This window comes from Alcaligenes sp. PF14 (assembly GCF_037150615.1).
Taxonomy (GTDB): Bacteria; Pseudomonadota; Gammaproteobacteria; order Burkholderiales; family Burkholderiaceae_B; genus Alcaligenes; species Alcaligenes phenolicus.
In genome coordinates, this window is sequence record NZ_JBAGRS010000001.1 from 688738 (window position 1) to 746218 (window position 57481).

At 56.5% G+C, this 57481-nt stretch carries 53 protein-coding genes and 1 tRNA gene; 30 read left to right on the forward strand and 24 right to left on the reverse strand.

The genetic code is table 11. The features are described 5' to 3' along the window. Positions 1-34 precede the first annotated feature (34 nt). The 3 genes from WFM49_RS03145 to WFM49_RS03155 are packed head-to-tail and all read left to right on the forward strand — an operon-like array spanning position 35 to position 2981. Positions 35-1594 carry a nitrite reductase gene (locus WFM49_RS03145; RefSeq protein ID WP_235332508.1) on the forward strand — a complete coding sequence of 520 codons (1560 nt, stop codon included), beginning with the start codon at positions 35-37 and terminating at the stop codon, positions 1592-1594. Between the two features lie 13 nt (positions 1595-1607). Continuing rightward, positions 1608-1952 (forward strand): c-type cytochrome, encoded by a 345-nt coding sequence (locus WFM49_RS03150; RefSeq protein ID WP_009461228.1) that lies wholly within the window; start codon positions 1608-1610, stop codon positions 1950-1952. Between the two features lie 48 nt (positions 1953-2000). Then, complete coding sequence (locus tag WFM49_RS03155) at positions 2001-2981, forward strand: precorrin-2 dehydrogenase/sirohydrochlorin ferrochelatase family protein (protein WP_336971609.1); 981 nt, start codon at positions 2001-2003, stop codon at positions 2979-2981. A 328-nt stretch (positions 2982-3309) separates the two neighbouring features. Here WFM49_RS03155 and nirJ read toward each other — a convergent pair whose 3' ends face one another. The 7 genes from nirJ to cobA are packed head-to-tail and all read right to left on the reverse strand — an operon-like array spanning position 3310 to position 8712. Then, entirely contained in the window at positions 3310-4443 is a 1134-nt protein-coding gene (nirJ, locus tag WFM49_RS03160; protein ID WP_250755830.1) for a heme d1 biosynthesis radical SAM protein NirJ, read from the reverse strand. Between the two features lie 2 nt (positions 4444-4445). Further along, positions 4446-4943 carry a siroheme decarboxylase subunit beta gene (ahbB, locus tag WFM49_RS03165; protein ID WP_009461545.1) on the reverse strand — a complete coding sequence of 166 codons (498 nt, stop codon included), beginning with the start codon at positions 4941-4943 and terminating at the stop codon, positions 4446-4448. A gap of 1 nt (position 4944) precedes the next feature. Further along, positions 4945-5430, reverse strand: coding sequence for an Lrp/AsnC family transcriptional regulator (locus WFM49_RS03170; protein WP_336971613.1), 486 nt, complete (start codon positions 5428-5430; stop codon positions 4945-4947). Beyond that, positions 5423-6409, reverse strand: a complete 987-nt coding sequence (gene ahbB / locus WFM49_RS03175) for a siroheme decarboxylase subunit beta (RefSeq protein WP_336971615.1) — start codon at positions 6407-6409, stop codon at positions 5423-5425. Before ahbB (WFM49_RS03175) ends, WFM49_RS03170 begins: the two co-directional genes overlap by 8 nt. Further along, complete coding sequence (locus WFM49_RS03180; protein ID WP_009461551.1) at positions 6399-7559, reverse strand: cytochrome D1 domain-containing protein; 1161 nt, start codon at positions 7557-7559, stop codon at positions 6399-6401. The genes ahbB (WFM49_RS03175) and WFM49_RS03180 overlap by 11 nt, the downstream gene beginning before the upstream one ends. Further along, complete coding sequence (locus WFM49_RS03185; protein ID WP_336971801.1) at positions 7556-7879, reverse strand: c-type cytochrome; 324 nt, start codon at positions 7877-7879, stop codon at positions 7556-7558. The genes WFM49_RS03180 and WFM49_RS03185 overlap by 4 nt, the downstream gene beginning before the upstream one ends. Positions 7880-7929: 50 nt before the next feature. After that, a complete protein-coding gene (gene cobA, locus WFM49_RS03190) occupies positions 7930-8712 on the reverse strand; it encodes a uroporphyrinogen-III C-methyltransferase (RefSeq protein ID WP_336971617.1) in 783 nt (260 codons plus the stop codon). 574 nt (positions 8713-9286) lie between these two features. On the opposite strand from cobA, the gene WFM49_RS03195 reads away from it, so the two are divergent. The 17 genes from WFM49_RS03195 (at position 9287) to WFM49_RS03275 (ending at position 22092) form a co-directional block, all read left to right on the forward strand. Next, positions 9287-9559 carry an HU family DNA-binding protein gene (locus tag WFM49_RS03195; RefSeq protein ID WP_003799450.1) on the forward strand — a complete coding sequence of 91 codons (273 nt, stop codon included), beginning with the start codon at positions 9287-9289 and terminating at the stop codon, positions 9557-9559. A gap of 91 nt (positions 9560-9650) precedes the next feature. Beyond that, a tRNA-Val gene (locus WFM49_RS03200) sits at positions 9651-9726 on the forward strand. Positions 9727-10068: 342 nt separating this feature from the next. Next, positions 10069-10278: a cold-shock protein gene (locus tag WFM49_RS03205; RefSeq protein ID WP_009461560.1), complete on the forward strand. Its 210-nt coding sequence runs from the start codon at positions 10069-10071 to the stop codon at positions 10276-10278. Positions 10279-10465: 187 nt separating this feature from the next. Continuing rightward, complete coding sequence (locus WFM49_RS03210; protein WP_022983143.1) at positions 10466-10633, forward strand: hypothetical protein; 168 nt, start codon at positions 10466-10468, stop codon at positions 10631-10633. Positions 10634-10859: 226 nt separating this feature from the next. Beyond that, positions 10860-11132, forward strand: coding sequence for a hypothetical protein (locus WFM49_RS03215; protein WP_250755827.1), 273 nt, complete (start codon positions 10860-10862; stop codon positions 11130-11132). A gap of 67 nt (positions 11133-11199) precedes the next feature. After that, positions 11200-11361, forward strand: a complete 162-nt coding sequence (locus tag WFM49_RS03220) for a class I SAM-dependent methyltransferase (RefSeq protein WP_336971620.1) — start codon at positions 11200-11202, stop codon at positions 11359-11361. After that, complete coding sequence (locus WFM49_RS03225) at positions 11303-11749, forward strand: class I SAM-dependent methyltransferase (protein WP_250757278.1); 447 nt, start codon at positions 11303-11305, stop codon at positions 11747-11749. Before WFM49_RS03220 ends, WFM49_RS03225 begins: the two co-directional genes overlap by 59 nt. 151 nt (positions 11750-11900) lie before the next feature. Next, the gene (locus tag WFM49_RS03230; RefSeq protein ID WP_021446499.1) at positions 11901-12920 is read left to right on the forward strand and encodes a sulfate ABC transporter substrate-binding protein; all 1020 of its coding nucleotides are present in this window, start codon (positions 11901-11903) and stop codon (positions 12918-12920) included. Positions 12921-12945: 25 nt separating this feature from the next. Further along, positions 12946-13860, forward strand: coding sequence for a sulfate ABC transporter permease subunit CysT (cysT, locus tag WFM49_RS03235; RefSeq protein ID WP_035274669.1), 915 nt, complete (start codon positions 12946-12948; stop codon positions 13858-13860). Further along, positions 13857-14744: a sulfate ABC transporter permease subunit CysW gene (gene cysW, locus WFM49_RS03240; RefSeq protein ID WP_009461726.1), complete on the forward strand. Its 888-nt coding sequence runs from the start codon at positions 13857-13859 to the stop codon at positions 14742-14744. Before cysT ends, cysW begins: the two co-directional genes overlap by 4 nt. A gap of 18 nt (positions 14745-14762) precedes the next feature. Next, entirely contained in the window at positions 14763-15860 is a 1098-nt protein-coding gene (locus WFM49_RS03245) for a sulfate/molybdate ABC transporter ATP-binding protein (RefSeq protein ID WP_009461727.1), read from the forward strand. Positions 15861-16081: 221 nt separating this feature from the next. Next, entirely contained in the window at positions 16082-16885 is an 804-nt protein-coding gene (locus WFM49_RS03250; RefSeq protein WP_031231965.1) for an energy transducer TonB, read from the forward strand. Between the two features lie 9 nt (positions 16886-16894). Next, on the forward strand, positions 16895-17752 hold the full coding sequence (locus tag WFM49_RS03255; RefSeq protein WP_009461741.1) for a MotA/TolQ/ExbB proton channel family protein: 858 nt from the start codon (positions 16895-16897) through the stop codon (positions 17750-17752). A gap of 2 nt (positions 17753-17754) precedes the next feature. Next, a complete protein-coding gene (locus WFM49_RS03260; protein ID WP_021446501.1) occupies positions 17755-18255 on the forward strand; it encodes an ExbD/TolR family protein in 501 nt (166 codons plus the stop codon). 87 nt (positions 18256-18342) lie between these two features. Continuing rightward, positions 18343-19023, forward strand: coding sequence for a response regulator (locus WFM49_RS03265; protein WP_009461744.1), 681 nt, complete (start codon positions 18343-18345; stop codon positions 19021-19023). A gap of 39 nt (positions 19024-19062) precedes the next feature. After that, a complete protein-coding gene (locus WFM49_RS03270; RefSeq protein WP_009461745.1) occupies positions 19063-20202 on the forward strand; it encodes a sensor histidine kinase in 1140 nt (379 codons plus the stop codon). Between the two features lie 54 nt (positions 20203-20256). Then, positions 20257-22092 carry a potassium transporter Kup gene (locus tag WFM49_RS03275; protein ID WP_250757233.1) on the forward strand — a complete coding sequence of 612 codons (1836 nt, stop codon included), beginning with the start codon at positions 20257-20259 and terminating at the stop codon, positions 22090-22092. A 117-nt stretch (positions 22093-22209) separates the two neighbouring features. Here WFM49_RS03275 and WFM49_RS03280 read toward each other — a convergent pair whose 3' ends face one another. The 7 genes from WFM49_RS03280 to WFM49_RS03310 form a co-directional block, all read right to left on the reverse strand. Continuing rightward, positions 22210-22587, reverse strand: a complete 378-nt coding sequence (locus tag WFM49_RS03280) for a hypothetical protein (RefSeq protein ID WP_009461749.1) — start codon at positions 22585-22587, stop codon at positions 22210-22212. Positions 22588-22784: 197 nt separating this feature from the next. Further along, on the reverse strand, positions 22785-23201 hold the full coding sequence (mnhG, locus tag WFM49_RS03285) for a monovalent cation/H(+) antiporter subunit G (RefSeq protein WP_021446503.1): 417 nt from the start codon (positions 23199-23201) through the stop codon (positions 22785-22787). Next, the gene (locus WFM49_RS03290) at positions 23198-23479 is read right to left on the reverse strand and encodes a K+/H+ antiporter subunit F (protein ID WP_009461751.1); all 282 of its coding nucleotides are present in this window, start codon (positions 23477-23479) and stop codon (positions 23198-23200) included. Before WFM49_RS03290 ends, mnhG begins: the two co-directional genes overlap by 4 nt. Further along, positions 23476-23961 carry a Na+/H+ antiporter subunit E gene (locus WFM49_RS03295; protein ID WP_021446504.1) on the reverse strand — a complete coding sequence of 162 codons (486 nt, stop codon included), beginning with the start codon at positions 23959-23961 and terminating at the stop codon, positions 23476-23478. Before WFM49_RS03295 ends, WFM49_RS03290 begins: the two co-directional genes overlap by 4 nt. A gap of 5 nt (positions 23962-23966) precedes the next feature. Beyond that, positions 23967-25547 carry a monovalent cation/H+ antiporter subunit D gene (locus WFM49_RS03300; protein WP_235332520.1) on the reverse strand — a complete coding sequence of 527 codons (1581 nt, stop codon included), beginning with the start codon at positions 25545-25547 and terminating at the stop codon, positions 23967-23969. Between the two features lie 44 nt (positions 25548-25591). Further along, entirely contained in the window at positions 25592-25933 is a 342-nt protein-coding gene (locus WFM49_RS03305) for a Na+/H+ antiporter subunit C (RefSeq protein WP_009461754.1), read from the reverse strand. Then, on the reverse strand, positions 25933-28860 hold the full coding sequence (locus WFM49_RS03310) for a monovalent cation/H+ antiporter subunit A (RefSeq protein ID WP_031231971.1): 2928 nt from the start codon (positions 28858-28860) through the stop codon (positions 25933-25935). Before WFM49_RS03310 ends, WFM49_RS03305 begins: the two co-directional genes overlap by 1 nt. 196 nt (positions 28861-29056) lie before the next feature. Between WFM49_RS03310 and hemN the strand changes: the two genes are divergently transcribed. Together hemN and WFM49_RS03320 are read left to right on the forward strand one after the other, a co-directional pair. Continuing rightward, on the forward strand, positions 29057-30478 hold the full coding sequence (gene hemN, locus WFM49_RS03315; RefSeq protein ID WP_021446507.1) for an oxygen-independent coproporphyrinogen III oxidase: 1422 nt from the start codon (positions 29057-29059) through the stop codon (positions 30476-30478). 122 nt (positions 30479-30600) lie between these two features. After that, entirely contained in the window at positions 30601-31749 is a 1149-nt protein-coding gene (locus WFM49_RS03320) for an NAD(P)H-dependent flavin oxidoreductase (protein WP_021446508.1), read from the forward strand. Positions 31750-31763: 14 nt separating this feature from the next. On the opposite strand, the gene WFM49_RS03325 is transcribed toward WFM49_RS03320, so the two are convergent. Beyond that, positions 31764-32300 (reverse strand): hypothetical protein, encoded by a 537-nt coding sequence (locus WFM49_RS03325; protein WP_009461759.1) that lies wholly within the window; start codon positions 32298-32300, stop codon positions 31764-31766. A 343-nt stretch (positions 32301-32643) separates the two neighbouring features. Between WFM49_RS03325 and WFM49_RS03330 the strand changes: the two genes are divergently transcribed. The 5 genes from WFM49_RS03330 to WFM49_RS03350 all read left to right on the forward strand — a co-directional run bounded on the left by WFM49_RS03330 (position 32644) and on the right by WFM49_RS03350 (position 43387). Next, on the forward strand, positions 32644-38553 hold the full coding sequence (locus tag WFM49_RS03330) for an alpha-2-macroglobulin family protein (protein ID WP_336971638.1): 5910 nt from the start codon (positions 32644-32646) through the stop codon (positions 38551-38553). Continuing rightward, positions 38537-40699, forward strand: coding sequence for a penicillin-binding protein 1C (gene pbpC / locus WFM49_RS03335; RefSeq protein WP_336971640.1), 2163 nt, complete (start codon positions 38537-38539; stop codon positions 40697-40699). The genes WFM49_RS03330 and pbpC overlap by 17 nt, the downstream gene beginning before the upstream one ends. Positions 40700-40773: 74 nt before the next feature. Then, on the forward strand, positions 40774-41361 hold the full coding sequence (locus tag WFM49_RS03340; RefSeq protein WP_009461761.1) for a hypothetical protein: 588 nt from the start codon (positions 40774-40776) through the stop codon (positions 41359-41361). A 113-nt stretch (positions 41362-41474) separates the two neighbouring features. Beyond that, positions 41475-41930, forward strand: coding sequence for a hypothetical protein (locus WFM49_RS03345; protein WP_021446511.1), 456 nt, complete (start codon positions 41475-41477; stop codon positions 41928-41930). Between the two features lie 161 nt (positions 41931-42091). Continuing rightward, entirely contained in the window at positions 42092-43387 is a 1296-nt protein-coding gene (locus WFM49_RS03350; RefSeq protein ID WP_026483408.1) for an aspartate carbamoyltransferase, read from the forward strand. Positions 43388-43471: 84 nt separating this feature from the next. On the opposite strand, the gene WFM49_RS03355 is transcribed toward WFM49_RS03350, so the two are convergent. The 5 genes from WFM49_RS03355 to WFM49_RS03375 form a co-directional block, all read right to left on the reverse strand. Then, positions 43472-44992, reverse strand: a complete 1521-nt coding sequence (locus WFM49_RS03355) for a CoA-acylating methylmalonate-semialdehyde dehydrogenase (RefSeq protein WP_060185191.1) — start codon at positions 44990-44992, stop codon at positions 43472-43474. 79 nt (positions 44993-45071) lie between these two features. Next, entirely contained in the window at positions 45072-46640 is a 1569-nt protein-coding gene (gene actP, locus WFM49_RS03360; RefSeq protein ID WP_009461764.1) for a cation/acetate symporter ActP, read from the reverse strand. Next, a complete protein-coding gene (locus WFM49_RS03365) occupies positions 46637-46954 on the reverse strand; it encodes a DUF485 domain-containing protein (protein WP_009461765.1) in 318 nt (105 codons plus the stop codon). The genes actP and WFM49_RS03365 overlap by 4 nt, the downstream gene beginning before the upstream one ends. A gap of 51 nt (positions 46955-47005) precedes the next feature. Next, complete coding sequence (locus WFM49_RS03370; RefSeq protein WP_009461766.1) at positions 47006-47800, reverse strand: crotonase/enoyl-CoA hydratase family protein; 795 nt, start codon at positions 47798-47800, stop codon at positions 47006-47008. Between the two features lie 44 nt (positions 47801-47844). After that, a complete protein-coding gene (locus WFM49_RS03375; protein ID WP_250755817.1) occupies positions 47845-49452 on the reverse strand; it encodes a long-chain-fatty-acid--CoA ligase in 1608 nt (535 codons plus the stop codon). Positions 49453-49566: 114 nt separating this feature from the next. Here WFM49_RS03375 and WFM49_RS03380 point away from each other — a divergent pair, with 114 nt between their 5' ends. Then, positions 49567-50619, forward strand: coding sequence for an AraC family transcriptional regulator (locus WFM49_RS03380; protein ID WP_009461767.1), 1053 nt, complete (start codon positions 49567-49569; stop codon positions 50617-50619). Between the two features lie 36 nt (positions 50620-50655). On the opposite strand, the gene WFM49_RS03385 is transcribed toward WFM49_RS03380, so the two are convergent. From WFM49_RS03385 to WFM49_RS03400, 4 genes are all read right to left on the reverse strand, one after another. Then, the gene (locus tag WFM49_RS03385; RefSeq protein WP_254499060.1) at positions 50656-51552 is read right to left on the reverse strand and encodes a recombination-associated protein RdgC; all 897 of its coding nucleotides are present in this window, start codon (positions 51550-51552) and stop codon (positions 50656-50658) included. 167 nt (positions 51553-51719) lie between these two features. Continuing rightward, positions 51720-53393, reverse strand: coding sequence for an MFS transporter (locus WFM49_RS03390; RefSeq protein ID WP_009461773.1), 1674 nt, complete (start codon positions 53391-53393; stop codon positions 51720-51722). Between the two features lie 4 nt (positions 53394-53397). Further along, positions 53398-54855 (reverse strand): sensor histidine kinase, encoded by a 1458-nt coding sequence (locus WFM49_RS03395; protein WP_009461774.1) that lies wholly within the window; start codon positions 54853-54855, stop codon positions 53398-53400. A 10-nt stretch (positions 54856-54865) separates the two neighbouring features. Continuing rightward, a complete protein-coding gene (locus WFM49_RS03400; RefSeq protein WP_003799515.1) occupies positions 54866-55555 on the reverse strand; it encodes a response regulator transcription factor in 690 nt (229 codons plus the stop codon). A 206-nt stretch (positions 55556-55761) separates the two neighbouring features. Between WFM49_RS03400 and recA the strand changes: the two genes are divergently transcribed. Then, on the forward strand, positions 55762-56844 hold the full coding sequence (recA, locus tag WFM49_RS03405) for a recombinase RecA (protein WP_021446515.1): 1083 nt from the start codon (positions 55762-55764) through the stop codon (positions 56842-56844). 137 nt (positions 56845-56981) lie between these two features. Further along, a complete protein-coding gene (recX, locus tag WFM49_RS03410; protein ID WP_266107816.1) occupies positions 56982-57476 on the forward strand; it encodes a recombination regulator RecX in 495 nt (164 codons plus the stop codon). Positions 57477-57481 lie beyond the last annotated feature (5 nt).

The following is a 57481-nucleotide window of genomic DNA, read 5'->3' on the forward strand; positions in this document are numbered from 1 at the left end:
GCCCTTTAGCAAGACAATTGTTGGAGGTAATGGAATGTATAGAAAAATGATGACCCTGGCCTTCCTGTCTACCACCGTCAGCGCGGCTTTGGCGGCCCCGACGGAAGAGCAAGTTCGGGTAGACAACTTGTTTCAGCAAAACTGTGCGGTGTGTCACGCAGCCGACCGGGGAGGGTATATCGCTCCGGGCCTGCACAGTGATCGCCTGGTTCAAAGTGAGATTGCCTTGCGCGGCACCATCATGACCGGGATTCCGGATACCTTGATGCCACCTTTTGTCGGACGCTTGCCCGACGAGGATATTCGCGCATTGGCCAAGATGATCAAGAACGAACCCGTGGTGGAACGCACTTGGGATATGGATCAGATACGTGCCAGCGTGAAAGTGCTGGTAGACGAATCCACCTTGCCCGGCAAACCCAATTACGAGATCGATTCCGTCTACGACTTGATGGTCATCATGGCCCGCGGGCGTTATGGGCGGGGCGATGGTTCCAATCAGGCTCGTGCTGTTTTCATCAATGGCAAGAACAACCAGAAGGTGGGTGAAATTGCCACGGTTGGCGCGCCACACATCATGGAATTCAGCCCCAGCCACGAGCGCTGGGGATACCTGAAAAGTGATGATGGGCACGTCTACAAAATCGACTTGTACACCTTGCAGATTGTTCGTCAGGCCAAGGTGGGGCTGACTGGTACGGGTATTGCCTTATCCAAAGATGGCAAGTGGCTGGCACTGAGTTCCTTCGTACCCAACAGCATGGTTATCCTGAAGGCCGACACCCTGGAACCAGTGAAATATATCGCTCTGGAGGGCGAGGACCCGGACGGCAATTTCATCAAATCCGCCGGTGGTCCGATTATTGGTAGTCGTATCAATAACAAGTTTGCATTGACACTGCGCCAAGCCGGGCAGATCTGGATTATTGATCCGGACAAGCCGGATATGCCGGTCACCAAACTGGCCAAGGTCGGCCGCATGTTGCACGACACCTTCCTGACGCCGGATGGTCGCTATTCCATGGTGGCCTCTTACGACGACAACAAATACGTGGCTATCGACCTGAAGGACGACAAGGTGGTACGTGACATTCCGGCTGGCTGTCAGCCTCACGCAGGCTCGGGTGCTGTCACGGAAGTGAACGGCCGCATGCTGGCCTTCGGCACCAATATGGGCACCTGCAAGTTAGGCTCTGTGGTTACTGCCTGGGATGTCAAAGACTTCTCTGTGGTGAAGCAGATTCCCGTTGCCGGAGCCACCGAATCCCCCGCCGCCCATCCTAATGCCCCGTATGTGGCGGTGGACATTATCGACAAGGACAAGCGCGCTTCCTGGATTCAGCTGATCGATAAAAACACCTTGTCCGTGGTGAAGACTTTGGACGTGGGTGGTCATGCCTTCTTCCCCAACTACAACCGCACGGGCGATTACCTCTACGTCAGTTCGGGTTACTGGGGGGATCGCTTGAAGATTTACGACAGCCGCAGTCTGGAGCTGGTAGCTGAACACAAGATGGAAAGCCCATCGGGCATTTTCTCGCGTGCCCGTACTCGTTGGCTCACCATTGGTCAGCCTGAAACCCAAAAATTCTAAGCAAAGGAACGTCATGAAAAAGCTTTTTATGGGTATGGCTCTTGTGGGCCTCTTGGGTTCCAGTGTCGCTTTGGCAGCGGACAAAGCAGTGGGTTTACAAGGCTCGCATGGGCAGTCGCAACTATCGGCCCAGGCATCGTCCATGCTGCCTTTGTGCGCGTCCTGCCATGGGCTGGAAGGTGTCAGCACGGAAGGTATGTATCCCAACCTGGCAGGGCAGAAGGTGGAGTATCTGGTCAAGCAGCTACAGCAGTTCAAATCGCGAGAGCGTAACGATCCCATCATGAGCCCGATGGCCGAGCCTCTTAGCCCGGAAATGGTGAATGAACTGGCTGCCTACTTTTCCAGCCTGAAGTAAGTGTGAACCGGGCGCCAGTGTCTGCTGGCGCCTTAAGGATGTCGTGCAATGAATGTGTTTCCCTTGTTCTTCAATCTGACCGGTAAGGCGGTTGTCGTCGTAGGTGGCGGGACGGTTGCGGAGCGTAAAGTTCGGCTCTTGCTGCGTGCTGGCGCGCGAGTCACCGTCGTCGCACCGGAGCAAACTTCCTGGTTGAGGGCCAGTGCTCAGGCGGGTGCTTTAAGCAGCTTGTTTACCTCCTTTGTTGCCGAGCATATCCACGAGGCCTGGCTGGTTGTTGCAGCAACTGGACGGCGCGAGATAAATCGCATCGTGGCTCAGGCAGCCGACGCCTTGCGTCTGCCCTGTAATGTGGTCGACGATGGGCATCTGTCTACCGTACAAGTCCCTGCCATGGTCGACCGTTCGCCCTTGATGATTGCGGTCTCCTCTGCAGGTTCAGCTCCTGTACTGGCGCGGCGTGTTCGGGAGTGGATAGAAAGCGAGCTGCCTGAGTCAGTAGGGGACTTGGCCGGTTTGCTGGCTCGCCGCCGAGCCGATATCAAACAGGCTTTCCCCGAGGTACATACCCGTCGTCATTTCTTTGATTACGTACTGGATAGTCCTATCCCCGATCTCCTGGCGCAAGGCAAGGCTACGGAAGCGCTGGCAGCCTTTGATGCTGCCTTGAGGACAGAAACCCCTCAGCAGCATATTCAGGTCACCATTTTGCCTATCGCCGACTTGGAGGCAGTGGACTTGCTGACGCTGCGCGCCTTGCGCAAATTGAACCAGGCAGATTGGGTCTTGTACCTGCCACTGATTTTGCCTGCGATTTTGGAGAAGGCACGTCGTGATGCCCGTTTGATGGCCTTGGATCAGGCGGGGGTGGTCTTGCAAGACACCTTGTTGAATCGTGATTTCTGGGCACCCCTGTGCCAGTCCTGGGTGCCAGGCGAGCGCATCGTGATTGCCTGGAAGTCATCGTGGGATGTACAGCCTTTGCTTGAGCTGTTGCAGCAGCAAGGCTTGATCTGTGAGCTGGCCTAGGTGCGCTATCAGCTTGCTTAGGTGAACTGTGTGATGAAGAACTAAGTGAAGTGTTGTTGTTGTTGTTGTTGTTGTTGTTGTTGTTGTTACTGAGTTTGAGTGAGGCAAGATCGCTTGCCTCACTTTTTTTGGCCCTTCAATTTAGGCCTGTCCAGGCTGGCACTTGAAGCTGGCTGTGTTTTGATTCCGCACTCTTTTTCCCAGCAGCTCACCTGATTTTATTGGGAGTGCTGGGTACTATTTGAGGCTTCAGAAGTCAGGGGGCAGGGCAGAGGTTCCAGAACTGTGGTTGAGTAAAAATGGTTCTTGTTAATTGCCTGGAGGGCGTTCAGACAGTGATTTCCTGATCGTTGAGATAGCATCCCGGATCTTCTGCCCACACATTGCCTGTGCTTTTTTCTGCCCGAGTGCGCGTATTGCCATTGCAGATATCCAGGTAGGCACAGCCAGCACAGCGCCCCTGTACAGGCCTGGGTCGTTGCCGCAGGCCTGTCAGCAAGGGATCTTGATCGTTGGACCAAATCTCCGAGAAAGGCCGTTGCAACACGTTTCCAAGGCTGTAATGCCACCACATGGTGTCGGGATGAACATTGCCACGGTTATCGATGTTCGCAATTCCTTGGCCGGAGGAATTGCCTCCCCATTGGCACAACATAGTCAGAATTTTGGGAGCTTGCTCGGGGTAATGCCGTCGCACCCAGTGCAGAAAGAAAACACCGTCAGCATCGTTGTTGCCCGAGGTGAACTCTTTGGGTTTGCCGGCTTTTTGATAGGTCATGCAGGTTGTGAAAAGCTGCTCCATAGCCTGCCGGGTGACGGCGTGGTGACTGGCCAGGGCGCGGTTGCCCAAACCCCGACCTGCATAGTTCAAATGAGAGAGATAAAAGCGGTCGATTTGTTCCTGCTCCATCACAGCCAGCAGGCCATTTAGATCAACTGCATTTTCTTGAGTCAGGGTAAAGCGCAGGCCTACTTTCAACTGTTTTTCACGGCATAGTCTCAAGCCGTGCAAGGAGGCCGCGTAGGCTCCGTCCTCTCCACGAATTCGGTCATGGCGGGCCTGCAAACCGTCCAGGGAGATGCCTACGTAGTCAAAGCCGCAGTTGGCAATCTGATCAATATTTTGCTCGGTTATCAAGGTGCCGTTGGACGATAGTCCTACGTACATGCCCAGTGTTTTCGCACGTCGGCCCAAGTCGTAAATATCTGGGCGTAGCAAAGGTTCGCCGCCGGACAGGATCAGGGCGCGTACACCGAATTGATGCAGGTCATCCATGACAGTGCAGACTTGTTCGTAGCTCAGCTCGCCAGGGAAGTCCTTGTTGGTAGAGGCAGAGTAGCAGTGGCTGCAATGCAGATTGCAACGACGTATCAGATTCCAGATCACCACAGGGGCCTTGCTGACGCGTGTCGGCGTAACAGGAGCGTGCAGGGCAGCAACAAAACGGGATATCCGGAACATGCTCAAGGCCTCCGTAGACGCAGGCCGGTCTTTTTAAGAATGGCCGTGGAAAACAAAATATCGTGATCGTGCAGGACGCCAGGAAAGCGCTGCGATATTTGCAGGCTGATGCTCTGTGCCTGGGCACGTACCGTGTCATGGTCCTTGCCATGCAGCATGGCGAACAGGTTGTACGGCCACTGGGGTAGACGACGCGGACGACGATAGCAGTGGCTGACTCCGGCTTGCGAGCCTAGCCATGTACCGACTAGGTCTAGCTTGTCGTCCGTGATATTCCAGACGCACATGCCATTGGCCACGTAGCCCAGAGCATAGTGATTGGGGATGGCTGCAATGCGCCGTATCAAGCCTTGGTCCAGCATGGTTTGAAACTGCTTCATGACATAAGCTTCGGATACACCCAACTCTTGCGCCAGTTTTAGGTAGGGCTGTGGCTCTATCGCCAAACCCCGCTGCGAGGCATGGATCAGTGCGGTATAGGCGGGATTCAAATGCACCATATCAAAGCTCCAGTTTCAGGCTTAGGGCGTATTCCTGCTCTTTGGGAAAGGCAAAGACGGGTAGGCCGGTTTCAGCTTCGATTGTCTTCAGGCAGGATTCGATGTCTTGCGGTGTCGCCGTAGCCAGTACAAACCACATATTCAAGGCATGGGCGCGCCGGTAGTTGTGAGCGACTTCATGATGGCGGTTGACGGCTATGACGGTACTGTCCCAGCGTTTTTCCGGTACGGCCATAGCGACCAGGCAATAAGCACCGCCTAAAGCCTCGATCTGAAAGAGGGGCCCAAAGCGGGTCAATATCCCGGATTGGCGCAAGTGCTGGACACGAGCAATCAAGACAGACTCGCTCAAGGCAAAATCAGGTGCCAACTGCGCAAAGGGGCGGGAGCAGATGGGGAAACCATCTTGCAAGCGATTCAGAATGTGGCGATCGGTGTTGTCCAGTTCAACCGGCGCATGCAATGGTGGGGTGTGATGATCAGTCATGATGAGCCGGGCTAAGCAGTGCGCCTCGTTGTTTGAAGCAGCGAGTGGAGAACAACACTTCCTGCGGGAGCTGACCCAAGTCAAAACGATTATTCAACTCCGCATGGTTTGTCAGTACGTCCTGACGGTTTTTGCCGTGAATCATGCAAAACAGATTGTGATTCCAATGTGGCGGGCAGGGCTGCCGCTGATAGCACAGCGTGATGCCGTCTTGCCTGGCCAGCTCCTCGCCTAGGGCATCAATGCGATGCTTGTCTACCGTCCAGACACACATGGCATTGGCTTGGTAGCCCAGTTTTCGATGGCGCAGGACCACGCCAAATCGCCGGAATATGCCTTGTTCCAGAAAGCCGCGTAGCTGTTGCAGCACTTGTTTCTCGCTGATCTGTACTTGCTCTGCCCAAGGCTTGAAGGGGTCGGCTTGAATCTTCAAACCTTGCAAAGAACACTCCAGCAGTTTGCGTTCAGTACTGCCTAATGCGGGCAGCCCCTTGCTTGGCGACAAGGGGCTGGTGCTCTTGGTATGTGGAACAAGGCTAAACCCCAGGTCAATGTGATAGGCCCGGATCATGGGCAAGGACAAGGGCAACAAGCCGGTATGTTCAGCGATGTGCTCCAAGGCCGCCTGCCGTTCTTGTTCATTCGCACAGGTCAGCACAAACCAGAGATTGATGGCGTGTTCGCGCTCGTAGTTGTGGTTCACGGCGGGCAGGGCACTGATCCAGTCTGCAACCGTGTTCAGATCCTTGGCGGGCACATGCATGCCCACCAAAGTGCTGCTCATACAGGCAGGGTTCAGTACTGGCCCGATACGGCTGATGATGCCTCGGTCTTGCCAGCGTTGCAGGTAGTCCATCACGGCTTGTTCGCTAAGCCCCAAGAGCAGTCCCAGCGTGCGGAACGGTCGGGGTTCCAAGGGGAAGCCATGTTGCCAGGCGTTCAATAGTTGAAAGGCAGAAGGGGAAAGATCAGAAACCAATGCGACCACTCCGATGCGTAAAAAACACTCCACTCGGGTGCTGAATATCCAGGCTGTCCAGACGCTTGAAATTGTGGGTGTCGTACACACTGACTTTGTTGTCGTCTCGCGCTGAAATCCAGACAGCCTCACCCCTAGGGGTGAATTCCATGTGGAGAACGGCTTTGCCTACGTCCAAGGTTTGAACCACTTCCAGGGTGGCGACATCAATCACCTGTACCTTGTCGTTGTCTGGAAAAGCGAAGTTCACCCAGACCTGACGGCCATCGGGCTGAGCCATCACAAAAACGGGTTGTCCATGAACCGGAATGCGAGTTTTCTCTTGCCAGTTCACGGTGCTGGCGACCAGAACCTCATGGCGTCCAATGGCCGGTAAAAATAAGTCCTGACCAGCCAAGGACCAACCCCGTAGATGCGGCATTTTGTAGACGGGCAGGGCGGACTCTCCCCGACCATAGCCTTGCAAGATTTTTTGGACTCCATTTTCAGGATTCCACAAATCCAGCATGGCCAGGGCATCCTCGCCAAACAGTCCGGCAATGTAGTACCTCCCATCCGGGGTGACCATGGCATCGTAAGGCTGACGACCCGCTGCAAAACGCCGTGTTGTGGGGCGTAAGGGGTCGGATAAATCGGTCAGCCAGATTTCACCTGCCTCGAACAAGGAGTAGGCAAATTGCTGATTGGGTAAGTCCGCCAGACCAACCACTTTGGCACGTTTGTTGGGGGCGTAGTAAGACGGGACTTCACTGATCAGGGCCAGGGTGTCCGCATCAAAAACCTTGATACCACCCGGTTCGTAGTTTTGCACCACAATCAGCTTGCCATCCTGGGAGATGGCGCCACCTATGGCATTGCCGGACTGAATGATGCGATGAACTAGAACTTGTTGAAGCAGGTCCACTTTGCTCAGGCCGCCGTCCCGTCCAAAGACATAGCCATAACGCCCGTCACGTGAGTAGGTGATATGGGCGTGGGACAGATCACCCAAACCTTCAATTCGTGCCAAGCGGCTGCGATGACTGGTTTCAACGACAGCCACACTGCCCGTCGCACGCTCTACAACCAGCCCCAGGTCATTCGTGCCGCGTAATGGGTTGGCACAGCCGCTTAAAGCGACAAGCAGGCTCAGAGTCATCAGTGCTTTCATGGTGCTGCATCCGATTCATGGAGAAGAAAATGAGCCAGCCAGAGGCTTTCCGCTGGCTGCAAGAAGCGGTTCCAGGCAGGCATGGCTGTTCCGGGACGGCCCTGCATGATCGTCAGGGCGATCTGCTGTGCGCTTTGGTCTTGCAAGGCGTTATCCGTTAAAGCAGGCCCCAGGCCTCCTTTCAGGAGTAAGCCATGACATGAGCCGCATTCTTGATGAAGCAGCGTCCGTAAAGAGGCTTGCCGCTCCGGTGTCAAAGCGGTTTCATCAGCAGCGGCTTGTTGTGGCCAAAGAAGGGAGAGCAGCACGGCTAGCCACATGTTGGCCAGAAACTGCCTGCCACTGAGCTTGAAAGGGAGGTGCAAACCTTTCACATCAAGGCCCAGGAGGGTTCGCAGGCGAGGGCATTTTGCGTGTTTGAGGCAGGTTGCGGGTAATCCGGATGCAACTGCACCACCTGGCCGATAATCAACAAGGCTGGGGGACTGAAGGTTTGCGCAAGCTGTGGAAGTGTTTGCAAAGTACCCAAGCCCCAGCGCTGGCTTTTAAGCGTGGCATCTTGTGCCAAGGCGATAGGCGTATGCGGGCTGCGCCCATGTTGAATCAAGGCCTGGGCAATATGGCTGCAATTGGCCATGGCCATGTAGAACACCAGCGTACAGGTGGGATCAGACAAGGAGGCCCAGTTCAGTTCCAGCCCTTGGTTGTCGCGCAGGTGCCCGGTGATAAAGCGCACACTGCTGGCCAGCCCGCGATGGGTCAAGGGAATGCCTAGAGAAGCCGCACAACCTGTCGCTGCCGTAATCCCGGGCACGACTTCAACCTGGACTCCATGTTGTTGCAGATACAGTTGCTCTTCGCCTCCACGGCCAAAAATAAAGGGGTCACCGCCTTTCAGGCGAACAACGTGCTGATGTGTTCTGCTCAAGGACAAGAGCGTGCCGTTGATGTCGTCCTGCATGCTGGGCTTGCAGGTGGCAACTTTACCGACGTCATGCAAGGTGGCCTCAGGATTGATGCAGCTCATGATGGCGCGGCTGACCAGACGGTCATATACCACCGCATCTGCATGTTGCAGCAGGTATAAAGCGCGTAGTGTGAGAAGTTCAGGGTCGCCAGGCCCCGCCCCAACCAAATAAACCTTGCCGTGCATCGCTGCGCTCCTTGACGGTAGCAAGTACCGAAATACAGTCAAACAATGCAGAAAATTGTAGGAGGGCAGGCCGCTTCGATATGGGCATGGTTGGTGTTCAGGAGAGGGGTGCAGAAATGAAGCTTCTCGCCCTCAGACAAGAAGCTAGGGTGAGGCTAAGTGCGAGGCATAAAAGGAAATTTATGCGAGCGACGGCTTGCAGAGTCGCTGCTGGATGTGCGCAAGCGCTTGAAAAAATGTTCAAAAACGTAGTATCAGCCAGCTAATTTTTTGGGGTTTCAAAGCCCAAATAACATATTTGAGGCAGCCTGTTAAGTTTCTCGATGCAAAATAGGGAAAGTCCTGCAACTTGTATCAACAGTGAGCAATGATGCGGGTTACAGGGGTTTTTTTGCTTGACACGGGTATTAAACGAAGGCTTAATACGCGGTAGCCAACCGGGGCACTTGTGCGCCCGGTAGCCATGGCAGACGGTAGTGCTTGCTTGCCCTGTCGTTTGTCACTATTAAGTCTGACCGCCACAAACTGGTTCCCGCTGGGGGCCCGTAAAATAATTTTCAGGGGTATTTTCTCAATGAATAAAACCGAGCTTATCGAATTCATTTCCACCAAAGCCGATCTGTCCAAAGCTGACGCTGGTCGTGCACTGGATGCGTTTATCGATGCCGTGACCACCACGCTGAAAGAAAAAGATACGGTTACTCTGGTTGGTTTTGGCACCTTCGCTGTGTCGGAACGCGCTGCCCGTTCGGGTCGTAACCCACGTACCGGTGAAACCATCGAGATCGAAGGCGCAAACGTGCCCAAGTTCCGTCCCGGTAAGGCTCTGAAAGACGCTGTGAATTAATTTTTAAATTAATTTACGCAAAAGACTTGCAAAAAAAATTCTTTGGTCCTATAATTCTTTTTCTTCACAAGAAGAACGGCATCACAGAAATGGGTGCTTAGCTCAGCTGGTAGAGCGGCGCCCTTACAAGGCGTAGGTCGGGGGTTCGAACCCCTCAGCACCCACCATTTCTTTTGCTAGTCGAATCAAGCACTTAGGTAAAACTAAGTGCTTTTTTTGTGCCTGTTTGGTTTGTATTTCAGGTCAATTCATACTAACGCTGCTCTACCAGACCCGTGCCCTTTGTCGCCAGATATGCCTACTGAAACCATGTAAGCATTGGTAAGGCATTCACCCGCTAACAAGGACTAGTCGTGTTGCGTGTCAATAATCACCCTTGTGTTGGGTCGCAAGTGGCGAAACCGGCAGGGTGCTCCAACCGCTTAGTTTGTAACGGTGCTATCAATATATGCGGATAGCGTCCATAGTGTGTCCAGGGACATTTTTCCCCTGATTAATTAGGACATACATTGAAAACAGAAATTGGTATTGTGAAGTGGTTCAATAACGAAAAAGGCTTCGGCTTCATCATGCCGGAGAGTGGCGGTAAAGACCTCTTCGCGCACCACAGTGAAATTCAGGGTTCTGGGTTTAAATCTCTGGAGGAGAACCAACGCGTTTCCTTCGTTGCTGGCGTTGGCCAAAAAGGCCCTTGCGCTACCCAGATCCAGATCGTTTGACCCCCTGCTTGCCTGCATAGGCAAGTGTAGCGTCGGTCGATAAAGCCGAACCCTTTGAAATATTGGGTTCGGCTTTTTCATTTATGTTTCCCCCTCCATGTGGACATATTGTGCTTCTGTCCACTGCTCACATGTGTCGTATGAGGGTGACTCTATTGGGGACTATGGCCCCAAGGGAAGCAAGGCCATGATGGATTACCTGCCCAAAGCCTACGACGAAGATATTCGTATCCGTGTTGAGGATCAAGGTCCGGTTGTGGCTGGTCGTGACTTGATGGAGTTTACGGTTGAAGACAAGGCGGTCCTTGTCTATGACGAGGCGGGCAAGGAACTGATGCAGGTGCCACGCCGATGATCTTGATTCGAGCGTTCTGCGTGAGAAGCTGAAATACGGGGAGTGGCGACAAAGGCTTATTCCTGCAACTTGTCATGCCTCTCCCGTTTGAACTGCTGCCAGGCAAAGGCAAAGGCAAAGGCAAAGCACAGGCAAGGCAGCGATACTAGCAACAGCTGCCCGGTCTTGAGCGTAGTGGCTATTCAGGCAACACTACACCTTGTCGATATGCGCTCCTCGGGTCTTCATGAGCAAACTACTTTCTTGCCTGTCCCCTCTTGCCACCTTGATTCTGGCATGGCTGGCCTTTATGTTTCTTTTGTTTTTCCCGCCGCTATGGATCTTGTGGCCGGTGCTGGTCGTGTGCCTGGGCTGGATCAATTACAGAGGGATACGTTACGCATTGGGCAATAGTGACAAGTCCAAGCCCTGGCACCTTTGGTTCAATGTGGGCGAGTGCCTGTTGGCGGTGATTGTCCTGACTTTACTGGTCCGTGACCTTGACGTCCCAGCGACCTGATTTTTCCTCTTGTTGTACGAGAAACGTGTTTATGTATTCGGACCCTTGGCTTGATCGCTGGTGACCCTTGATCGCTCAACGTGAAATTTCTTCGCCGGTACTGGAGATAGGCTGTGGTTTTGGCGACGATACGTTGACCTTGACCCAGGCAGGATTGAAGGTGATGGCTTTTGACCTCTCACCCGAAGGTGTGGCAATCGCACAGCAGCGCTTCCGAGGCTTTGATTGAGTGCAGGGATACGCGAGGTCCCTGGCCGCAGGCGGCGAATAATCTTGAGCTGGTCCTGGCCAGCTTGTCCCTGCATTATTTCCCCTGGGATGAAACCCAGGCCATTGTGCGCAGAATCTGGAATAGCTTGCGGCCCGGTGCCTTGTTTTCATGTCGCCTGAACTCCACCGAAGATGTGAATTTCGGTGCCGGGCAGGGCGAGTTGATTGAAGCCAACTTCTATCGCGACCAAGGCAATTGCAAGCGTTTCTTTGATCAGGCCAGTGTAGAGCAGTTATTTGGGGCCGAATGGCGCCGGATTTCTGTCCAGCACATGACATCGCACAAATATATAAAGCAAAAAGCGATGTGGGAGCTGGTGTTGGAAAAAGGGCAGTTGCCAGGCTGATTCCCGGACCCTTAGCACTCTGGATCTGGCAGCCGTTTCGGTCCCCTCCATCTCCCCGCTATATCTAACCAAAGAATCGGTATTTAGCCGGGTGTAACACCCTTGCTAGACTCGTTCTCATTGCTTGGAAATGGTTTCTAGGGGGTGGGAAATGAAGCGGATTCAACAGAAGTGGAACGGCGTTCGGGCAGGGGCTTTGCTGGCGTTGGTGCTGGCGGCGGCAACCGCTGTTGCAGCCGAGGTCAGTATTCTGAATGTTTCGTACGACCCAACGCGTGAACTGTATGCTGAATTCAACAAGGCTTTCCAGGCGCATTACAAAGAGCAAACCGGTGACAGTGTAGTCATCCGTAGTTCCCACGGTGGTTCCAGCAAGCAGGCCCGTACCGTGATTGATGGCGTGCCCGCTGATGTGGTGACGCTAGGTATTTCTTCCGATATTGATCAGATCGCTCAGTCCGGTTTGCTGGACAAAGGCTGGCAGGCTCGCCTGCCAGACAACAGTACGCCTTACACCTCCACGATTGTCTTGCTGGTGCGCAAGGGTAATCCCAAGGGGATTCACGACTGGAACGACTTGATTCGCTCTGATGTAAAGGTAGTTACGCCCAATCCTAAAACTTCGGCGGGGGCACGTTGGAACTATCTGGCGGCCTGGTTGTACGCCCTGAAGCAAGGCAATGGGGATGAAGCGCAGGCCCGTGACTTTGTGGCCAAGCTGTATCGCAACGTCAGCGTGCTGGATTCCGGTGCGCGTGGATCGACCACAACCTTTGTGGAGCGGGGCATTGGCGATGTATTGATTGCCTGGGAGAACGAGGCGCTCTTGTCCGTCAAGGATCTGGGGCCCGATCGCTTCGATATTGTGGTGCCTTCCAGCAGTATTCTGGCCGAGCCGCCCGTGGCGCTGGTAGATGCCAATGCCGCCAAGCATGGCACGGAAAAAGTGGCTCAGGCCTATCTGGAATATCTGTATAGCCCGGAAGGTCAGGAAATCGCCGCCCGTCATTTTTACCGTCCTCGCCTGGAGTCGGTGGCCGCCAAGTACCGCGATCAGTTCCCGGCGTTGAAACTGTACAAGGTTGACGATGAGCTGGGCGGTTGGACTCAGGTTCAGGCCAAGCACTTTGCGGATGGTGGCGTGTTCGACAGCATCTACTTGAGCAAGTAACCCCACTATCACCGAGGACCGTTCGATGTCACAGGCTCGTCTTTGGGGATTTCTGCCCGCTGCTCGCAAGCAGCGGGCTTTGCCAGGCTTTGGCTTGACCATGGGTTTGTCCATCAGCTATTTGAGCCTGATTGTTCTGATCCCCTTGTCTGCTGTTTTGCTCAAGACCACCTCTATGGGTTGGTCGGCCTTTTGGGAAACCATCAGTGCTGCACGCGTCTTGGCTTCCTTGAAACTGACCTTTGGGATGGCCGCTTTGGCGGCGTTGATCAATGGTGTATTTGGCTTGATTCTGGCCTGGGTTTTGGTGCGTTACCGCTTTCCGGGTCGTCGCATTGTGGATGCCTTGATTGATTTGCCCTTTGCCTTGCCAACGTCGGTGGCCGGCATTTCCTTGGCGGCGATTTATGCGCCTACGGGCTGGATCGGTTCCTGGGCTGAACCTTATGTTGGGCAGATTGCCTTTACCCCTTGGGGGGTGCTGATCGCCCTGGTTTTTATTGGACTGCCCTTTGTTGTGCGTACCGTGCAGCCGGTTCTGGAAGAGCTGGAACAGGAGCAGGAGGAGGTCAGTGCTTGCCTGGGGGCCGATCGCTTCCAGACGGTCACCAAGGTGATTCTCCCCGCTATCTTGCCCGCCTGCTTGACGGGCGTAGCGCTGGCTTTTGCCCGTGCGGTGGGTGAGTACGGTTCCGTGATTTTCATTGCCGGTAATGTCCCTATGGTTTCGGAAATTACACCCTTGCTGATCGTGATCAAGCTGGAGCAGTTTGACTATGCCGGAGCCTCGGCGCTGGCCGTTTTGATGATGGTGCTGTCCTTCATTATCTTGCTGGCGATCAATCGCTTGCAGTGGTACTTGCAGTCGCGTCATTCGGGCCAGGCTAGTGGCAAGGCAGCCAAGGTGGCAGCGCCTTTGACTTTGGAGGGCGCACGATGAGCAGCCTGACGATGGATTCCTCTGTGCAGGCGGTGCCGGTACATACGGCGCGCTTGCGGGCGGCGCAGGATGAAGGTCCGGCCGTCAAAGCCCTATTGATTGGCATTGCCTTGCTGTTCTTTGTGCTGTTCTTGCTCCTGCCTTTGATCCTGGTCTTCATGACGGCTTTTAGCCGGGGCATCATGCCGTATCTGTCCGCCTTGAGCGAGAGCGATACCTTGCATGCCGCCAGCCTGACAGTTCTGGTTGCCGTGATTGCCGTGCCTTTGAATATCGCGTTTGGTCTGGCCGCCTCCTGGGCGATTGCGCGTTTTGAGTTCCGTGGCAAAAGCATTCTGACGACGCTGATCGACCTGCCGTTCTCGGTATCACCTGTCATTGCCGGTTTGATGTTTTTACTGATTTTTGGTCGCCAAGGCCCATTTTGGGATTGGCTGGACGCTAATAACATTCGTATCGTATTTGCCTTGCCCGGTTTGGTTTTGGCGACTTTGTTTGTCACTTTCCCTTTCGTGGCGCGTGAGTTGATTCCGCTGATGCAAATGCAGGGCAGCGAGGAAGAGCAGGCTGCGCGGGTGCTGGGGGCCAATGGCAGGCAAATGTTCTGGCGGGTGACTCTGCCCAAGATCAAGTGGGGCCTGCTGTATGGCGTGATTCTGTGCAATGCCCGTGCCATGGGTGAATTTGGGGCGGTGTCGGTGCTCTCGGGCCATATACGGGGCCAGACCAACACGCTGCCCTTGCATGTAGAGATTGAGTACAACGACTATCACACGGTGGGCGCTTTTGCGGCGGCTTCGGTGCTGGCGGTCTTGGCTTTACTGACGTTGGCGCTTAAATTGTGGGCCGAGCGCAAAATGGTTCAAGACGGTCATCGTGGATGATCGCATTCGGAGTTCATTATGAGTATCGAAGTTCGTCATCTATCTAAACAGTTTGGTGCGTTTACGGCACTGGGTGATGTGACATTGGATTTCCCAGCGGGCGAGCTGGTGGCTTTGCTGGGGCCGTCGGGCTGCGGCAAGACGACCTTGCTGCGTATCGTGGCTGGCCTGGAACATGCGGATGCGGGTCAGGTGCTGATCAACGGCAAGGATGTGGCTGCTGTGGGCACGCGTGATCGCCAGGTGGGTTTTGTGTTCCAGCACTATGCCCTGTTCCGCCACATGACGGTATTTGAAAACGTCGCCTTTGGTCTGCGCATCAAGCCACGCAAGCAGCGCTTGCCCGAAGCCCAGATTCGTCAGCGTGTGCACGAGCTGTTGGAGCTGGTGCAGCTGGATTGGCTGGCCGATCGCTACCCAGCGGCCTTGTCGGGTGGCCAGCGGCAGCGTATTGCTCTGGCACGTGCCTTGGCGGTGGAACCGGGTGTCTTGTTGCTGGACGAGCCGTTTGGTGCCTTGGATGCCAAGGTGCGCAAGGAACTGCGTTCCTGGCTGCGTCGTCTGCATGATGACCTCCATATCAGTACCTTGTTTGTGACGCACGACCAGGAAGAGGCCATTGAAGTGGCTGATCGTATTGTGGTGCTCAATAAAGGCCGGGTTGAGCAGGAAGGCGCCCCGCAGGATGTCTATAACCACCCTGCCAGTCCTTTTGTGTATGAGTTCCTGGGGGCGGCGAATCGCTTGCCGGGTCAGTTCCAGCACGGACGCTTTGTGGCTGATCCTCAGTTGGGACAATTCGAGTCCAATCAGGCCTTGAATGCTCAGGATGCGGGTCAGGGGGAAGCAGTAGGCTATGTGCGCCCGCATGACCTCGATTTACAGCGTCAATTGGATGGCCAGGGCATCGTCGTGGCCGTGCAGCGCATTATTCCCTTGGGGGCGACAGTACGGGTTGAACTGGCCTTGAACGAGGGCGAGCGTGCTTGGGAAGCCGAGTTCGATCATCAGCGTTGGTCGCAGCTGGGCTTGCGGCCGGGTGAGCGGGCTTTGGCCTTGCCACGCAAGTTCAGCGCTTTCCCTATCGAGTCTCAAACCGAAGCGCGATTGTCCTGATTTTTTGCAAATTATTCGCAACAGGCTGACCCTAGGTCAGCCTGTCTGCGTTAGTATCTGGAGGTTTTTTGCAGGGCGGGTTGGAGCAGGAAATATTACAGGAATTTAGTATTGAGAATCATTCCTGTTTCTGTTAAGATTCGATACTTCACTGGGCATCCTGTCCGGTCCCGTCATGGTCCATGCGGGTTGCAGAATGTGTAGAACGGATTATGACCGGAATTGCTTCTCAAAAGAATAATCGCTCGATGCTGGCCTTGAAGGCAACTGGTTTGGCATTGGCACTGGGATTGCACGTGGGTGTCGTGGCTACCATCTTGTGGACGGAAACCCCCAAGATTGTGGGTGAACCTGCCCCCATGGATGTTGTTGGGGTGACTTTGGTGGAAGTGTCGGAGTCCCCGGTTCAGCAAGAGCAGGTCAGTGCCCCTCCTGAGGAAGTGGTGGCCGAGCCGGAACCTGAGCCCGAACCCGAGGTGGAACCGGACCCCGAGCCCGAGCCAGAACCGGTTGTTGAGCCGGAACCCGAGCCAGAGCCTATCGTGGAAAAACCTCCGATTCCCGAGCCGCCCAAGCCCAAACCAAAACCCAAGCCGAAACCCAAGCCCAAGCCACAGCCCAAGCCCGAGGTCCCACCGGCAGAAACACCGCAGCCTGCTCAACCAGCCGCTCCTGCCGCTCAAGCAGGTCCAGCTACGGACAATACGTCCTCCCAAACTGCCGCCCGTTCTACGGATGGTGATCGGCCCAAGCTGATTGGTCGTGTAGATTATTTGGGACGTCGTCCTGTGCCGGTGTACCCCCGGGCTTCCGAGCGCCGTCGTGAGCAGGGCCGCGTGGTGGTTCGTGTAGTGATTTCAACCCAAGGAACCGTGCTGGAAGCCAAAGTGCAAAGCTCCTCAGGCTATGAACGTCTGGATGAGTCGGCACTGAAAGCAGTACGCACAGCGCGTTTCAAACCGTATACGGAAAATGGTGTGGCCTATCGTGCCATGGCCGATATTCCTTTCGACTTTGTTTACTAGGATATATCAATGATGCAGGAACTATTTCAAAGCGTATGGGTAAGCCTGGCACAAGTTGCAGGGCCTGTTGCAGATCAGGCTGCCGCCAGTGTTGCTGCCGCTGAGGAAGCGACCGGGGTGCTGCACTTTATCCAGCAAAGTGATGTGGTCGGCAAGACCTTGTTCGTCATTCTGGCCTTGATGTCGGTTGCCAGCTGGTACCTGATTATCGTCAAGGGCGTGCTGTCCTTCCGCCTGAAGCGTCGCTCACAAGGTTTCATGCGTGAATTCTGGTCCGCCAGTTCTCTGGAGCAGGTTGAAAACGAAATCGCCACCCACGGTGCCCGCGATCCCTTCAGTCACTTGGCCAGCCACGCTATCCACGCTCAAAAACACCATGTGAAATACGGCGCCATGCGTCTGGAAGAGAAAGGCTCTACCGATGCCTTTGTCTCGCGCATCATGCGTAAAGTCATGGACGAAGAAACGGCCAAGCTGGAAAACGGCCTGACGCTGCTGGCTTCGGTGGGTTCTACCGCTCCGTTTGTGGGTCTGTTCGGTACGGTTTGGGGTGTGTACCACGCACTGATCAATATCGGTCTGTCCGATGGTGTAACCCTGAACAAGATCGCCGGCCCTGTGGGTGAAGCTCTGGTGATGACCGGTCTGGGTCTGGCCGTGGCGATTCCTGCCGTGTTGGCTTACAACGCTTTTGTGCGTACCAACCGCGTTTACCTGTCCCAGCTGGACGCGTTTGCTCACGATCTGTTTACTTTCCTGACCACAGGCCAGCCTGTGCAAGATAACCAACCTGTTCTGCGTCGTGTCCCTAGCTCGGGCGGTGGTGCAGCATCGAGCTCGGCAGCGGCTGCCAAGCGGGAGCACTAATCATGGCTTTTGGCAGCTTTGATAATCGTAACTCGGGCTCCGCGCTGTCCGAAATCAATATGGTGCCGCTGATCGACGTCATGCTGGTGTTGCTGGTGATCTTTCTGATCACTGCTCCGCTGCTGTCGCACTCCATCAAGATTCAGCTGCCCCAGGCGACGTCTGAACCAGTCCAGCAAGATCCCAAGACGATTGATCTGGCGATTGACGCAGAAGGGCAGATCTTCGTGAACGAGCAGCCGGTGGCGCTGGAAGACCTGACCGCCACGCTGGCCCCTTACTCCAAGGATCAGCCTCAGCCTGAATTGCGTATCCGTGCCGATACCGATACTCGCTACGAAACACTGGCCCAGGTCATGAGCCGCTCCAAAGCTTCCGGCCTGACCCGTCTGGGTTTCATTACGCGTCCAGGTCCAACGACCAAGGCCGCGGGTGATGAGGGCGAAGCCAAGGAAGGCGCCGTCGTCGACCAGAAGGCCGTTGAGCCTAAACCCGCTCTGTAATTCCAGGTTCTTCTTCGTGTTGTTTTTTCTGGCCCCTCGCTTTGCATCTGCAACGCGAGGGGCCAGTTTCGTAATAAAATCCCCCGAATGCGTGTACTAGTTATCGAAGACGACGCCATACTGGGCGCCGCACTGCAGGAATTTCTCAACGATCAGGGCTACGCTGTTGACTGGCTCCAGGAAGGCGAAAGTGCCTTGAAGGAGTTGGCCGCCCAGGTCTACGATCTTCTGCTCCTGGACTTGAACTTGCCCGGCATCAGTGGCCTGGACGTGCTGCGCCAATTGCGTCAGCAGGGCAACGCTATTCCCGTCCTGATTCTGACTGCGCGTGATGGCGTGGATGATCGTGTCGGCGGCCTGGATGCCGGTGCTGACGACTACCTGATCAAACCTTTTGACCTGTCCGAGCTGGCCGCCCGCGTGCGTGTTTTTGGCCGCCGCCGCAGTGGTCAGGTACAGCCCATTATTGATGTGGGTCCCTTGAGCTTTGATACCATTGGCCGCGAGCTGCGCTGTGCCGGTCAACGTGTGACCTTGTCGGTGCGCGAGCTGTCCGTACTGGAAATGCTGATGATGCGCGCGGGCCGTGTTGTCACCAAGCAGCAAATTATCAACTCCTTGTCTGCCTGGGATGCCGATTTCAGCGACAATGCAGTCGAAGTCTACGTGTATCGTTTGCGCAAGCGCCTGGAAGGCACCGGGGCTGTCATACAGACTGTGCGCGGCTTTGGCTATTTGCTCGATGTGGAGAGCGTGGCCGGAGCATAACGGCAGCCCGTGCCCGCTGCCTGAAACCTTAGGTCAACCATGCCCGATCAGCATCTTTCTCCAGCGGTAAAAACCTCCTTGTTGCGAGGCTGGCTGGAGCGCTTTCTTGCTCCCGGTTCTTTGGCCCGCAAACTGATGGGCCGTCTGTTTCCCCCGATCTCCATTCTGGTGGTGCTCGATTTGAGCGTTACCTGGATACTGACGCGTCGCATGAGCCTGGAAGACTGGCTGCTGCGCGACATTTTCTGGACCATGGCACTGAGCCAGGTGCTGTTGGTCAGTCTGATTGCCTGGGTATTGCTGTCGGGGATTCGCTCGCAGTTGGCGTCCATTGATGATTTATCGCAGCAAATCCGTAACCGTGCTGATGATGACTTCGAGCGTCTGGATGCCAGTGCCTTGCCCGCCGAGATTGTGCCGCTGGTGGAGCACTTCAACGAGTTGCTGGAACGTCAGCGTGATACCCTGCAGGCGCAAAAGCGCTTTATTGGTCACGCAGCGCATCAGTTGCGCACACCCCTGACGGGTTTGCAGCTGGAGTCCGAGCTGATGCTGGCAAGGCCTTTGCCAGAAGATATCCGCCAACGGGCCGAGCGCATCAAAAGTGTTTCGGATCGCATGATTCGTCTGGGCCAACAGTTGTTGGTGCTGGCACGTACCGATGCGGACACTAATATTAAAGACAGCTTTGTGCGCCTGGACTTGTGTGAATGGGCGCGCGAGGAGGGCGGTGACTGGTTCTTGCAGGCTCGTCAGCATGGTGTGGAAATCCATTTGCTGGCACCTGAAAAGCCGGTCTGGATTGATGCTGCCCCCGTGCTCTTGCGGGAGTTATTGTCCAATCTGATGGATAACGCCTTGCGTTACGGACAAGGGACAGACCGCATTGTCTTGCGGGTGGCCAGTAATCCACCCTCCTTGTCGGTGGAAGATCACGGGCCGGGTATTGAGTCCAGCGAGCAGCAGCGCGTATTTGAAGCCTTTTACCGCTCCCCCGGTACCCAAGCAGGAGGTTCTGGCTTGGGCTTGGCCATTGTGCAGGAGATTGCCCGTGCGCATGGCGCCTGGTGGAGCCTGATGAGCCGTCCTGATTTTCCAGGCACTCGCATCACCATTGTTTTTCCCGGTCCGCGTATTGGTGCGCGTCTGACCCGGCACGATACTTTGATTGGAAACTAAGCCTTGAACACAGCAACAGAAAACCCCAAAAAAGCGGCTCAGGCCGCCTTGTTAATGGGCGCTTTAGGCGTGGTGTATGGCGATATAGGAACCAGCCCGCTCTACACCATGAAAGTGGCCTTGAGTGCTTACGGACAGCCTGGTGCCGAACAGGTCTATGGAGTGCTGTCCTTGCTGTTCTGGCTGCTGACCCTGGTGGTCTCCATCAAGTACGTCACGGTGGTGTTGCGTCTGGACAATAAAGGTGAGGGCGGCACGCTGGCCCTGATGGAATTGGCGGCACGCGGCATTCAGGGGCCACGTCGGCAGATTATTGTGGTGCTGGGGCTGATTGGTGCTGCCTTGTTTTATGGGGACAGCATCATTACCCCGGCCATCTCCGTGATGTCGGCGCTGGAAGGCATAGGGATGGTGTCTCACGTGCTGGACCCTTGGGTCGTTCCTTTGGCTCTGGGCGTCTTGCTGGCCTTGTTTCTGATCCAGTCCCATGGCACGGGCACCATGGGTAAATTGTTCGGCCCCATTATGTTGACCTGGTTTCTGGTGCTGGGTGGCTTGGGTCTATGGCGTGTTATTGAGCATCCCCAAGTTTTGATGGCCCTGGACCCACGGTGGGCCGTGGCTTTTATTGCTGAGGCTCCCTGGCAAACCTTTTTGCTTTTGGGGGCCTTGGTCCTGGCCTTGACGGGGGCCGAGGCCTTGTACGCCGATATGGGCCATTTTGGCCGTCCTTTAATTCGCAAAGCCTGGTTCATGATTGTCATGCCCTGCCTGGTCCTGTGTTATTTCGGCCAAGGCGCATTGTTGATTTCCGACCCAGCCGCCATTCGTAATCCGTTCTTCTTCCTGGCTCCCAACTGGGCCTTGGTGCCCATGGTGATGTTGGCAACGGTTGCAACGGTGATCGCCTCCCAGTCCGTGATATCCGGTGCGTTTTCTGTAACTCGTCAGGCGGTGCAGCTTGGTTTTTGGCCGCGCATGGTGATTCAACATACTTCAGCCAAAGAAGAAGGGCAGATCTACTTGCCGCGTGTGAATTTGCTGCTATGCGTGGCGGTGATGATTCTGGTCCTGAGCTTTGGCTCCTCGGATCGCCTGGCCCATGCTTATGGCTTTGCAGTCACGGGTACCATGCTGATGACCAGTTTGCTGGCTCTGGTACTGCTGCCGCGCCGCGCTAGCGGAATCAAGCGCTGGGCCTGGCTGGGGCTCCTGGGTGTTTTCCTGATTCTGGACATATTGCTGTTCTCGGCCAATGCGCTCAAGATTCTGGAAGGCGGTTGGCTGCCTTTGCTGGTGGGTGCTGTGCTGCTGGGCTTGATGCTGACCTGGCGCCAGGGACGAGCCGCCTTGCACGAACGTCTGCTTGAAAACAAGCAGCCGATAAAAGAGTTCTTGCTGAGCCTGGAGGAGTACGCTCCGACCCGTGTACCAGGGACGGCGGTGTTCATGAGCACCATTCCCGACTCGGTTCCTCCGGCCTTATTGCATAACCTGAAACACAATAAAGTCCTGCATGAACAGGTCCTGTTTTTGACCGTAACCAGTGCCGGTGTGCCTTACGTTCCTTTTGGGGAGCGCTATAGCCTGCAACGTCTAAGCCGAGGCAGCTGGCAGGCGGTGGCTTCCTGGGGCTTCAAGCAAGAGCCCAATGTGCCGCAGTTGCTGGAGCAGATTGCTCTGGAGCACCCGGAGCTGAATCTGGAGCCTATGCAGACGTCCTACTTCCTGTCGCGCCAGACGGTGATGATCCAATCCCGTCAGCCCTGGTACTTGGGCTGGCGTCGTCGCTTGTTTGCTTTCATGGCGCGCAATGCCAGCCGTAGCACGCGCTTTTTCAAAATCCCGCCTAATCGCGTGGTGGAGATGGGGATACAGGTGGAGCTGTAGGTGGAGACATTTGCAGCTGCAGCTAGCTATTGCAGCCAGTAGAAACAAAGAATGGGCCTTTTCAAGGCCCATTCTTTTTATCTGGCTAGCTATTATGAATAGCCGTGTTTTCTGCGTTTACTGAGCAGGCACCACAGTCGTGGTTTCGCGAAGGATACCGCCGCCTTCCACGCTACCGCGTACCGTTGTGTCCTGGCCGGTCATGGATTTCAGGCAGTCTTGCTGGCGATCAGCGGGTAAGCGATGGCAGCGCGCTTGCCGGTTGGCATCCAGATTGTGATCGCGCTTGTCCAGCTTGTGCTGACGTTCGGCTTGCAGCGCGGCACCGGCTTCGCGACGGCAAGTGGTGCGCTGGTCGCCTTTGAATTGCTCACAGCGCTGGATGTCGTGTCGGTAGTCTTGGGATGGGGTTTGAGCCCAGGCAGCAGAGGACAGCAAACCCAGGCTGAGCAAGCCAGCACTCAGAACTCGGGATGGGCGTGTAAGTAGACTCATCGATCTCACTCCTTTACTTGCTAAGGGAATCACCGGCTTGGCGAGCACTGTTACGAGCAGGTATGAGTAGCAGGCCGCAAAGCCCCAAAAGCGACTGCGTATGGGGCAATTCCCGATACGCAGTAAACACTTACTAGTATAAGTGGAGCAGTTGCAAGTGAGGGTAATAAAACTTGTCTAAACCCTCTCTGCTTGATTTAGGTCTTGTCGCTAGCTGGTGGTTGAGCCAAATCTTTAGGCAGAGGCGCTTTATGTGGCATGTCCAGATAGCCTGGCTCGTCCGGGCCATATTCGGCCAGACGTTGGCGATGTTCGCGTTTGATGGCAGCGCGCATCAGAAAGATGGCGGTGACCGGCGAGGTAATGATCAAGAGCACACTCAGGATGAGCGGATGCAGGATAGGGCGGCTCATCAGGTGGCTGGCGCTGATGGCGACGGCCAGCACCATGAAGAACGTACCCAGCGTGTTCCCCATGGTGGGAGCATGGATGCGTGAATAAAAGTGTTTGAAGCGCAGCAAGCCAGCCGAACCCACCAGGGCCACGATGCCGCTAAGAACCAGCAAAAGGGCAACCGGGACAGCCAGCCACCAAGGTAGTAAAGGCGTATTCATGGCTCGATCACCTCGGCACGCAGCAGGAATTTCGCCATGGCTGCCGAGCCTACAAAACCGAACAGGGCAATCAGCAAGGCGATATCAAAGTACAAGGTAGAGTCAAAACGGATGCCCAGGGCCAGCAAGGCCAGCATACCGTTGATGTACATGGTGTCCAGCGCCAGCACGCGGTCGGCGGCAGAGGGGCCTTTAAGCAGGCGGATGACGGCGCAGCCCATGCCCAGGACAAAGCAGCCCAGGGCAAACTGACAGGCCCAGTAAACAATGTCTATCATTGGAAAATCTCCAGTAGCGGTCCTTGGTAGCGCTTCTGAATAGTGTCTAACCAGACCTGTTCGTCTTGCAGATCCAGAATGTGCAAAGTCAGGACACGGGTCTCGTAATCGAAGCCGGACCAGACGGTCCCTGGGGTGTAGGTAATGATGCACGCCAAGGCTGCCAGACCATGTGGGTCAGTCAGTTGCAACGGGATGGCCAGAAAGCCGGGGCGGGGCGCGTTGCCGCCTTTCAGAACCAAGTGGCCAACGGCAATATTGGACAGCACAATGTCCCAGGCCACTTGGCAAATCAGTTTCAAGGCCAGAAAAGGGTGGCGGATGCTGGCCTTAACCGGACGAAATGGAATGGCCGCCAAGCTCAGGGCGATAGCCAGGAACAGGCCCAGCACCACGTAACCGGCCGAGAGCGAGTCGTTCAGCAGCAGCCACAGGCCAAGCAGTAGCAAGGGCAGGAAAAGATGTTTGGTATAGCGTCGCATCAGAATCACTCCGCTTGAACAGAACGTAGCGGGTTCTGCCGCAGGACGGACCCTATATAAATACGGGGTTCGTCCAGTTGCTGGGCTGTTTGTTCCAGGTAGGTGGTGATCGGGCCGGCATACCAGCTCAAGATCCCGCAAGCCACAATAATGCTGGCAATGGGGGCAGCTTCGATCAGCTTCAGGCGGGGAATCGTCAGGGAGCTATTGCTCCAGAACAGACGAATGCCCACACGTACCATGGCGATCAAACCGGCTACGCCGGAAATCAGTACGGCAGCGGTCAGAATCCAGGCGTTTAGAGGTTCTGGCGATTGGCCCGAGGCTTTCAGCGCGGCTGTCAGCAAGGACAGCTTGGCTACAAAACCGGACAGCGGTGGCAGGCCCACAATCAGCAAGGCGCAGGCAATAAAGGACATGCCCAGGAACACCATCACGCCAGGAATAGCCACACCTACCACGTCATCGCTATTGTCTTCGGACTCCGGGTCGTCCAGATCAAAGACTTCCTGACTGACGGCCAGCAGGTCGGCACCAAAAGGTTTGGTACGGCTAACCAGTTCCAGCAGCAGGAAGAAAGCACCCAAGGCCAGAACGCTGCTGAGCATGTAGTACAGGGCAGGGCCGGTCAGGATGACGCCGGGCATGCCCAAGGCGGCCAGCAAGGTGCCGGAGGACACGATGATGCAATAACTGGCCAGTCGTTCGGGTTGCTGTGCGGCCATGACACCGATAGCGCCGAAGGCGAGCGTGGCGATCCCGGCGGGGAACATCCAGGCCACGCCAAAGGCGGCAGGTGCTCCCGTAGGCAGTAGCAAGGAGCCGATACGTAGCAGTGCGTAAATACCCACTTTGGTCATGATCGCAAACATGGCAGCGACCGGTGCACTGGCATTGCCATAGGCATTGGGCAGCCACAAGTTCAAGGGCCAGGCGGCGGCCTTGATCAGAAAGGCAATCCCCAGAATGGCCATGGCCGATTCAAATACCAGACGATCCGAATCCGGCATGGAGCCCGCACGCAGAGCCAGATCAGCCATGTTCAGGGTGCCGGTGACACCGTAAACCAGGGCAATGGCGATCAGCAGCAAGAAGGAGGAGATCAGGTTGACGGCAATGTAGTGCAGACCGGCACTGACGCGGGCCGCGCCCGAACCGTGCAGCATCAGACCATAGGATGCGGCCAGCAGAACCTCGAAGAACACAAACAGGTTGAACAGGTCACCTGTCAGGAAGGCGCCGTTCAGGCCCATCAAGAGCAGCTGGAACAAGGAGTGGAAATGCACCCCCACGCGATCCCAGCGTGCTAGCGAATAGAACCAGCAGCAAAAGGCCAGCACATTGGTCAGCACCAGCAAGAAGGCGGCCAGCCGGTCCACGACCAGCACAATCCCGAAGGGAGCGGGCCAGTCACCGAGCAGGTAGACACCGACGGACTGGGGCCAGATCGGGTCCAGCGTGCCATCGGCCAACAAGAGCAGATAGACCGCGCAGAACAACTGGGCCAATAAGGAGCTGAAAGCGATCAGCAGCTTGTAGTGACGGCGCTTGTCGCGCAGCATCACCATCAGGGCCGCGGCCATCATGGGGATGGCAACGGGCAATACGGGCAAGTGTTGGTTGAGTAGACTCACAGATCGTCTTCCTCGCGGCCATCAACGTGGTCAGTACCGCTCAGGCCACGATTGGCCAGAATGACGACCAGAAACAGGGCGGTGGTAGCAAAGCCAATCACAATAGCGGTCAAGACCAGCGCTTGGGGGAGGGGGTCGGCATAGTCGGCCCCCAGCTTGCCGGCGTTAATAACGGGAGCGGCGCTGATTTTGAGCCTGCCCATGCTGAAAATGAACAGGTTCACGGCATAGGACACTAAAGCCAGCCCCATGATGACCTGAAAGGTACGCGGGCGCAGCAGGAGCCAGACGCCCGAGCCCGCCAGCACACCAATCGCAATTGAAAGCACGATTTCCATTATTTATTCTCCATCCCGGATGCAGCGTTCGAGGCGGATTGCAGCGACGGCAGTTTGCGATAAAAACGTAGGGACTGGTGGGCCAGCGCGACCAGAATCAGGATGGTGGAACCAATCACCAGCATGAATACGCCAATGTCAAAGATCAGCGCGCTGGAGGTATGGACGTCGCCCACCAGGGGCAGATGCAGATCCCAGCTTTGGGCAGACAGGAAGGGCTTGTTGAAGGCCCAAACCAGCATGGCAGCCACACCGGCTGTCAGCAGACCCAAGCCAATCCAGGTTTGAGGCTGAATCAGTGGGCGGGACTCCATCCACACCACGCCGCTAACCATGTATTGCAGGATAATGCCGGTTGCCATGATCAGGCCGCCCACAAAACCTCCGCCGGGCAGGTTGTGCCCACGCAGCAGGAAGTACAGGGCGATCAGCGTGGAGATAGGCAACAGCAGGCGCAGCAATACTGCTGGAATTTGCATGATGCCTTCTGGTAACGGTGTCTTGGGATCCGGCTCCACAAAGACGGCTTCACGGCTGTCCTTGACGTTCTGGCGACGGGCCAGAGGCTGGGCGATGGCTTCGATCGGTGGACGGAAGCGTCGCAGCAGCGCAAAGACCGTCAGGGCCACAATGCCCAGCACCACGATTTCACCAAAGGTATCGAAGCCGCGGAAGTCCACCAGAATCACGTTCACCACGTTCGCGCCACCGCCCAGGGGCAGGGCCTTCTCGATAAAGAAGGGCGAGATGCCGCTGGGGTGAGGGCGTGTCATCATGGCGTAGGCCAGGGCGGCAATACCGCAACCGGCCAGAATGGCAATAATCAAGTCGCGGCTACGGCGGAACAGGGCACGACCACTATTGTCCTGGCCGCCAGGCATATCACTGACGCGTTGCGGCAGCCAGCGCAGGCCCAGCAAAATCAGCACAACGGTGACCACTTCCACCGCCAACTGGGTCAGTGCCAGGTCAGGGGCGGAAAGCCAGGCAAAGGTCAGGCTGGTAACTAGTCCAGCGCCACCAGATAGCAGCAAGGAGGCCGGGCGGTGGAACTTGGCTTGACGAGCCGCACCAATCGCGCAGGCAATTCCGACGGCCCACATCAGGGCGAAGAAGGGGTCGATGGGGGTGGAAATAGTGGACTTGAACCAGTTGCCGCGAATCAGAGGCAGGGCAGCAACACAGATTGTGGCCACAATAATCAGCAAGGTCTGACGCTGCAGGCGTGGCGAGTAAAGCTTGCCCACGGCCCAGTTGGCTGCCACTTCCAGATACTCCATGGCCAGCTCAAAGAAGCGTCGGCCATCAGCACGGGTCAGCAAAGGCGTACGGCCTTGGCGGTTCCTGTAGAAGCGGTTGATGATCAGAACGAAGATCACGCCCATGCCTGTGGCGACCAGACTCATGATCAGGGGCAGGTTGAAACCATGCCAGACGGCCAGGTCGTATTGAGGCATTTCTGCACCCAGAATGGCGCTGGCCGCAGTATGCAAGAAGGGGCCAAAAGTCAGGCTGGGAATAATGCCGACCAAGAGACAGGTCAGTACCAGAATCGCGCTGGGGATCAACATGCGGCGAGGCGGCTCGTGTGGCTCGCGGGGCAAGTCCTTGGCGACGGGGCCAAAAAACACCTGTGCGATAAAGCGCAAGGAGTAGGCCACGCTGAAGGAGCCCGCAATTACGGCCACCACGGGCAGAGCATATTCCCAGGTGTTGCCATTGCTGGCCAGAATGGTCTCGGCAAAGAACATTTCTTTGGAGATGAAGCCATTCAATAGCGGCACACCGGCCATGGCAGCCGCCGCAACGGTAGCCAAGGTGGCAGTCAAGGGCATGGCGTGGCGCAAACCGGAAAGCCGGTTCAGGTTACGGGTACCGGTCTCGTGGTCCACGATACCGGCAGCCATGAACAGGGAGGCCTTGAACGTCGCGTGATTCATCATGTGAAACAGCGCCGCGACCAGAGCCAGTGGGCTGTTCAGGCCCAACAGCAAGGTAATCAGACCCAGGTGGCTGATGGTGGAATAGGCCAGTACGCCTTTCATGTCGCGCTGGAACATGGCCACATAAGCCCCCAGCGTCAGGGAACACAGGCCAGCGCCGCCAATAATGACAGCCCATTCCGTGGTGCCCGACAGGGCAGGCCACAGGCGCGCCAGCAGGAATACCCCGGCCTTGACCATGGTGGCCGAGTGCAAATAGGCGGACACAGGTGTGGGGGCGGCCATGGCGTGAGGCAGCCAGATATGGAAGGGAAACTGCGCGCTTTTAGTGAGTGCACCCAAGGCAATCAGGATCAGCATCCCGGTATACCAGGGGTGATTGCGAATCTGCTCGCCCGACTCCAGTACCACACTCAGGTCGTAACTGCCGGCAGCCTGGCCCAGCATGAGCACGCCCGCCAACAAGCAGAAACCGCCGGTTCCCGTAATGATCAGCGACATCCGCGCACCCCGTCGCGCATCCATGCGGTGATACCAGTAGGCAATCAGCATGAAGGAGGACAGACTGGTCAGCTCCCAGAACACGACCAGCTGGATCAGATTGCCCGACAGCACCACCCCCAGCATCGAGCCCATAAAGGCTTGCAGAAAGGAGAAAAAACGTCGGACCGGATCCTGAGCGGACAGGTAATAGTGCGCATAAAGGGCGATCAAGGCCCCCATGGCGGTAATGATGATACTGAAAAGCCAGGCATAGCCGTCCATGCGCAGCTTGAAGGTCAAGCCATGGGCGGGTATCCAGGAGCGTGACGACTCCAGCACCTCTCCGCGAGCAATGTCCGGATAGGCGTAGAGAGTGAGTAAGGCGCACGTAATGGCGACAGCGCCTGCAAGAGATGCCTGGAGTTTGCGAGAGTTCGCGGGCATCAGGGAAGATAGCAAGCTACCGATAAACGGTAGAGCTAGGATCACGAGCAAATACATCTGACTCCAACAGGCGGTAATTTAGGCGGCTAGCGCTTAATAATACGATATATGAAGCTAAATTCAGTCCAACAGCCATAAAAAAAGCGTTTTTTTAGTTATTGCGGCCTTGATGCAGGTCAAGCGCATGCTTGAGGTTTTCTCTCACAATAAATGCTTGACTAGAAGAAACAGGTCTCGTGCAGGAGGACCCTTTATGCCGCAAACACTGGAAGCATCGGATGCCAGCGCCCCCACCGCGCCGGATATCGAAATCTCTGAAGCCCTGATCCGGCGTTTTGATCGTTCCGGGCCTCGCTATACCTCCTATCCCACTGCAGATCGTTTTTTTCAGGACTTTCCTGCTCAGCCTTATATTCACGAATTATCGCGGCGCGCCTTGAGCAGCAGTAATCCGCCTCTGTCGGTTTACCTGCACATCCCGTTTTGTCAGTCGCTTTGCTATTTCTGTGCCTGCAACAAGATCATCACGCAGGATCGTAGCAAGAGCGAGCAGTACCTGGATTACCTGCTGCGCGAAATTGATATGGTCACCCAATATATGGGTGAAGACCGGCGCACCGAACAACTGCATTTGGGCGGCGGCTCGCCCACTTTCCTGGACAATGAACAGTTGGCCCGCTTGATGGCCAAGCTCAAGGAGCAGTTCGCGTTCACGGACGATGCCGAACTGGGCATCGAGATCGACCCGCGTACCTTGGCGGAAGGCACGCTCCAGAACTTGGCGGCTCTGGGTTTTAACCGTACCAGCTTCGGGGTGCAGGATTTTGACCCCAATGTGCAAAAAGCGATCAACCGTATTCAGCCCTTCGAAATGGTCAAACGCGCCATTGAAGAAAGCCGGGCTGCCGGTTTCCAGTCCATCAACACGGACCTGATCTACGGTCTGCCTTTGCAGACCCTGGAAAGCTTTGCCATCACCATTGACTCCTTGGTGCAACTGCGACCAGATCGCATCGCTCTGTATAACTACGCGCACTTGCCAACGCGATTCAAGGCGCAGCGTTTAATCAATGAAGAAGAACTGCCCGATGCCGACCAGCGTCTGCAACTGTTCCTGATGTCTTCGCAGCGTCTGCTGGATGCAGGCTATGTCTATATCGGTCTGGACCACTTTGCCTTGCCGACCGACGAGCTGAATCTGGCCCGCCTGGACGGTAGCCTGCACCGCAACTTCCAGGGCTACACCACCCGCGCAGCCTGCGATCTGGTTTCTTTTGGCGTGTCGTCTATTGGTCAGGTGGGCACCATGCATGTGCAAAATGCCCGCAGCCTGCGCAATTATTACGCCGATATAGACCGGGGGCGTTTGCCCATCGAGCGGGGTATTGTGATGCAGCAGGACGATCGCCTGCGGGCGGAAGTCATCATGCATTTGATGTGCAGCATGCCAGTGCCTATCTTGCGTCTGGAAGCGCGTTACGGCATTGATTTTGCCAGCTATTTCTCTGCCGAGCTGCAAGAGCTCAACAGCTATGCCGACGCTGGCTTGCTGACAGTCGATGCCCAATCCATCCAGGTTCTGCCCAAAGGCCGTTTGTTTGTGCGCGCCTACAGCATGGTGTTCGACAAGTACTTGAGCCAGGAAAGCGGTGCCCGCTATTCCCGCCTGATTTAACACAGTGGCCGTCCTTGCAGACGGCCACGATTCTATTGCCCTGTTTCTGGTCCCGACGTGGCCGGCAGGTTCTTGCATCAACCTAAGGTATCAACATCGTGCTAAAGACGGATTTACGTCTCATGTCCCTGAAGGGAAAACTGCTTTTGCCTATTGTTCAAGGCGGCATGGGAGTCGGTATTTCGGCGTCCCGGCTGGCCGGTACTGTGGCCGCATTGGGCGGGCTGGGGACGATCTCCAGCGTGGATTTACGGCGTCATCACGAAGACCTGATGGACAGCACCCAGGGTGATGTCGAAAAAGGCGTGGTCGATGCAGCCAATTTGCAGGCTCTGGACCGCGAGATCAATCGTGCCCGAGAGCGCTCGGGTGGCAACGGTGGCATCGCCGTCAATATCATGAAGGCTGTCTCGCAGTATCCCGAGTATGTGCGTCAATCTTGCGAAAGCGGGGCAGATGCCGTGGTGGTGGGCGCTGGCCTGCCGCTGGACTTGCCTGAGCTGGTTCAGGATCATCCCAAAGTTGCCTTGATTCCAATCTTGTCGGATGTGCGCGGCGTCACTTTACTGGTGAAGAAATGGCTGCGCCGCAAGCGTTTGCCGGATGCAGTCGTTCTGGAAAATCCCCGTTTTGCCGCAGGCCACCTGGGGGCTGCCGATGACCAATCCTTGAACAAACCTGAATATGCTTTCCAGCGCGTTCTGGAGGGCTGCCGTGCCTTGTTTCGCGAGCTGGGCCTGGAGGCCGAGCGTATTCCATTGATCGCCGCCGGCGGGATTCATCGTCCGGAACAGCTACGTCAATTAATGGATTGGGGTGCAGATGGGGTGCAAATGGGTACTGCCTTTGCCGTCACCGAAGAAGGTGATGCGCATGAGAACTTCAAGCGTGTGTTGCTGGATGCCGAGCCCAAGGACATCGTGACCTTTATGAGCGTGGCCGGACTGCCTGCCCGTGCCGTGCGTACGCCGTGGCTGGATGCTTACCTGCACAAAGAGCAAAAGCTGCAATCGGTGGCGCGAGAGCGTGCTTGCACGGAAGGCTTTGATTGCCTGGCACATTGTGGCTTGCGCGATGGCGTGCAGCGTCATGGTCAGTTTTGCATTGATCGTCAGTTGGCCTATGCTCTGAAAGGTGATGTACAGCGCGGTCTGTTCTTCCGTAGTTCCGAAGCCTTGCCTTTTGGCAAAGCCATGAAATCGGTGCGCGAGCTGATGGACTATATGTTGAATGGCCGCAGCAAAACGCCGGGCGTGGTTCCTGCGGCCTAAACGGGATCAAGGGCTTAGCCCTTGATTTCGCGGATCAAGCCTTCCTCACCGCCATCAATGGTGTGGACGGCTTCCTTCCTTTGTGTCTCCAGTGCCAGGCGGCGGGCAATTTCATAGCATTCTTCAATATGCTGGTTGCCGACTTTGCGCAGCACTACAAAGCTGATGGAAGCGGAAATGGCGCTGCCTATCAAAGGCACATATTTGGCGCCGTATTTCCCGGCCAGTTTCTTCGCTCCCAGACGCACCAGAATATTGACCACGCGATCTGTAGTCAGCACGCGTCCCACCATGCCCAGGCCCATACTGGTTCCCCCCACGACCACCAGCTTTTTCAGCTCCGGGCTCAGGGCGTCCACATCGTTGGCCGTCAAGCCGAAGCGCGCATTGATGATGGGGATGACTTTCATCAGAATCGCCACATCCGTACCCACATCCACACCAGGGATGGGCACCACGGCTGCCGCTGCTGACAGCAGAGCGCGCCGACTGATCAGTTTGCGACATTCCTCGCGGGTTTTATCCAGTTCCTGCAGTGTCATCGTGCTCATGTGTCTGTCCTGAAATCTAAGCGGATTGATCGTGCAAGCCTTAACCCATATGGGGCGAGTACCGTGCTTTTCCAGTGACTGCCTGGGCAATTATGTTTCTTATCGTAGTGGATGCCGCCAGTTTTGGGAAAAAAGCAGGGTATTGGTCGCATTTGAAATTTTTTCTTTCAAATGCCATGAATGCTTCTACAAACGGGTGTCGTGAACAATTAAAGCCCGGTGTCTTTTTCTGTTGCACTTGGTGGCATTCTTTATGCGCTTTCGGGGCTAGTCAGACACGCTCAGAGGGTCTGATTTCTATTAAACTGGCGCCGAAAATAGCACATTCCATAGGGGAAGAACGATGCATCGCCAGTCTTTGCTGGGTTTGATGTTCTTGCTGGGTGTCAGTAGCGCCCAAGCCATTACGATAAGCAGTTTCTCGCCCCAAGGGGCGACATCGGATTTGCGGGATGTCAAAGTCACCTTTGCCACACCCGCAGTTCATTTTGGGGATTCGCAATTGCCTGCACCCGTTCAGGTGCAGTGTGATGATCCTTCGGTAGTCGGTCAGGGCCGTTGGCTTGATTCGCGCCGCTGGATTTATGAATTCGACGAGCGTCCAGGACCAGGCTTGAGTTGTACGGCCGTCGTGTCCAAAAGTTTTCGCAGCATCAATAATGAAGCGATTAGCGGACCAGCTCAATATCGTTTTAATTCAGGCGGCGCCATTCTGGAAAGCAACCGCCCGTATTACAACATTATTGATGAAGACCAGGCCTTTCTATTCAGCTTCAATGCGCCGGTTAATAGCGCCTCTTTAGTCAAGAACGGCTATTGCCGGGTAGAGGGTATTGGCGAGCGTATTGGCTTGAAAGCCATTGAGGGTGCCGAGCGCGATGCCATGGTTCGCGCCGAGTTCTATGTGGACGAGGTAGACGACCGATACCAGGCCGTCCAGTGTGCGCGTCCCCTGCCAGCGGATGCCAGCGTGTCGGTGGTGCTGGAGCCGGGCATCATGACCCAGATTGAGAATCGCAAGGGCGTCCCTAATACGGACCGCTATACCTACGATTACAACGTGCGCCCCGAGTTTACCGCCTCGCTCACTTGCATGCGTGAGCGCGCAGAAGCGCCTTGCACGCCGGTTGGCAGCTTCGGTGTTCAGTTCTCCGCGCCTGTCGCTTACGAGTACTTGAGCCAGATTCGTTTGGAGGCTGGCAAGCAGGTTTGGGAGCCCAAGTCTGATAGCGACGAGGCATGGCAGGATCGTGGCCCTGGCCAGTACGTACGTTTCGAGGGGCCTTTCCCCGAAAACGCCAAGCTGACGGTCAAGATTCCGGACGGTCTGACGGACGATGCGGGTCGCCCCCTGAAGAACCCGCAAGTGCTGAGCAACGGCATGAGCACCACGACCTATCCGCCGCTGGTGAAATTTGCGGTGGAGCCTTTCGGGATTGTGGAGCGTTTCGGCCATGCTGATCGTGACGGATCGGACGATTCCGATCCGCCAGCCATTGGCTTGAGCCTGCGTAATGTCGAAGCCAATCTGACAACTCAGCAAATGCTGGTGTCCGCCGGTCAGGTGGGGGCTCTTGCCGTGAAGGACGACAAGGAAGTTCTGACCTGGTTCTCCCGTCTGCGCCAGCTGAACTATTCCTGGTCGGTCACCCCCGACTATCTGAAGACCATGATGGGTAGTGACTTCCATGTCACCGCTCCTTTGAATGAGAACGGCTACCTGGATCTGCGTGCTCAGCCCCTGTTGCAAGGCAAGGATCTGAAGAAGCTGGACTTGCCCGGCATGGATCAAAAAGGCGAGCGTCCTTTTGAATTGATTGGCGTGCCGCTGAAAGAGCCTGGTTTCCATGTTCTGGAAGTCGCTTCTCCACGTCTGGGAGCTTCCTTGCTGGAGGCGGCCGGTACCATGTACGTGCGTAGCTCTGTGCTGGTGACCAACCTGGGTGTGCATATCAAGAAAGGTGGTGACGATTTGCTGGTCTGGGTCACGACACTGGATGATGCCAAAGTCGTGCCCGGCGCGAAAATTCGCGTGATGAACTGCCGTGGTGAAGAGCTGCTGCAAGGTGAAACAGACGAGAATGGGATGTTCCATCACCCGCAGGCGGTGTCCAGCCCGGATTACTGCCAGGAAACCAGCTTGTCCGGTTTGTTCGTGACGGCGCGAATCGACAAGAACAACCCCATGGCTCGTGGTAAAGATGATTTCAGCTTTGCCTTGAGCGAGTGGAATTCGGGTATCGAGCCTTGGCGCTTCAATGTGCCTTACAACTGGGGCGGTCGCGATGAGGCCATTGCTCACACTGTGATGGATCGCAATCTGTTCCGTGCGGGTGAAGTGGCCCATATGAAACACTATGTACGCGAACGCGTGCGTGACGGTTTCAAGGCTCCAGCTCGCTATCCCGACACCATGATTGTCGAGCACGATGGCAGCGGCAAGCGAATTGAGCTGCCCTTGAAGTGGCAAAAGACAGCGGCAGGCAGCGTATTTGCTCTGACCGACTGGAAAATCCCCAAGGACGCCGAGCTGGGTGTGTATCGCTTGCGAACCGAAGGCGAGGATCAGTACTTCAACTTCGGCGAGTTCCGCGTAGAGCAGTTCAAGCTGCCTGTGTTGGGCGGCAGTATCAAGCTGGGTGACGGTCAGGATCGTCCTTATCTGGTCAAACCCAAAGAACTGCAGGCCGACCTGCAGTTGCAGTACCTGTCTGGTGGCCCGGCCGATTACTTGCCGGTTCAGTTGTCGGCGGTCGTCCGCTCGGCAGGAACGTCCTTCAGCGCCTATGACGATTTCAGCTTTGTCCCTCCCGAGAAAGTTGAACAGTCTGATGTCTCGGACTCCCGTGTTTTCCTGAACAAGAAGCGCTTTCAGCTGGATGCACAGGGTGGTTTGCGTGCCACGCTGGATGAGTTGCCTGCGGTGGATCGTCCTTCCGAATTTCTGGTAGAAGCCACTTTTGCCGATCCGAACGGTGAAATTCAAACCTTGACCCAAACCGTATCCGTATGGCCGGCCGATGTAGTGGTGGGTCTGCGTGCAGGTAGCTGGTTGGCAGCCGGCTCGTCCACCAAGCTCTCGGCTATCGCGGTGAGCCCGGACGGCAAGCCACTGAAAAACGTGCCTGTGCGTATTGAGGCGGCCAATGTGCAGCGTTTCTCGATCCGCAAGCGTATGGTGGGTGGCTTCTACAGCTACGACAATCAGGAGCAGCGCGAAGACCTGGGCACGATCTGCGAAGGTCGCAGCGACGATCAGGGTCTGGTGCAGTGTGATGTGAAACTGGAGAAGGGCGGTCAGGTCGAGCTGCGTGCCATTGCACGTGATGGCGAAGGCCGCGAGTCCGTTGCTGCCAGCACCGTCTGGGTCAGTGGCTCCGGTTACCTGTGGTTCGGTGGTCAGAACGATGACCGTATCGACGTGATTCCTGCGAAGAAAGTTTGGGCTCCTGGCGAGACAGCCGAGTTCCAGGTGCGCATGCCGTTCCGCGAGGCCACGGCCCTGGTGTCGGTGGAGCGTGAAGGTGTCTTGCAGGCTCAAGTGGTTCAGCTGGAAGGCGACAGCCCTAACGTCAGCGTGGAGATCAAGCCCGAATGGGGGCCGAACGTTTACGTGTCCGTGCTGGTTCTGCGTGGCCGTCTGCGTGAAGTGCCTTGGTACTCTTTCTTTAGCTGGGGCTGGAGTCAGCCTCTGACTTGGTACAAAGCCTACTCGGAAGGCGGTGGTGAATTTGTTGCCCCGACAACTACCGTGGACTTGTCCAAGCCTAGCTATCGTTTTGGTCTGGCCAGCATTGAAGTCAGCAGCCAGCAAGATGCGCTGGATGTGAAGGTAACGACGGATCGCAGCCAGTACGCGATTCGTGAGCAGGCCAAGGTTGATATTCAGGTCCTCAAGTCCGATGGCACACCGGCAGCCGGTGCGTCCGTGGCCTTGGCGGCTGTGGATCAAGCCTTGCTGGAACTGAGCCCGAACAATAGCTGGAACCTGCTCAACGCCATGCGTGCCTTGCGCGGCTACAACGTGCAGACCGCCACGGCGCAGTCTGAAATCGTGGGTCGTCGTCACTATGGTCGCAAGGCTGTCGCAGCGGGTGGTGGCGGTGGCAAGAGCCCCACTCGTGAATTGCTGGATACTTTGCTGCTGTGGAAAGGCAATGTGGAGCTGGACGTACAAGGTCGCGCAACGGTGACCGTGCCGCTGAAAGACTCCCTGACCCAATACCGGATTGTGGCCGTCGCCGATCTGGCGGGCGACCGCTTTGGTAGTGGTTCGGCTCAGATCGTCACAACGCAAGACCTGCAAATCATTTCCGGTTTGCCAGCCATTGCTCGTGAGGGTGATGATTACCAGGCCCAAGTGACGCTGCGTAACAGCAGCCCACGTGCCATGACCGTGAAGGTGCAGGCGCAGTACCGTGGTAAAGGCTTGCCCTCGGCGGCCTTGCCAGAGCAAACCGTTGAGCTGGCTTCGGGCTCGGCTAAAGTGGTTTCCTGGCCCATGTCGGTTCCACTGTCCAGCGGTTCAGCTGATTCGCACCAGATGGAGTGGACGGTGGATGCACAGGAAGTTCAGCAGTCCGGCGCCACGGGCAAGGCTGCCAAAGACAGCCTTGCAATCAAGCAGGAAGTCTTTACCGCGACCCCGGTTACGGTTCAGCAGGGAACACTGGTTGCCGTGGGTATGGATGAGCCATTGAACATGTCGGTGCAGGCACCGGCCGGTGCCTTGAAGAACGAACAAGGCGTGGTTCAAGGTGGTCTGCAAATGTTGTTCCGTTCCTCCTTGGGTGGCGGTATGGAAGGAGTGCGTGCCTGGTTTGAACGCTATCCTTACAGTTGCTTTGAACAGCAAGCCTCACGTTACATGGGCCTGCGTTCCGAAGAGGCGTGGGCTGGCCTGATGCAGCGCATGCCGTCTTATATGGACGAGAATGGTTTGTTGCGTTACTTCCCCAGTAGCTATGGGTGGGGTAGCCGCGTGTTGACCAGCTACATCCTGGATATCAGCTACATTGCGGAATCCATGGGCTTGAACTATCCCATCCCGGACGGCTTCCGCAACGAGATGCTGCAAGCGCTGGAAAACGTGGTGAATGGTCGTATCCCGAGCATGCAAACGGTCTCTCGCCAGGAGCGGGATCTCGAAGTGATTCGTGCGACGGCCGTGCTGGCCAAGTACGGCCGTGCTCGCGTCAACATGCTGGATTCGGTGGAACTGAACCTGCAAAGCTGGCCTACTGAAATCCTGCTGGCCTGGGTGGATCTGACTCAGCGTTTGCCGGGCATCAAGAAAGCCGAGCAGACACGTAAAGAAGCCATGAATCTGATTCAGGCACGTCTGGTCAGCCGTGGTACCCGTCTGGTCTTTGGTGAGGATGCGCTTAACGGCAGCCCATGGGCCATGACCAGCCGCGTGACCAACCAGGCTCGCCTGATGCTGCTGGCCAATGAAATGTCGGACTGGACCGAGGACATGCCTCGTCTGGCCCAAGGTCTGTTGGCGGAGCAGCAACGTGGTGCATGGCGCATGACCACTGAAAACCTCTTGGGTAGTTTGGCTATTGAACAGTTCAGCCGTCATCACGAACAGAACCCTAGCGGTCAGTCCATGGTGATTCTGGGCTCGGAAAGTGCCCAGGTGGTGGATTGGGACATGCTCAAACCTGACGGTCAGGGTGTGCGCTCTTCCAGGATTGATGTGCCTTGGCGCGGCGATCAGGCCGATAACCTGAGCGTTGAGCAAATGGGTGAGGGCAAGGCCTGGATCGAAGTTCGCTCCCTGGCTGCGGTGCCCGTGACCAAGCCTGTTGCGGCTGGTTTGAGCATGGAGCGTCACATCGAAGCCGTGGAGCAGGCCAAACCCGGTGTGTGGAGTCGTGGCGACATCATGCGCGTGAAGATCAAGGTCAAGGCTCAAGGTCAGGCAAGCTGGGTGGTGGTGTCGGACCCGATTCCTGCCGGTGCCACTATCCTGGGCAGCGGCCTGGGTCGCGACTCTGCCATGGCAACGGCCGGTGAAGAGCAGTCCGGTCATTGGCCCAGCTTTGTCGAACGCCGCTTTGATGGCTACCGTGCTTACTACGAGCGCTTTGAAGAAGGCACGACCGAAGTCAGCTACACGGTGCGTCTGAATACAGTGGGTCAGTTCGTGCTGCCAGCCAGCCGTGCTGAAGCCCTGTACGAGCCCGACGTGTTTGCTGTCTGGCCTAACGAGCAAGTTCTGGAAGTTGTGGATGCACCAGCCAATTAAAGCAGGACTGCTGGTGGTGGGACTAGCCCTGTGGGCCAGTCCCGGGCAGGCCATGCCCAGCTACAAGGAAGTTCGGCAAGCTTACCGATCGTCCGATGTGCAGGTCCTGGATCGTCAGGGCCAGCTTGTCCAGCGAGTCCGTCTGGACTTTCGTCAACGGCGCGGCGATTGGGTCGCGCTGGAGCAAATTTCTCCGGCCTTGCAAATGGCGGTCCTGGTGTCTGAAGACCGCCGTTTTGAATCTCACGGTGGGGTGGACTGGTTATCAGTGGGCTCCGCCGCGTGGGATGGCCTGTTTGCCGGACGCAGTCGCGGTGCTTCTACGATTACCATGCAGCTGGCCGGCCTGATGGATCAGGATTTGATTGGTGGTCGAGGTGGACGCTCGGTCTGGCAAAAGCTGGATCAGGTGGTGGCCGCCCAGTCGCTGGAAGACACCTGGACCAAGCCGGAAATTCTGGAAGCCTATCTGAATCAGGTGGCTTTTCGGGGTGAGCTGGTCGGGGTGGACGCGATGGCGCGTACCTTGTTTCAAAAGCAGGCCGCTGCGCTGGATGCACGCGAATCTGCCATTGCCGCAGTTTTGCTGCGCGGCCCCAATGCCTCGGCCTTGATGGTCGAGCGCCGGGCGTGTACGACCCTGCAAGAGATGGGACGCGCCGAACTATGTCGAGAATTAAGTAATCTGGTGCCGGTGGCTTTGCGCCGGGCCGGACAGGCCCCTTTGGGGCAAGCCCAACTGGCCCCTCATTTTGCCCGTTGGGTTCTGGATCAGAATCCTGAAATCAAGGCCGGTGACAGTATTCGTACGACCTTGGATACGCGCCTGCAAACTCAAGTGCAAGCCAGTATGCGGCGCCACTTGCTGGATCTGCGCACCGCACGTGTTCAGGATTCTGCGGTGGTGGTGCTGGATAACCATAGCGGACAGGTCCTGGCCTATGTGGGTTCCAGTGGCGATCTGTCCGAGGCGGCCGAGGTAGACCATGCCCGTTCCTTGCGGCAAGCCGGTTCCACGCTCAAGCCCTTTTTGTATGAGATGGCGATTGAAAAGCGCCTGTTGACCGCCGCATCCTTGCTGGAGGATTCGCCGCTGAATCTGTCCACCGGCAATGGCCTGTATATCCCGCAAAACTACGATAAGCAGTTTGTGGGCTGGGTCAGTGCGCGCAATGCTCTGGCTTCTTCCCTGAACATTCCTGCTGTGCGTGTGCTGACCATGCTGGGGCCTGCCAACTTGGTGGATCGCCTGCGTGCACTGGGCCTGAATCTGCGCCAGGATGGCGATTTCTATGGGTATAGCCTGGCTTTGGGCAGCGCCGATGTCACCTTGCTGGAACTGACCAATGCTTACCGTGCACTGGCCAATTTGGGCCAGACGCAAGCCGTGCAAACACGTATGGATCAGCAATCCGCTCCCTTTCATTCTGTGATGGATGAGGGTGCCAGCTGGATTGTGGGTGATATGTTGTCGGACCGTCAGGCTCGGGTGCTGACCTTTGGATTGGACAGTGCCTTGAGTACACCATTTTGGAGTGCGGTTAAAACCGGGACCAGTAAAGACATGCGTGACAACTGGGCCCTGGGTTGGACAGAGCACTATACCGTTGGCGTTTGGGTGGGAAATAGTGCTGGTCAAAGTATGCAAGATGTATCAGGTGTCAGCGGGGCAGCCCCGATCTGGCACGAGGTGATTTCGCTCTTGAACCAGCGTCGCCCCGGTCGTCAAACGGCCATGCCTGCCCAGGTGCAGGTGCGCCAGATTGAGTTTGTACCCGCCATGGAGCCTGGCCGGGAAGAGTTTTTTGTTGAAGGCACACAGACCGATCGTGTGGAATTAAGTGATGTGAATCTGGCCTATGCCGGCCCGGCCCGTATCCGCGAGCCGGTCAATGGCACCATTTTCGCGCTGGACCCGGATATTCCACCGCAAAACCAGCAATTGCGTTTGTTGGCCCAAGGGCAGATTACCGAGCCCTTGGTATGGTGGGTGCAGGGAGTAGAAGCAGGGAAGGGGGCGCAGCTGCGAATTCCATTGGTACCCGGAACGCTGCGCATTGAATTGAAAACCGAACAAGGTCGCCTAATGGATCAAGTCAGCGTACAAATTAGGGGTGCGCAAATGACAAGCTTTAACAAAGATTAACCGCTTGCGCTTTTACATGACTGATACACTGCTATCCTTATTGATTCTTCGTAAAGAGAGGGGGGAACTTCACTATGATGACTTTACGCACACTCGCTCGAATTTTGGCTCCTGTTGGCCTGGTCGCCTTGGCCGCTTGTCAAACCGTTCAAGAAAAGCCGAGCGACAAAGCTGGCACCTCCAGCGCCGCAACGCAAACCACTCCCTCCACGCCTGCGACGGGTGCCCAGCAGCCTCAGGCTCAAGCTGGTGCCGAGCAGCAAGCTGCGCCTGTACAGATCTTCCTGGCTGATACTCAGGAACAAGCGGGTTGGGCACGTGTCGACGTGCAACCTAATGGTGTCTTGTTTGTGAATCCGCGTGCCGTGGTGGTGCGTGAGGATCTGGTTGGCGTGCAAGCCGGCACCAACGACAGCAAAGAAGGTTTGCTGGCTTTGGATCTGACTCCAGAGGCTGCTCAGCGTCTGCTGCAAGTTACCACTCAGTTCCCCAAAAAGCGTCTGGCTTTGGTCGTGGGTGACACCATGCTGGCTGCCCCTGCTTACGGTTCGCCCGTTAAAGATGGCCGTCTGATTTTCATGGTCGGTACGGAAGCTAACGCTTTGGCTGCTGCCCGCGCGATTGCCGGTCCACAGGCTACCCAGACCAACGGTAAGAAGTAAGCGCTGCTGGCTCGTCTGAATGCTGTCCTGGTCCTGGGTTCACCCATGCCCGGCTTTTTGAAAAACGCGGTGGGTGCAAACCCGCCGCTCTTGTTACTAACAGGAAAGTCGGTATGGTGACCCCGCCAGGCAGTCTCGCTTTTTATATTCTTTCTTTTCGGGTTCTGGTCTGCCTGCATGGGGCTGCGCTGCTGTTCATCATGCTGATGGGCACTGGAGCGATTGGATCTGTTTTCGTCCCCGCTTTTTTGCGCCTGCCCTTGTTCGTTTTTCTGATGGGGCTGGTTTCGGCGTTTCTGGCCTTGTGCTGGAGTCACTGGACCCTGGCGTGGCACAGCTCCAAAGCAGGGCGACGCTGGGCCTGGATACCCGGTTTCTGTTCGGCCTTCTTTCTGGCCTTGAGCCTGGCTCTTTTTGTAATTGGCGTATGGGGTACCTTGGGCCTGGCCGATTTTGCCTATCAGCATAGCGAGTGGCTTACCTCCGGCCAGCAAGATTACGACGGTTTTGTCGTTCCCAATAATGACGAAGCCCAGCCCTACACCATGCCTTATCGGCAACATCCTTAGCTTGCCTTCCATTTGAACGCTACGTTCAGACAGCAGCGTTTCAAGCCTGCTGCGTAGAGTGTCGTTGTATTTTCTGCAATAGTCTCAATTCTTGCTCGCTTTTTTATCAGTCGCAGTCTTAAAATGTGCGCATTGCGTATATTTCATAAGCGAGAGCTGATATGGCCGTCTCCCAACAAGTTTTTTTGCGTGATGCAATGCGTCGCCTGAACCTGACTCGTGACGTTTTTGCGGCACGTATTGGGGTGAAGCGTCGTGCACTGGATACCTGGCTGCTGCCTGAAGGCTCTTTGGAGTCGCGGGCCATGCCCGAAGTGGTGCAGCGTTTTGTCACGGAAATCGTGGAAAACGAAGCCTTGCTGAGCAAGTATGCGCAAAGCGCACAGTCCGGTCCTTTGCGTGACCGTATTGCCACCGGCGGCAAGCATCAGCTCTTGTCCGTAGACCAGTTCACCCGCGAAACCGTGGAAGAACTGTGCAGCCTGGCTGATATCATGCAGCCCATCGCCCGCCGTCAAAAAGTGTCGCGCGTGCTGGAAGGGGCGGTGCTGGGTAACCTGTTTTTTGAAGCCTCCACCCGTACTCGCGTCAGCTTCGGCTCGGCCTTCTGCCGCCTGGGTGGTTCGGTGTGCGATACCACTGGCTTTACCTTTTCTTCCATGGCCAAAGGCGAATCCATTTACGACACCAGCCGCGTCATGAGCGGCTATGTGGATGCCATGGTGATTCGTCACCCTGAGCAAGGTTCGGTCGCGGAATTTGCGCGTGCCACCAATATTCCTGTGGTGAACGGTGGTGACGGCGCGGGCGAACACCCCAGCCAGGCCTTGCTGGATCTGTACACCATCAGCACGGAGTTCTCCCGCCTGGGCAAGTTGCTGGATGGCGCACATATCGCCCTGGTAGGGGATCTGAAATATGGCCGTACCGTGCACTCCCTGATCAAGTTGCTGGGTATGTACCGTGGCCTGAAGTTCACCCTGATCTCGCCCCCCGGCCTGGAAATGCCCGAGCACATTGTGGAGCAGGTGGCCAAGCAAGGTAAGCACGTCATCGAGCAGACGACGTCCCTGGAAAAGGGCTTGCCTGGTGTGGATGTTATTTACGCTACGCGTGTGCAGAAAGAGCGCTTCGAAGAAGGGCAGGACGGCAGCTTCACGGCCGACTTCCAGGTCAATAAAGCCATTATTGACCGCTGCTGCGGCCCCGATGTAATCGTGATGCACCCACTGCCACGCGATAGCCGTGAAGGTGCCCATGATTTGAGCGTGGATCTGAACCACGACCCTCGACTGGCCATCTTCCGTCAGGCTGACAATGGTATTCCCGTGCGTATGGCGATTTTTGCTGTGCTGCTGGGTGTGGAAACGCTGGTGCAGCATTCCATGCGCGATGTGACCTGGAATCCTCCTTCGCACATCGGTCCTGATGATGCGGTTTTCCACGGCATGTACTAAGTTGAGCAGGTGTCAGCGCTAAGTACACGCAAGCATTAAAAAAACCGGGGCTCTGATTCAGAGCCCCGGTTTTTTGTTCGTGATTTACTTGGACGTAGGCATGGCGAATTCCGCACCCTTGGAGATGCTTTCAGGCCAGCGCTGCATGATGGATTTCTGGCGGGTGTAAAAGCGGACACCTTCTTCACCATAAGCGTGCATATCGCCAAACAGGCTCTTCTTCCAGCCACCAAAACCGTGCCAGGCCATTGGCACTGGAATTGGCACGTTGATACCAACCATACCCACGTGGATGCGGCGGCCAAATTCACGGGCCACGTTGCCGTCGCTGGTAAAGCACGCTACGCCGTTGCCGAACTGGTGCTTGTTGATCAGTTCAATGGCACTGGCCAGATCCGGTACGCGTACGCAGCACAGCACAGGGCCGAAAATTTCTTCCTGATACACGCTCATGTCGGGGGTGACGTGATCGAACAGGGTGCCACCCATCCAGAAGCCGTTCTCGCAACCTTCACCGGCTTTGGCGCCGTCAAATTCGCGACCGTCGACCAACAGTTTGGCGCCTTCCTGTACACCTTTGTCTATGCAGCTGCTGATGCGCTCGCGCGCTTGCTGTGTCACGATGGGGCCCATTTCGGCGGCGGCATTGGTGCCGTTCAGAATCTTCAGGCTGCGAGTACGTTCTTCCAGCTTGGGCAGGATGCGCTCGGCAGAGTCCCCCACCAGCACGGCTACCGAGATGGCCATGCAACGCTCGCCAGCCGAGCCGTAGGCGGCACCGATCAGGGCGTCCACGGTCAGGTCGATGTCGGCATCCGGCATGACGACCAGATGGTTCTTGGCACCGCCCAGGGCTTGCACGCGTTTGCCGCCGATGGCGCCCATTTCATAAATGCGATTGGCAATCGGGGTGGAGCCCACGAAGGAGACGGCTTGCACGTCCTGGTGATTGACCAGTGCCTCAACCGCGTCTTTATCACCTTGCACCACGTTGAACACGCCATCGGGCAGACCGGCTTTTTTCAGCAGTTCGGCAATGAACAGGCTGGGGCTGGGGTCGATAGGGCTGGGCTTGAGCACAAAGGTGTTACCCGCCGCGATGGCAACGGGGAACATCCACATGGGCACCATGACAGGAAAGTTGAACGGGGTGATACCGGCCACCACACCCAAGGGCTGGCGCATGGTCCAGTTGTCGATATTGGTGCTGACTTGTTCGGTGAAATCGCCTTTGAGCAGTTGAGGAATGCCGCAAGCAAATTCCACAATTTCAATACCGCGGGTGACTTCGCCCATTGCATCGGACAGAACCTTGCCATGCTCGGCCGTAATCATGGCTGCCAGCTTTTCCTTGTTCTCGTTGAGCAAGGATAAAAAGTTGAACAGCACACGGGCGCGGCGTAGCGGTGGGGTGTCGGCCCAGGCGGGGAAAGCGGCCTGGGCGCTGGCCACAGCGGCGTCAATATCTTGCTGGCTACCCAGTTTGACTTTGGCGCTGACCTGGCCGGTGGCCGGGTTGTACACCGGTTGAGTACGTGTACCGGCGCCAGCCTGCTGGCCACCTCCGATGTAGTGAGCAATTTCGGGGGTGTTTAACTCTGTCATGGTGATGCTCCTGCTGGGATGAATTAAAACAAGGGGCGGTAACCCGATCGGGCTGGGCTACCGCCAGAGTACCAAGTATCTAGTGAGAGACAGCGGCAATACCGACTGCAGTTTCAGCGCGGACCTGTTGGGCGTCAAAGCCATCCCGGTCTTCGCTGGCGCGGCGGCTGCTGTCCAGTTTCGATACAAAGTAAATCATGAAGAATGCCAAAGGCATGGAAATCAGGGTGGGGAAGTCGTAAGGGAATACAGCTTCGGAAAAGCCCAGAATGCGAACCCAGACGGCTGGCGACAGAATCACCAGACCCAGGGCCACAAGCAGGCCGCTCAAACCGCCATAAATGGCACCACGAGTGGTCATGCCGCGCCAGTACATGGACATCAGCAAGACCGGGAAGTTGGCCGAGGCGGCAATACTGAAGGCCAGGGCAACCAGGAACGCCACGTTCTGGTCACGGAACAGCAGGCCCAGGAAAATAGCGACAATGCCAATGCCGATCGAGGCCAGACGGTTGACGCGCATGGCTTGCGAGGGTGTGACATCGTCGCGGCGGATGACTTTTGCGTACAGGTCATGTGCAACTGCCGAGGCACCGGCCAGGGTCAAACCACTGACCACGGCCAGAATCGTGGCAAAGGACACGGCGGCCAGCAAACCAAACAACAGGTTGCCACCCAAAGCCGTTGCCAGGTGCATGATGGGCATGTTCGAGCCGCCCAGCACCATGCCGCCTACCTTGCCGTCCACATAGAACTCGGGGTAGTTGGGCAGGATGGCCATGGCAGCCAGACCCAGGAAGCAGATCACCACAAAGAAGACGCCCATCAAACCCGTTGCGACGAAGACCGATTTACGGGCAGCGCGTGCATCAGGCACGGTGAAGAAACGCATCATGATGTGAGGCAGACCGGCAATACCAAACACCAGTGACACCGCCAGAGACAGGCCCGAGAACGGATCAGCCATCAGCTTCCAGGGGCCTTTCATGGCCGCGCCAGCCTGGTGGTGTTCGGCCGCCGCACTGACCAGGGCGGAAAAGTCGAAGTTGAAGTAGTACAGGGCCAGGCCAGCCATCAAGAAGCCATTACCCATCATCAAGATAGCCTTGATGATTTGTACCCAGGTGGTTGCCACCATGCCACCCACCACGACGTACACCATCATGAGCAAGCCCACGGCCACCACGGCATAGGTGTAGTCGATGCCAAACAGCAGTTGCACCAGTTGTCCTGCGCCGACCATTTGCACGATCAGGTAGAACAGCACCACGGTCAGCGAGCTGATCGCGGTAAAGATGCGAGTGCTGCGTTCATCCAGGCGGTACGAGACGATGTCGCTCAGGGTGTAGCGGCCCAGATTGCGCAAGCGCTCGGCAATCAGAAACATGATGACCGGCCAGCCCATGAAGGCGCAGACCGCATACAACAGCGAGTCAAAGCCGTTGGTAAAGGCCAGGGACGAAATACCCAGCAAGGTGGCGGCGGACATGTAGTCACCCACAATGGCCAGCCCATTTTGCGTGCCGGTAATGCCACCCCCGGCGGTGTAAAAGTCCGAGCTGGAACGAGTGCGCGACGAGGCCCAGTAGGTGATGCCCAGGGTCACGACCACAAAGGCGGCAAAAATCAGAATCGCTTGTGTATTCATGGGCGCACCTTTGCCAGTACACGTTCGCAAAGCGGATCAAAGCGCGTGTTGGCGACGTGGATATACACGCCTGTTAATAACCAGGACACAAGAATCAGTCCTACCCCGTACACCATGCCGCTGTTGACAGCTCCTCCACTGCCCAGGTCATGGGTTAGAACGCCGGGCCAAAAAATGGCCGTCACGATAAACAGGCCGGTCAGCCCCAGGCAGATGCCGGCGCAGGCAAATGCCAGACGCCGACGCTGCGACTTGAGTTGCTCATATTCCTGTAGCCCGGCTAGTTGCCGGCTTAACTCTTGATGCGACAGCATGGTTTTGTCTCCGTATTGTTGTGATTACTGCCCATGTCCGCCTGGCCGATATTATTTGGTCGGCTTCACTTTATGAGCTTTCTTATTAACAAACTCCCCCAAGCGTTCCTGCACGTCCCGCCCGGTTTGAACTACTGCTGCCATCAAGCCCTCGGCAAAGAGGCCATCGGTGGCAGACATATCGGCAATGCGGCTGATCGAGCTGACAATGGCGTAGTTCGACAAGATGGCATTGCCTGCAATGCGCTGGGCCAGTTCCAGGCTCAGCTCATAGGCTGTTTTGGGGTTGGCTTCGTTGTTGCACACGTAGTGCGCCAGCCCCAGTCGCTCTCCTTCCACGGCATCGAGCACGCGGCCTGTCAGCATCAGTTCGATCATGCGGTTGGGAGAAATGATTTTTGCGGTGCGAACGGTCGCGCCACCGCCGGTAAAGATGCCGCGTGTACCTTCAGGCAGGGCAAAGAAGGTGCTGCTGTCGGCCACGCGAATGTGCGCTGCGCTAGCCAGTTCCAGGCCCCCACCCACGACCGCGCCTTGCAGGCAGGCAATGACGGGGATGCCGCCGTGTTCGATCTTGTCAAAAGCACGGTGCCAGCTTTGGCAGACGCGCAGAAAATCCACGGCGCCGCGTTCCTTGTCATGGTGTTCTTTCAGATCCAGGCCCGCGCAGAAATGATCGCCTTCTGCCTTCATCAGAATGACCCGGATGTGCTCGGGAATATTGGAGAAGTACGCATCAATTTCAGCAATGGCATCTTCATCCAGGGCGTTGCGCTTGTGCGCCTTGTTCAGCGTGACAATTCCGATGTTGTCCAACTCGGTGGTGAGCAGGAAAGGGGCGGCCATAAAAAACTCCTTGTGTTACGTAAATGCGAGGGCAGTGGTGCAAATCAGCTGGGGTCGGTTTGATCCGCCAGCATTTTGCGCAGTGCCATTTTTTGAATCTTTCCAGTTGCCGTCATCGGCATCTGGTCGATGAAAATTACTTTGTCGGGTACGGACCAGCGGGTGACGCGATCCTGATAGCGCTCCAGCATGTGGGCCTCGTCCAGCTCAGCGCCTTCGCGTGGCACCACGAACAGCACGGGGCGTTCGCCCCATTTGTCGTCGGCCTGGGCGATGCAGGCAGCCAGCTCAACCAAAGGCTCTTCCATGGCGATGTTCTCAATCTCGATCGAGGAGATCCATTCGCCACCGGACTTGATTACATCCTTGCTGCGGTCGGTAATGTAGACGTAGCCATCGGCGTCGATGGAGCCTACGTCGCCCGTGCGGAACCAGCCGTTTTCACTGGCCAGATCGGGTTTGCCGTAATAGCGGTCCAAGATCCAGTTGCCCTGGATCAGCAGGTGGCCACTGCTCTTGCCGTCGCGTGGCAAGGTATTGCCTTCGTCGTCAACAGTTTTCAGGCGTGCGCCGAACAGGGCACGGCCTTGCGAGGCCAGCACGTGCTGCTTCTGGGCTTCGGGCAGATCGCTGTGTTTGGGTAGCAATTGGCAAACAGTGCCCAGCGGCGAGGTCTCCGTCATGCCCCAGGCGTGGCGCACGGTAATGCCGTAGCCCGCCCAGGCGGCAATCATATTGGGTGGGCAAGCGGAACCGCCGATCAGGATGCGGCTCAGGGTAGTGAATTGCTTGCCATTGGCTTTGGCATAGTCCAGCACGGTTTTCCAGATGGTGGGTACACCGGCGGACAAGGTGACGCCAGCGCGTTCGCAGAGGGAGTAAATGCGCTCTCCCTGCAAATTTGCACCGGGCAGAACAATTTTGGCTCCGGACATCAGGCCGGAGTAAGGCAGGCCCCAGGCATTGACGTGAAACATGGGGACCAAAGGCATGACGGCGTCAGCGCTGGCAATGCACAGTGCGTTCGGGTGGGCCGAGGCGTAGGCATGCAAGAGGGTGGAGCGATGGGTGTACAGGGCACCTTTGGGATCGCCCGTTGTGCCGGAGGTGTAGCACAGGCCGCTGGCAGTATTTTCATCAAACACAGGCCACTCAAAGCCCGTGCTGTCATTGCCCAGCCAGCTTTCGTATTCATCGGCCAAGGGGCCCTGAGCCTGGCTGCCCATGCGTACCCACTGCTTGACGGTGGGGCATTGGCCGCGCAGATAGCTGACCATTTCTTCAAAATGTTCGTCGTAGAACATCACCGTGTCTTGAGCATCATTGATGATGAAGGCAATTTGCTCGCGCGTCAGACGCGGGTTCACGGTGTGACAGATCAGACCGATGCCCGAAGTGGCGTAGTAAATTTCCAGATGGCGGTAGGTGTTCCATGCCAAAGTTGCCACGCGTTCGCCGGGCTGCAGGCCTTCTCGGCGCAGTCCCAGAGCCAGATCCTGAACCCGGTGGGCAAATTCAAGATAGCTGTAGCGATGAAGCTCGCCATTATCCAAAGCGGTAACAATCTCCTGCTCAGGGTTATTCTCTACGGCGTGGGTGAGAATTGAACTGATGAGCAAGGGCATATGCATCATATTTCCAGTGCCTAACATGGTGATGTCTCCTTGTATTATGTGTGTCAGCATAGGATGGTTTAGCACCTTACCCAATAGCGAATACTGACGTCGAATATGCAAAAAGTGACAATCTTTGAGAGGTCATAGGAAATGAATGCTTTGCCCGGCACGCTCCCGGTGCCCGTTGATGCAGCCCATACGGCCACCGTGGCGCTGGATCTGGTTCAGGACTGGTTTCATAGCCTGCGCACCAGCTATTCCGAACATGTGCTGGATCATTGCCTGAAGCAGGCGGGCATCGTGAAAGATTTTATTGATCGGCCCGGCGCTCGTTTGACGCGTGATCAACTGGTGCGCCTGTATCAGGAAAGCGCCAGGAAAACGGGCGATGAGATGATGGGTTTCTGGACTCGGCCCATACGCGCCGGGGCCTTGAAATACATTGTGCGCACCGTGCGGGACGCGCCATCCATCAATGTGGCCTTGTACCGTTTCACCCAGTTCTGGAATCTGCTGCTGGATGATTTCAGCCTGAATCTGATACGCACGGATAAAGAGTTGGGCATTGAGCTGGTGCCGCGTTATCCCACCGCCTATGTGCATCGTTTCGGCCATGCACTGATGCTGAAGCTGACGCACGGAATTGTGTCCTGGCTGATGGGGCGCGAGGTGCCGGTGCAGCAAGTGGCCTTTGCATTTCCCAGACCGGCTTTTGCGGCGGACTATTCGGTGCTGTTTCCCGCTTCAGTCAGTTTTGATGCGCCGTGCTCGCATATCTTGTTTGGCGTGGAGTTGGGGCAGGTACGGCCACAACGCACTCAGGTTGAGGCCAGAGCCTTTCTGGAGCGTGCGCCGCGTGACTGGATTTTTACCTCCTATCACGAGCATGCCTTGCGCCTCAAAGTGCGGGAAATCTTGCATACCGACCTAGGCTACACCTTGCAGGATGTGTCCGGCAAATTGCATATGTCGGCGCGCACGCTGATACGCAGGCTGCAAGATGAAGGCCTGTCGTTTCAGGGGATCAAGGATGAGCTGCGCCGAGATTTGGCGATTTTCAAATTGCTGCGCAAAGATATGTCGCTGGCTGAAATTGCTTACGCCTTGAAGTTCAGTTCGCCAGCGACATTTCACCGGGCTTTCCGCCATTGGACGGGCATGACGCCCGGTGTGTATCGCGCCGCCCAGCAGGAGCTGGCCTGAAGGGCGGTTCAGCCAAGCGGGCTGTGTGGTCCGGGCTTACTTGCGTTCGCCGCCCAGGACTTCGACCAGATCGCTGATCATCTTGGCCAGCTCGGAGGTCATCAAGGTCATGTCAGCGTCAAAGATTTCGTCATCGTTGACGGCCGTCACATCTTGTTTTTCAGTCAGGATGTCCAGTGGGGCCACGCGTTTGACGTCCAGCGCATCGGTCAGCACAAAGCTGATGCGATCCGCCCAGGTCATGGCCAAACGGGTGCATTGCTTGCCGGCTTCAACGTGCTTGCGCACTTCGTCAATGTCGGCGCTTTGCTTCACGTAGCGCACGGCAGCACCGCTATCGCCGGTGGAGCGCAGTTCAGTGTCCTGGTCCACAGTAAAGTTGGCCAGTTGCTCTTCGCCCACCAGCCAGGAGGTCATGGCGGCACCGGGTGATTGCTCGGTATACAGAGGCTGCACGGGGAAAGGTTCCACGCTCTTGGCCAGCAGGCCCAGAACTTCGTCGCTCTTGGCGGTAGCCGCGGCATCAATAGCCAGCCAGTGGTTGCGGGTATCCAGCCAGACGCGGGTGTCGCGCGAGACGGCGAAGGCACGAGGCATCAAGTCCACAATGACTTGTTCCTTGATTTCCTTCATTTGCTTGCGGCCAGGTTTGTAGCCTTGCTGCTCTTCGATATCACGAGCCTTCTCACGAGCGACTTGGTTGATCACTGTGGTGGGCAGCAGCTTCTTTTCGGCGCGCAGAGCGATCAGGTACTGACCGTTCACTTCGTGCACCAGAGCACTGTTCTCGCGTGGGCTGACCCAGCCCAGGCTTAGCGGTTCCTGGCTGGAACCAGGGGTGAAGCTGTGTTTGGAAAGAGCTTCTTCCAGCTCTTCGGCGGAACATACCCAGTCGGGGGAGAGGCGATAGATGCGTAGATTCTTAAACCACATGGATACGAAGATAAATAAACAGAAGAAAAAGGGCGGGCGTAAAGCCCGAGGCAATGTTCGATTGTACGCGCAGATCTTCCTGTGCCGCCCCGCCATTTACGGACCCTTGCATTTGCTTGACAGAGCGCGGGAAATGGCCGGTGCAACGCGTTTTTTGCCTGGACTGGCTAACGATTGATGTCGTTATGGCGGGTTTCCCGCACAAAGGGCGCACCAATCGCAACCGTCACCAGACAGATCAGAATCGGGTACCACAAACCATCGTAAATATTGCCAGTGACGGCAATCATGGCAAAGGACAGGGTGGGCAAAAAACCCCCGAACCAGCCATTGCCAATGTGATAAGGCAGGCTCATGGAGGTGTAGCGGATGCGGATCGGGAACATCTCCACCAGCATGGCCGCAATGGGGCCGTAGACCGCGGTTACCAGCCCCACCAGATAGGTCAGCAGAACCACCAGCATCACTTTATTGATCTGCTCCGGGTCTGCGCCGTCCGGGTAGCCGTACTGGCGCATGGTCTGAGTCAACTCATTGCGCAACTCTTGCGAGTGACGGGCAAAATCGGCGCGGCTCAGATGTCCGCCTTCAAAACCATCGATCACATGATCGCCAATGCGTACCTGGGCCACCTGACCGGGTGAACCCTTGACGTTGTTGTAGCTGACCGCGTGGCTGGCCATGTAGGACTTCACGATATCGCAAGAGCTGGTGAAGGTGTGGCTGCCCACCGGATTGAACTGGAAGGAACAACTGGCCGGGTCGGTAATAACAGTGACGGGCGCGTTGCGCTGCGCCTGGACCAAAGCGGGGTTGGCAAAATAGGCCAGGCCCTGGAAGACCGGGTAGTAGGTCAGGGCGGCCAGCAAACAGCCCGTCAGGATGATGGGCTTGCGCCCGATTTGATCCGACAGCCAGCCAAAAAAGATAAATAGCGGGGTGGCCAGTAGCAGTGAAATTACCATCAAGGTTTGCGCCAAGGTGGCATGCAAACCCAGCATTTGGGTGATGAAGAACAAGGCGTAGAACTGCCCCGTGTACCAGACCACGCCTTGGCCGGCCGTCAGGCCGAACAGTGCCAGCAAGGCGATGCGCAGATTCGCCCAGCGCCCGAAGGATTCGGTAATGGGCGAGGTCGACAGCGTGCCTTCTTCCTTGATGTGCTGGAAGGCAGGTGACTCTTTCAGGTTCATCCGTATCCAGACGGAAATCGCCAGCAGCAGCACGGAAATCAGAAAGGGAATGCGCCAGCCCCAAACCACAAATGCTTCTTCCCCGACCAGACTGCGTATGCCCATGATGACCAGCAGGGACAGCAGCAAACCCACGGATGCGGTGGTCTGAATCCAGCTGGTGTAAAAACCGCGACGGTGCTGGGGCGCGTACTCAGCCACATAGGTGGCGGCACCGCCGTATTCGCCACCCATGGCCAGGCCTTGCAGCAGACGCAGGACGATCAGCATGATGGGGGCGGCAATCCCGATGGCTTCATAGCTCGGTAGTACGCCGACCAAAAAGGTGGACAGTCCCATCAGCAAGATTGTGATCAGAAAGGTGTACTTGCGGCCCACGCGGTCGCCAATACGACCAAAGAGCAAGGCTCCAAAGGGGCGTACGGCAAAACCGGCGGCAAAGGCTAACAAGGCAAAGATAAAGCCGGCTGTCGGATTAACGGCGGTAAAGAAGTGTTGCGCCAGAATGGCGGCCATGGAGCCGTACAGATAGAAGTCGTACCACTCGAACATGGTGCCCAGGGCGGAGGCAAAAATAACTTTGCGACCCTGGGTGTCCAGCTTATTCTTGGCTTTCGGGAAGGTTGCACTGGTGATTGTCTGGGGCATGTTCTCAGGCTCTCCAAGGCAAAGACAGTGGGAAACTGACGCGTAAGCGCAGGCCGCTTTCCTGGCCCCCAGTCAGTGGCATGAAGTCGATGGAGGCGCCGTGAATGTCGGCAATCTCCCGCACAATGGCCAGCCCCAGGCCACTACCGTCTGCCTGGTTGCCCATGATGCGATAAAAACGATCAAAAATTCGTGCTTTATGTTCCGTGGGAATGCCGGGGCCGTTGTCCTCGATTTCCAACCAGCCCTTGCCTTGAGTCTGGCCGGTACGCATGGTGATCCAGCCGCCAGCAGGGGTGTAGATCAGGGCGTTATCCAGCAAATTGTTGATCAGCTCATCGAGCAGGACCGGATCCGCTTGCAAGAGGATAGCCTTGGCCGTGTTTTCCAGCCCCAGATCCAGCCCCAGTTTCAAGGCATCGGGCACACGCTGGCCTACATGCAATTCAGTCAGCGTATTCAGGTCCAGGGTTTGTTTGGTAGGGGCGTACAGGACATCGCTGCTTTCGGCACGGGCCAAGGCCAACATTTGGGTGACCAGGCGCGTGGCCCGGTCGATGCCGCGTACCAGTTGTTGCAAGCTGGCTTCGGTCTGCTTGGGGTCGCGCTCGCGCAGGGCCAGTTCGGCTTGGGTGCGTATCCCCGCCAGCGGCGTTTTCAACTGGTGGGCCGCATTGGCCACAAACTGCCTTTGGGTGGCTGAAAATTGTGCCTGCTGGGCCAGGAGTCCATTCATGGCATCAATCAGCGGCACAATTTCGGCAGGTGCCTGCTCTTGATCTACCGGCGATAAATCACCGGGCGCACGAGCACGCAAGCGCGCTTGCAGCAGGTTCAGCGGCTCCAGGCCATGTGTCAGCCCCAGGCCCGCCAGCATGGCCGCCAGCGGTACCAGAATGAATTGTGGTGTCAGCATCCCGATCAGAATTTCTCTGTGTAGCACCGCTCTATGTTCATTGGTTTCGGCAGCAACCGCCAGAAAGGGCATGTCGTTTTTGTCCTTGCCCCCCCAGACATAGGCCAGCCGCAGGCTTTGATCGTCCAGAATAACGTCCCGGTAGCGCAGCAGGTCGGTGTCATACCCCCAACTGTCGGGAACCGGCAAATTCGCGTTGCCAGCCAGTGGCTCGCCATTGGCATCGCGGATTTGCCATAGCGTAGGGGTCGGGCTTTCCTGACGCAAAATTGTCTGTGCCCCGTGCGATAAATGGATGGGCTGGCTCAGATCCTGATGGCTGATTTCCACTCGCAACAAGTCCAGGTGATCGCGCAAGGTGCGGTCGTAAGGGGAGTTCGCAATGTGCTGGGCGATGAAGTAGGTAATGACAATGCCTACCGTCCACAGCAAAAACAAAGGCCCGAAAATCCAGATCATGATCTTGTGAATGAGCGGGCGTGGTGCGACACGCTTGCCTTTGGCAGGCGCAGCCTTGTTGCTGGTTGGGGGCGTAGCGTGCTGCATGGACGATCCTTTAGGCTGGAGCGTCTTCTCGCAATTTTTCCGGTTCCAGACAGTATCCCAGACCACGCACGGTCAGGATGCGTACGCCGCTAGGCTCCAGTTTTTTGCGCAGGCGGTGGATATAGACCTCGATGGCGTTAGGGGTGACTTCCTCACCCCACTCACAGAGCAGATCCACAAACTGGTTCTTGCTGATCATGCGGCCGCTGCGCGACAGGAAAATCTCCAGCAAGCTGGTTTCACGCGCCGACAGCTCCAGGGGCTGATTGTCTATATAAGCCATGCGACCTTTCAGGTCGAAGCTTAGTCGTTTGTGATGCAGCAAGGCGCTGCTGGTGCCGGTGCTGCGACGCGTCAGGGCGCGTACACGGGCTTCCAGTTCGGTCAGGGCAAAGGGTTTGGACATATAGTCGTCCGCGCCCAGGTCCAGACCGCGCACACGCTGTTCGACCGTATCGCTGGCAGTCAGGATCAGAACGGGGAGGGTGTCCTGGCGTTGGCGGATTGACTGCAGCACCGACAGGCCGGGCTTTTTGGGCAGGTCCAGGTCCAGGATCAGAAGGTCAAAGCTTTGCAGCTGCAAGGCCGAGTCGGCGCTATCGCCATCGTGCACGACATCAACCGCATAGCCTTCGTAGCGTAAGGAGCGAGAAAGTCCATCCGCGAGAATACTGTCGTCTTCAGCTATTAGTATGCGCATGACCCTACACAAACAGATGATTGAGTGGCTGTTCGGCATTGTTGCACAAGGCTGTAAGGCTGGTCAGTAGGGGATAACGATGCCGGCTAGTTAATTTATTTGAATATCTGTGTATATATACAGTATAATTTGATGCAATAATTAGGTTTGATTTTTAATTGCCGTGCCCGTCCGTTGGGGCGCCATTCCACAGTCAAGGATTTTTCATGGACGATAAAAACAGCAAAGCAGTGGCCTCGGAACGTTCCAAAGCGTTGGCCGCCGCTCTGTCGCAAATCGAAAAGCAGTTCGGCAAGGGCTCGATCATGCGTTATGGCGACGACAACGTCGAGCATGACATCCAGGTTGTCTCCACGGGTTCCTTGGGTCTGGACATTGCTTTGGGCGTCGGTGGTCTGCCACGTGGTCGCGTTATTGAAATTTACGGTCCGGAATCTTCGGGTAAAACCACGCTGACCCTGCAAGTGATTGCAGAGATGCAAAAGCTCAAAGGCACATGTGCCTTTATTGACGCCGAACACGCGCTGGACGTGCAATACGCTCAAAAACTGGGCGTGAATCTGGGTGATCTGTTGATCTCCCAGCCTGATACCGGCGAGCAGGCTCTGGAAATTACCGAAGCCCTGGTGCGTTCGGGTTCGGTAGACCTGATTGTTATCGACTCGGTGGCTGCCTTGACTCCCAAGGCTGAAATCGAAGGCGATATGGGCGATTCCTTGCCCGGTCTGCAGGCCCGTCTGATGAGCCAGGCCCTGCGTAAATTGACGGCCACCATCAAACGCGCTAACTGCATGGTCATCTTCATTAACCAGATCCGTATGAAGATTGGCGTCATGTTCGGCAACCCTGAAACCACCACGGGTGGTAACGCGCTGAAGTTTTACTCCTCCGTGCGTCTGGATATTCGCCGTATCGGTTCCATCAAGCGTGGCGACGAAATGGTGGGTAACGAGACCCGCGTTAAAGTGGTCAAGAACAAGGTTGCGCCTCCTTTCAAGCAAACCGAATTCGACATCATGTATGGCAGCGGTATTTCCCGTGAAGGCGAGATTATCGATCTGGGCGTACAAACTGGCGTGGTCGACAAGGCAGGTGCCTGGTATAGCTACGACGGCAACCGCATTGGTCAGGGTAAGGACAATGTGCGCGAATTCCTGAAAGAGCGCCCCGAGTTGGCCCGCGAAATCGAAAACAAAGTGCGTGAAAAGCTGGGCGTTGCCCTGATGAGCGCTGCTGTCAGCCGTCCAGCCGCTGCTCCTGTGGTTGATCCGGCCGAGGGAGAAGTCTGATTTTTCCCCCAGAGTTCGATGACGAACCCTTTGAGACAGACCCGGAGGAAATCCGGGAACGTAAACAAGCTCAAAGGGAGCGCGTTGCTGCGCTTTCTGCCCGGCCCACTCGGGCGGGCAGAAACGTAGAAGATAGCTTGGGCGACAATGCTCCTGCTGCTGAAAAGAAAGCCCCGTCCAAACGGCCGGGGCTGTCTCTTAAAGCCAGAGCGTTGAATTTTTTATCCCGACGCGAATACTCGCGCCTGGAGTTGGGCCGCCGTCTGGCGCCCCATGCAGAAAGTGCTGAAGAAGTGGAGGCCTTGCTCGACGCCCTGGTCGAACAGAAATGGCTGTCCAACGAGCGCTTCGCACATAGTGTCGTCAATCGCCGTGCCTCGCGTGTGGGCACCCGAGTCATTCTGCAAGAACTGCGCCAGCATGGCGTGGATGTGGAACAGACCGAAATTATCAAAGAAGAGTTGATGGCGACCGAGCTGGAACGGGCCAAGCACGTGTGGAGCAAGAAATTCAGTGCGCCGCCCGATGATCCCCGCAGTTACGCCAAACAATATCGCTTCATGGCCAGCCGAGGCTTCTCGGGCCGTATCTTGCAGCAGATTCTGGGTGATTGGGAAGACGATCCGGCTTGAATAAG

Coding starts and splice junctions, on each gene's coding strand:
- WFM49_RS03145 (WP_235332508.1), top strand. CDS start 35: ATGTATAGAAAAATGATGACCCTGGCCTTCCTGTCTACCACCGTCAGC.
- WFM49_RS03150 (WP_009461228.1), top strand. CDS start 1,608: ATGAAAAAGCTTTTTATGGGTATGGCTCTTGTGGGCCTCTTGGGTTCC.
- WFM49_RS03155 (WP_336971609.1), top strand. CDS start 2,001: ATGAATGTGTTTCCCTTGTTCTTCAATCTGACCGGTAAGGCGGTTGTC.
- nirJ (WP_250755830.1), bottom strand. CDS start 4,443: ATGTTCCGGATATCCCGTTTTGTTGCTGCCCTGCACGCTCCTGTTACG.
- ahbB (WP_009461545.1), bottom strand. CDS start 4,943: ATGGTGCATTTGAATCCCGCCTATACCGCACTGATCCATGCCTCGCAG.
- WFM49_RS03170 (WP_336971613.1), bottom strand. CDS start 5,430: ATGACTGATCATCACACCCCACCATTGCATGCGCCGGTTGAACTGGAC.
- WFM49_RS03180 (WP_009461551.1), bottom strand. CDS start 7,559: ATGAAAGCACTGATGACTCTGAGCCTGCTTGTCGCTTTAAGCGGCTGT.
- WFM49_RS03185 (WP_336971801.1), bottom strand. CDS start 7,879: ATGTGGCTAGCCGTGCTGCTCTCCCTTCTTTGGCCACAACAAGCCGCT.
- cobA (WP_336971617.1), bottom strand. CDS start 8,712: ATGCACGGCAAGGTTTATTTGGTTGGGGCGGGGCCTGGCGACCCTGAA.
- WFM49_RS03195 (WP_003799450.1), top strand. CDS start 9,287: ATGAATAAAACCGAGCTTATCGAATTCATTTCCACCAAAGCCGATCTG.
- WFM49_RS03210 (WP_022983143.1), top strand. CDS start 10,466: ATGATGGATTACCTGCCCAAAGCCTACGACGAAGATATTCGTATCCGT.
- WFM49_RS03215 (WP_250755827.1), top strand. CDS start 10,860: ATGAGCAAACTACTTTCTTGCCTGTCCCCTCTTGCCACCTTGATTCTG.
- WFM49_RS03230 (WP_021446499.1), top strand. CDS start 11,901: ATGAAGCGGATTCAACAGAAGTGGAACGGCGTTCGGGCAGGGGCTTTG.
- cysT (WP_035274669.1), top strand. CDS start 12,946: ATGTCACAGGCTCGTCTTTGGGGATTTCTGCCCGCTGCTCGCAAGCAG.
- cysW (WP_009461726.1), top strand. CDS start 13,857: ATGAGCAGCCTGACGATGGATTCCTCTGTGCAGGCGGTGCCGGTACAT.
- WFM49_RS03245 (WP_009461727.1), top strand. CDS start 14,763: ATGAGTATCGAAGTTCGTCATCTATCTAAACAGTTTGGTGCGTTTACG.
- WFM49_RS03255 (WP_009461741.1), top strand. CDS start 16,895: ATGATGCAGGAACTATTTCAAAGCGTATGGGTAAGCCTGGCACAAGTT.
- WFM49_RS03260 (WP_021446501.1), top strand. CDS start 17,755: ATGGCTTTTGGCAGCTTTGATAATCGTAACTCGGGCTCCGCGCTGTCC.
- WFM49_RS03265 (WP_009461744.1), top strand. CDS start 18,343: ATGCGTGTACTAGTTATCGAAGACGACGCCATACTGGGCGCCGCACTG.
- WFM49_RS03270 (WP_009461745.1), top strand. CDS start 19,063: ATGCCCGATCAGCATCTTTCTCCAGCGGTAAAAACCTCCTTGTTGCGA.
- WFM49_RS03275 (WP_250757233.1), top strand. CDS start 20,257: ATGGGCGCTTTAGGCGTGGTGTATGGCGATATAGGAACCAGCCCGCTC.
- WFM49_RS03280 (WP_009461749.1), bottom strand. CDS start 22,587: ATGAGTCTACTTACACGCCCATCCCGAGTTCTGAGTGCTGGCTTGCTC.
- mnhG (WP_021446503.1), bottom strand. CDS start 23,201: ATGAATACGCCTTTACTACCTTGGTGGCTGGCTGTCCCGGTTGCCCTT.
- WFM49_RS03290 (WP_009461751.1), bottom strand. CDS start 23,479: ATGATAGACATTGTTTACTGGGCCTGTCAGTTTGCCCTGGGCTGCTTT.
- WFM49_RS03295 (WP_021446504.1), bottom strand. CDS start 23,961: ATGCGACGCTATACCAAACATCTTTTCCTGCCCTTGCTACTGCTTGGC.
- WFM49_RS03300 (WP_235332520.1), bottom strand. CDS start 25,547: ATGATGGCCGCGGCCCTGATGGTGATGCTGCGCGACAAGCGCCGTCAC.
- WFM49_RS03305 (WP_009461754.1), bottom strand. CDS start 25,933: ATGGAAATCGTGCTTTCAATTGCGATTGGTGTGCTGGCGGGCTCGGGC.
- WFM49_RS03310 (WP_031231971.1), bottom strand. CDS start 28,860: ATGTATTTGCTCGTGATCCTAGCTCTACCGTTTATCGGTAGCTTGCTA.
- hemN (WP_021446507.1), top strand. CDS start 29,057: ATGCCGCAAACACTGGAAGCATCGGATGCCAGCGCCCCCACCGCGCCG.
- WFM49_RS03320 (WP_021446508.1), top strand. CDS start 30,601: ATGTCCCTGAAGGGAAAACTGCTTTTGCCTATTGTTCAAGGCGGCATG.
- WFM49_RS03325 (WP_009461759.1), bottom strand. CDS start 32,300: ATGAGCACGATGACACTGCAGGAACTGGATAAAACCCGCGAGGAATGT.
- WFM49_RS03330 (WP_336971638.1), top strand. CDS start 32,644: ATGCATCGCCAGTCTTTGCTGGGTTTGATGTTCTTGCTGGGTGTCAGT.
- pbpC (WP_336971640.1), top strand. CDS start 38,537: ATGCACCAGCCAATTAAAGCAGGACTGCTGGTGGTGGGACTAGCCCTG.
- WFM49_RS03340 (WP_009461761.1), top strand. CDS start 40,774: ATGATGACTTTACGCACACTCGCTCGAATTTTGGCTCCTGTTGGCCTG.
- WFM49_RS03345 (WP_021446511.1), top strand. CDS start 41,475: ATGGTGACCCCGCCAGGCAGTCTCGCTTTTTATATTCTTTCTTTTCGG.
- WFM49_RS03350 (WP_026483408.1), top strand. CDS start 42,092: ATGGCCGTCTCCCAACAAGTTTTTTTGCGTGATGCAATGCGTCGCCTG.
- WFM49_RS03355 (WP_060185191.1), bottom strand. CDS start 44,992: ATGACAGAGTTAAACACCCCCGAAATTGCTCACTACATCGGAGGTGGC.
- actP (WP_009461764.1), bottom strand. CDS start 46,640: ATGAATACACAAGCGATTCTGATTTTTGCCGCCTTTGTGGTCGTGACC.
- WFM49_RS03365 (WP_009461765.1), bottom strand. CDS start 46,954: ATGCTGTCGCATCAAGAGTTAAGCCGGCAACTAGCCGGGCTACAGGAA.
- WFM49_RS03370 (WP_009461766.1), bottom strand. CDS start 47,800: ATGGCCGCCCCTTTCCTGCTCACCACCGAGTTGGACAACATCGGAATT.
- WFM49_RS03375 (WP_250755817.1), bottom strand. CDS start 49,452: ATGTTAGGCACTGGAAATATGATGCATATGCCCTTGCTCATCAGTTCA.
- WFM49_RS03380 (WP_009461767.1), top strand. CDS start 49,567: ATGAATGCTTTGCCCGGCACGCTCCCGGTGCCCGTTGATGCAGCCCAT.
- WFM49_RS03385 (WP_254499060.1), bottom strand. CDS start 51,552: ATGTGGTTTAAGAATCTACGCATCTATCGCCTCTCCCCCGACTGGGTA.
- WFM49_RS03390 (WP_009461773.1), bottom strand. CDS start 53,393: ATGCCCCAGACAATCACCAGTGCAACCTTCCCGAAAGCCAAGAATAAG.
- WFM49_RS03395 (WP_009461774.1), bottom strand. CDS start 54,855: ATGCAGCACGCTACGCCCCCAACCAGCAACAAGGCTGCGCCTGCCAAA.
- WFM49_RS03400 (WP_003799515.1), bottom strand. CDS start 55,555: ATGCGCATACTAATAGCTGAAGACGACAGTATTCTCGCGGATGGACTT.
- recA (WP_021446515.1), top strand. CDS start 55,762: ATGGACGATAAAAACAGCAAAGCAGTGGCCTCGGAACGTTCCAAAGCG.